66 protein-coding genes and 2 tRNA genes (2 of these 68 cut by a window edge) are annotated in these 54,936 nt (G+C 43.3%); 46 read left to right on the top strand and 22 right to left on the bottom strand.

Going from position 1 to position 54,936, the window contains the following annotated elements; all coding sequences use genetic code 11:
- Positions 1-1,411, top strand: the 3' portion of a protein-coding gene (gene dnaG, locus VFA52_02100) for a DNA primase (GenBank protein ID HZS42990.1). 377 nt of this gene lie to the left of the window's left edge; only the last 1,411 of its 1,788 coding nucleotides appear in the window; the start codon falls outside the window, past its left edge; the stop codon is at positions 1,409-1,411.
- Positions 1,412-1,428: 17 nt separating this feature from the next.
- The gene (locus VFA52_02095) at positions 1,429-2,667 is read left to right on the top strand and encodes a sigma-70 family RNA polymerase sigma factor (protein ID HZS42989.1); all 1,239 of its coding nucleotides are present in this window, start codon (positions 1,429-1,431) and stop codon (positions 2,665-2,667) included.
- Between the two features lie 74 nt (positions 2,668-2,741).
- Here VFA52_02095 and VFA52_02090 read toward each other — a convergent pair whose 3' ends face one another.
- On the bottom strand, positions 2,742-2,993 hold the full coding sequence (locus VFA52_02090; protein HZS42988.1) for a hypothetical protein: 252 nt from the start codon (positions 2,991-2,993) through the stop codon (positions 2,742-2,744).
- Positions 2,994-3,108: 115 nt separating this feature from the next.
- Here VFA52_02090 and VFA52_02085 point away from each other — a divergent pair, with 115 nt between their 5' ends.
- Positions 3,109-6,051, top strand: coding sequence for an ATP-dependent DNA helicase (locus tag VFA52_02085; GenBank protein ID HZS42987.1), 2,943 nt, complete (start codon positions 3,109-3,111; stop codon positions 6,049-6,051).
- A 96-nt stretch (positions 6,052-6,147) separates the two neighbouring features.
- On the top strand, positions 6,148-6,504 hold the full coding sequence (locus VFA52_02080) for a hypothetical protein (GenBank protein HZS42986.1): 357 nt from the start codon (positions 6,148-6,150) through the stop codon (positions 6,502-6,504).
- Positions 6,505-6,556: 52 nt separating this feature from the next.
- Here the strand turns inward: VFA52_02080 and VFA52_02075 are convergent, their stop codons facing one another.
- Genes VFA52_02075 through hisS form a run of 3 tightly spaced genes read right to left on the bottom strand, consistent with a single transcriptional unit; the run spans position 6,557 to position 9,216 of the window.
- A complete protein-coding gene (locus tag VFA52_02075) occupies positions 6,557-7,282 on the bottom strand; it encodes a thioredoxin domain-containing protein (GenBank protein ID HZS42985.1) in 726 nt (241 codons plus the stop codon).
- Positions 7,283-7,323: 41 nt separating this feature from the next.
- A complete protein-coding gene (locus VFA52_02070) occupies positions 7,324-7,899 on the bottom strand; it encodes a ribonuclease H-like domain-containing protein (GenBank protein HZS42984.1) in 576 nt (191 codons plus the stop codon).
- A gap of 12 nt (positions 7,900-7,911) precedes the next feature.
- Positions 7,912-9,216: a histidine--tRNA ligase gene (gene hisS / locus VFA52_02065; GenBank protein ID HZS42983.1), complete on the bottom strand. Its 1,305-nt coding sequence runs from the start codon at positions 9,214-9,216 to the stop codon at positions 7,912-7,914.
- Positions 9,217-9,373: 157 nt separating this feature from the next.
- Here hisS and VFA52_02060 point away from each other — a divergent pair, with 157 nt between their 5' ends.
- Positions 9,374-9,667, top strand: coding sequence for an RNA-binding protein (locus VFA52_02060; GenBank protein HZS42982.1), 294 nt, complete (start codon positions 9,374-9,376; stop codon positions 9,665-9,667).
- Between the two features lie 92 nt (positions 9,668-9,759).
- On the opposite strand, the gene typA is transcribed toward VFA52_02060, so the two are convergent.
- Complete coding sequence (typA, locus tag VFA52_02055) at positions 9,760-11,547, bottom strand: translational GTPase TypA (GenBank protein HZS42981.1); 1,788 nt, start codon at positions 11,545-11,547, stop codon at positions 9,760-9,762.
- A gap of 199 nt (positions 11,548-11,746) precedes the next feature.
- Here typA and VFA52_02050 point away from each other — a divergent pair, with 199 nt between their 5' ends.
- Together VFA52_02050 and VFA52_02045 are read left to right on the top strand one after the other, a co-directional pair.
- Positions 11,747-11,893, top strand: coding sequence for a hypothetical protein (locus VFA52_02050; GenBank protein HZS42980.1), 147 nt, complete (start codon positions 11,747-11,749; stop codon positions 11,891-11,893).
- Positions 11,890-12,435: a hypothetical protein gene (locus VFA52_02045; protein HZS42979.1), complete on the top strand. Its 546-nt coding sequence runs from the start codon at positions 11,890-11,892 to the stop codon at positions 12,433-12,435. The genes VFA52_02050 and VFA52_02045 overlap by 4 nt, the downstream gene beginning before the upstream one ends.
- 55 nt (positions 12,436-12,490) lie before the next feature.
- On the opposite strand, the gene VFA52_02040 is transcribed toward VFA52_02045, so the two are convergent.
- From VFA52_02040 to VFA52_02030, 3 genes are all read right to left on the bottom strand, one after another.
- Entirely contained in the window at positions 12,491-12,844 is a 354-nt protein-coding gene (locus VFA52_02040; GenBank protein HZS42978.1) for a hypothetical protein, read from the bottom strand.
- 67 nt (positions 12,845-12,911) lie between these two features.
- Positions 12,912-13,364: a large conductance mechanosensitive channel protein MscL gene (gene mscL, locus VFA52_02035; GenBank protein ID HZS42977.1), complete on the bottom strand. Its 453-nt coding sequence runs from the start codon at positions 13,362-13,364 to the stop codon at positions 12,912-12,914.
- A gap of 32 nt (positions 13,365-13,396) precedes the next feature.
- The gene (locus VFA52_02030; protein HZS42976.1) at positions 13,397-13,999 is read right to left on the bottom strand and encodes a VTT domain-containing protein; all 603 of its coding nucleotides are present in this window, start codon (positions 13,997-13,999) and stop codon (positions 13,397-13,399) included.
- Positions 14,000-14,130: 131 nt separating this feature from the next.
- On the opposite strand from VFA52_02030, the gene VFA52_02025 reads away from it, so the two are divergent.
- From VFA52_02025 to VFA52_01970, 12 genes are all read left to right on the top strand, one after another.
- Positions 14,131-14,892, top strand: coding sequence for a hypothetical protein (locus tag VFA52_02025; protein HZS42975.1), 762 nt, complete (start codon positions 14,131-14,133; stop codon positions 14,890-14,892).
- A gap of 88 nt (positions 14,893-14,980) precedes the next feature.
- Entirely contained in the window at positions 14,981-16,114 is a 1,134-nt protein-coding gene (locus VFA52_02020) for a GspE/PulE family protein (GenBank protein HZS42974.1), read from the top strand.
- The gene (locus VFA52_02015) at positions 16,101-17,153 is read left to right on the top strand and encodes a type II secretion system F family protein (protein HZS42973.1); all 1,053 of its coding nucleotides are present in this window, start codon (positions 16,101-16,103) and stop codon (positions 17,151-17,153) included. The genes VFA52_02020 and VFA52_02015 overlap by 14 nt, the downstream gene beginning before the upstream one ends.
- Positions 17,150-18,508 (top strand): hypothetical protein, encoded by a 1,359-nt coding sequence (locus VFA52_02010; GenBank protein HZS42972.1) that lies wholly within the window; start codon positions 17,150-17,152, stop codon positions 18,506-18,508. The genes VFA52_02015 and VFA52_02010 overlap by 4 nt, the downstream gene beginning before the upstream one ends.
- The gene (locus VFA52_02005) at positions 18,505-18,684 is read left to right on the top strand and encodes a type II secretion system protein (protein ID HZS42971.1); all 180 of its coding nucleotides are present in this window, start codon (positions 18,505-18,507) and stop codon (positions 18,682-18,684) included. Before VFA52_02010 ends, VFA52_02005 begins: the two co-directional genes overlap by 4 nt.
- Positions 18,681-19,055: a hypothetical protein gene (locus VFA52_02000; GenBank protein ID HZS42970.1), complete on the top strand. Its 375-nt coding sequence runs from the start codon at positions 18,681-18,683 to the stop codon at positions 19,053-19,055. Before VFA52_02005 ends, VFA52_02000 begins: the two co-directional genes overlap by 4 nt.
- Before the next feature lie 60 nt (positions 19,056-19,115).
- Entirely contained in the window at positions 19,116-19,337 is a 222-nt protein-coding gene (locus tag VFA52_01995) for a hypothetical protein (protein ID HZS42969.1), read from the top strand.
- Positions 19,338-19,389: 52 nt separating this feature from the next.
- Positions 19,390-19,929 carry a hypothetical protein gene (locus VFA52_01990; protein ID HZS42968.1) on the top strand — a complete coding sequence of 180 codons (540 nt, stop codon included), beginning with the start codon at positions 19,390-19,392 and terminating at the stop codon, positions 19,927-19,929.
- The gene (locus VFA52_01985; protein ID HZS42967.1) at positions 19,929-20,609 is read left to right on the top strand and encodes a glycosyltransferase family 2 protein; all 681 of its coding nucleotides are present in this window, start codon (positions 19,929-19,931) and stop codon (positions 20,607-20,609) included. The genes VFA52_01990 and VFA52_01985 overlap by 1 nt, the downstream gene beginning before the upstream one ends.
- 6 nt (positions 20,610-20,615) lie before the next feature.
- Positions 20,616-21,194: a DedA family protein gene (locus tag VFA52_01980; GenBank protein HZS42966.1), complete on the top strand. Its 579-nt coding sequence runs from the start codon at positions 20,616-20,618 to the stop codon at positions 21,192-21,194.
- Entirely contained in the window at positions 21,191-21,913 is a 723-nt protein-coding gene (locus VFA52_01975; protein ID HZS42965.1) for a glycosyltransferase, read from the top strand. The genes VFA52_01980 and VFA52_01975 overlap by 4 nt, the downstream gene beginning before the upstream one ends.
- Before the next feature lie 9 nt (positions 21,914-21,922).
- Positions 21,923-22,774, top strand: coding sequence for an undecaprenyl-diphosphate phosphatase (locus VFA52_01970; GenBank protein HZS42964.1), 852 nt, complete (start codon positions 21,923-21,925; stop codon positions 22,772-22,774).
- 46 nt (positions 22,775-22,820) lie between these two features.
- On the opposite strand, the gene VFA52_01965 is transcribed toward VFA52_01970, so the two are convergent.
- The 3 genes from VFA52_01965 to VFA52_01955 all read right to left on the bottom strand — a co-directional run bounded on the left by VFA52_01965 (position 22,821) and on the right by VFA52_01955 (position 24,285).
- Positions 22,821-23,336: a VOC family protein gene (locus VFA52_01965; protein ID HZS42963.1), complete on the bottom strand. Its 516-nt coding sequence runs from the start codon at positions 23,334-23,336 to the stop codon at positions 22,821-22,823.
- A gap of 4 nt (positions 23,337-23,340) precedes the next feature.
- On the bottom strand, positions 23,341-23,748 hold the full coding sequence (locus tag VFA52_01960) for a VOC family protein (GenBank protein HZS42962.1): 408 nt from the start codon (positions 23,746-23,748) through the stop codon (positions 23,341-23,343).
- Between the two features lie 207 nt (positions 23,749-23,955).
- Positions 23,956-24,285, bottom strand: a complete 330-nt coding sequence (locus tag VFA52_01955) for a hypothetical protein (GenBank protein ID HZS42961.1) — start codon at positions 24,283-24,285, stop codon at positions 23,956-23,958.
- A 344-nt stretch (positions 24,286-24,629) separates the two neighbouring features.
- On the opposite strand from VFA52_01955, the gene VFA52_01950 reads away from it, so the two are divergent.
- Positions 24,630-25,163, top strand: coding sequence for a type II secretion system protein (locus VFA52_01950; GenBank protein ID HZS42960.1), 534 nt, complete (start codon positions 24,630-24,632; stop codon positions 25,161-25,163).
- 575 nt (positions 25,164-25,738) lie between these two features.
- Here VFA52_01950 and VFA52_01945 read toward each other — a convergent pair.
- Both VFA52_01945 and VFA52_01940 read right to left on the bottom strand, forming a co-directional pair.
- The gene (locus VFA52_01945) at positions 25,739-26,056 is read right to left on the bottom strand and encodes a hypothetical protein (protein ID HZS42959.1); all 318 of its coding nucleotides are present in this window, start codon (positions 26,054-26,056) and stop codon (positions 25,739-25,741) included.
- 37 nt (positions 26,057-26,093) lie between these two features.
- Positions 26,094-26,168, bottom strand: a tRNA-Asn gene (locus VFA52_01940).
- 56 nt (positions 26,169-26,224) lie between these two features.
- On the opposite strand from VFA52_01940, the gene VFA52_01935 reads away from it, so the two are divergent.
- The 5 genes from VFA52_01935 to VFA52_01915 all read left to right on the top strand — a co-directional run bounded on the left by VFA52_01935 (position 26,225) and on the right by VFA52_01915 (position 28,731).
- On the top strand, positions 26,225-26,905 hold the full coding sequence (locus tag VFA52_01935) for a hypothetical protein (GenBank protein HZS42958.1): 681 nt from the start codon (positions 26,225-26,227) through the stop codon (positions 26,903-26,905).
- Between the two features lie 66 nt (positions 26,906-26,971).
- A complete protein-coding gene (locus VFA52_01930) occupies positions 26,972-27,460 on the top strand; it encodes a hypothetical protein (protein HZS42957.1) in 489 nt (162 codons plus the stop codon).
- A gap of 41 nt (positions 27,461-27,501) precedes the next feature.
- The gene (locus VFA52_01925) at positions 27,502-28,113 is read left to right on the top strand and encodes a YbhB/YbcL family Raf kinase inhibitor-like protein (GenBank protein ID HZS42956.1); all 612 of its coding nucleotides are present in this window, start codon (positions 27,502-27,504) and stop codon (positions 28,111-28,113) included.
- A 59-nt stretch (positions 28,114-28,172) separates the two neighbouring features.
- Positions 28,173-28,577, top strand: a complete 405-nt coding sequence (gene raiA, locus VFA52_01920) for a ribosome-associated translation inhibitor RaiA (protein ID HZS42955.1) — start codon at positions 28,173-28,175, stop codon at positions 28,575-28,577.
- On the top strand, positions 28,564-28,731 hold the full coding sequence (locus VFA52_01915; protein ID HZS42954.1) for a hypothetical protein: 168 nt from the start codon (positions 28,564-28,566) through the stop codon (positions 28,729-28,731). Before raiA ends, VFA52_01915 begins: the two co-directional genes overlap by 14 nt.
- Here VFA52_01915 and VFA52_01910 read toward each other — a convergent pair.
- Genes VFA52_01910 through priA form a run of 3 tightly spaced genes read right to left on the bottom strand, consistent with a single transcriptional unit; the run spans position 28,717 to position 32,147 of the window.
- The gene (locus tag VFA52_01910) at positions 28,717-29,580 is read right to left on the bottom strand and encodes a methionyl-tRNA formyltransferase (protein ID HZS42953.1); all 864 of its coding nucleotides are present in this window, start codon (positions 29,578-29,580) and stop codon (positions 28,717-28,719) included. The genes VFA52_01915 and VFA52_01910 overlap by 15 nt on opposite strands.
- Positions 29,577-30,125 carry a peptide deformylase gene (gene def / locus VFA52_01905; GenBank protein ID HZS42952.1) on the bottom strand — a complete coding sequence of 183 codons (549 nt, stop codon included), beginning with the start codon at positions 30,123-30,125 and terminating at the stop codon, positions 29,577-29,579. Before def ends, VFA52_01910 begins: the two co-directional genes overlap by 4 nt.
- A 15-nt stretch (positions 30,126-30,140) precedes the next feature.
- Positions 30,141-32,147, bottom strand: coding sequence for a primosomal protein N' (priA, locus tag VFA52_01900; protein ID HZS42951.1), 2,007 nt, complete (start codon positions 32,145-32,147; stop codon positions 30,141-30,143).
- On the opposite strand from priA, the gene VFA52_01895 reads away from it, so the two are divergent.
- From VFA52_01895 to murF, 19 genes are all read left to right on the top strand, one after another.
- Positions 32,119-33,132 carry a rod shape-determining protein gene (locus VFA52_01895; protein HZS42950.1) on the top strand — a complete coding sequence of 338 codons (1,014 nt, stop codon included), beginning with the start codon at positions 32,119-32,121 and terminating at the stop codon, positions 33,130-33,132. The genes priA and VFA52_01895 overlap by 29 nt on opposite strands.
- Positions 33,133-33,807, top strand: a complete 675-nt coding sequence (locus VFA52_01890; protein ID HZS42949.1) for a hypothetical protein — start codon at positions 33,133-33,135, stop codon at positions 33,805-33,807.
- Positions 33,808-34,103: 296 nt separating this feature from the next.
- Entirely contained in the window at positions 34,104-34,655 is a 552-nt protein-coding gene (frr, locus tag VFA52_01885; GenBank protein HZS42948.1) for a ribosome recycling factor, read from the top strand.
- Between the two features lie 13 nt (positions 34,656-34,668).
- Positions 34,669-35,775 carry an RIP metalloprotease RseP gene (gene rseP / locus VFA52_01880; protein ID HZS42947.1) on the top strand — a complete coding sequence of 369 codons (1,107 nt, stop codon included), beginning with the start codon at positions 34,669-34,671 and terminating at the stop codon, positions 35,773-35,775.
- Positions 35,776-36,060: a hypothetical protein gene (locus VFA52_01875; protein HZS42946.1), complete on the top strand. Its 285-nt coding sequence runs from the start codon at positions 35,776-35,778 to the stop codon at positions 36,058-36,060.
- Positions 36,061-36,106: 46 nt separating this feature from the next.
- Positions 36,107-37,348: an aminoacyl--tRNA ligase-related protein gene (locus VFA52_01870; GenBank protein ID HZS42945.1), complete on the top strand. Its 1,242-nt coding sequence runs from the start codon at positions 36,107-36,109 to the stop codon at positions 37,346-37,348.
- 23 nt (positions 37,349-37,371) lie between these two features.
- Complete coding sequence (locus VFA52_01865) at positions 37,372-38,436, top strand: rod shape-determining protein (GenBank protein HZS42944.1); 1,065 nt, start codon at positions 37,372-37,374, stop codon at positions 38,434-38,436.
- Positions 38,414-39,199, top strand: a complete 786-nt coding sequence (gene mreC / locus VFA52_01860) for a rod shape-determining protein MreC (protein ID HZS42943.1) — start codon at positions 38,414-38,416, stop codon at positions 39,197-39,199. The genes VFA52_01865 and mreC overlap by 23 nt, the downstream gene beginning before the upstream one ends.
- Before the next feature lies 1 nt (position 39,200).
- The gene (locus VFA52_01855; GenBank protein HZS42942.1) at positions 39,201-39,467 is read left to right on the top strand and encodes a hypothetical protein; all 267 of its coding nucleotides are present in this window, start codon (positions 39,201-39,203) and stop codon (positions 39,465-39,467) included.
- Positions 39,468-39,482: 15 nt separating this feature from the next.
- The gene (locus VFA52_01850; GenBank protein ID HZS42941.1) at positions 39,483-41,189 is read left to right on the top strand and encodes a penicillin-binding transpeptidase domain-containing protein; all 1,707 of its coding nucleotides are present in this window, start codon (positions 39,483-39,485) and stop codon (positions 41,187-41,189) included.
- A gap of 65 nt (positions 41,190-41,254) precedes the next feature.
- On the top strand, positions 41,255-41,722 hold the full coding sequence (locus tag VFA52_01845) for a hypothetical protein (GenBank protein ID HZS42940.1): 468 nt from the start codon (positions 41,255-41,257) through the stop codon (positions 41,720-41,722).
- Positions 41,723-41,813: 91 nt separating this feature from the next.
- Positions 41,814-42,278, top strand: a complete 465-nt coding sequence (gene greA / locus VFA52_01840) for a transcription elongation factor GreA (protein HZS42939.1) — start codon at positions 41,814-41,816, stop codon at positions 42,276-42,278.
- Positions 42,279-42,292: 14 nt separating this feature from the next.
- A complete protein-coding gene (gene lysS / locus VFA52_01835) occupies positions 42,293-43,750 on the top strand; it encodes a lysine--tRNA ligase (protein ID HZS42938.1) in 1,458 nt (485 codons plus the stop codon).
- Between the two features lie 113 nt (positions 43,751-43,863).
- Entirely contained in the window at positions 43,864-44,553 is a 690-nt protein-coding gene (locus VFA52_01830; GenBank protein HZS42937.1) for a hypothetical protein, read from the top strand.
- Between the two features lie 383 nt (positions 44,554-44,936).
- A complete protein-coding gene (gene mraZ / locus VFA52_01825) occupies positions 44,937-45,371 on the top strand; it encodes a division/cell wall cluster transcriptional repressor MraZ (GenBank protein ID HZS42936.1) in 435 nt (144 codons plus the stop codon).
- Between the two features lie 70 nt (positions 45,372-45,441).
- Positions 45,442-46,341, top strand: a complete 900-nt coding sequence (gene rsmH / locus VFA52_01820) for a 16S rRNA (cytosine(1402)-N(4))-methyltransferase RsmH (protein HZS42935.1) — start codon at positions 45,442-45,444, stop codon at positions 46,339-46,341.
- Positions 46,338-46,676, top strand: coding sequence for a hypothetical protein (locus VFA52_01815; GenBank protein HZS42934.1), 339 nt, complete (start codon positions 46,338-46,340; stop codon positions 46,674-46,676). The genes rsmH and VFA52_01815 overlap by 4 nt, the downstream gene beginning before the upstream one ends.
- 17 nt (positions 46,677-46,693) lie before the next feature.
- A complete protein-coding gene (locus VFA52_01810; protein ID HZS42933.1) occupies positions 46,694-48,421 on the top strand; it encodes a penicillin-binding protein 2 in 1,728 nt (575 codons plus the stop codon).
- A 39-nt stretch (positions 48,422-48,460) separates the two neighbouring features.
- Positions 48,461-49,756 carry a UDP-N-acetylmuramoyl-tripeptide--D-alanyl-D-alanine ligase gene (gene murF / locus VFA52_01805; GenBank protein HZS42932.1) on the top strand — a complete coding sequence of 432 codons (1,296 nt, stop codon included), beginning with the start codon at positions 48,461-48,463 and terminating at the stop codon, positions 49,754-49,756.
- 33 nt (positions 49,757-49,789) lie between these two features.
- Here the strand turns inward: murF and VFA52_01800 are convergent, their stop codons facing one another.
- The 4 genes from VFA52_01800 to VFA52_01785 all read right to left on the bottom strand — a co-directional run bounded on the left by VFA52_01800 (position 49,790) and on the right by VFA52_01785 (position 52,408).
- Positions 49,790-50,419, bottom strand: coding sequence for a hypothetical protein (locus tag VFA52_01800; GenBank protein HZS42931.1), 630 nt, complete (start codon positions 50,417-50,419; stop codon positions 49,790-49,792).
- Positions 50,420-50,770: 351 nt separating this feature from the next.
- Positions 50,771-51,424 carry a hypothetical protein gene (locus VFA52_01795; GenBank protein HZS42930.1) on the bottom strand — a complete coding sequence of 218 codons (654 nt, stop codon included), beginning with the start codon at positions 51,422-51,424 and terminating at the stop codon, positions 50,771-50,773.
- 80 nt (positions 51,425-51,504) lie between these two features.
- Positions 51,505-51,576 (bottom strand) — tRNA-Glu (locus VFA52_01790).
- 82 nt (positions 51,577-51,658) lie between these two features.
- Positions 51,659-52,408: a hypothetical protein gene (locus VFA52_01785; GenBank protein HZS42929.1), complete on the bottom strand. Its 750-nt coding sequence runs from the start codon at positions 52,406-52,408 to the stop codon at positions 51,659-51,661.
- Positions 52,409-52,465: 57 nt separating this feature from the next.
- Between VFA52_01785 and VFA52_01780 the strand changes: the two genes are divergently transcribed.
- Positions 52,466-53,017, top strand: coding sequence for a DNA-3-methyladenine glycosylase (locus VFA52_01780; protein ID HZS42928.1), 552 nt, complete (start codon positions 52,466-52,468; stop codon positions 53,015-53,017).
- Positions 53,018-53,633: 616 nt separating this feature from the next.
- Here VFA52_01780 and VFA52_01775 read toward each other — a convergent pair.
- On the bottom strand, positions 53,634-53,930 hold the full coding sequence (locus VFA52_01775; protein HZS42927.1) for a hypothetical protein: 297 nt from the start codon (positions 53,928-53,930) through the stop codon (positions 53,634-53,636).
- Entirely contained in the window at positions 53,930-54,382 is a 453-nt protein-coding gene (locus VFA52_01770) for a GatB/YqeY domain-containing protein (protein ID HZS42926.1), read from the bottom strand. Before VFA52_01770 ends, VFA52_01775 begins: the two co-directional genes overlap by 1 nt.
- A 35-nt stretch (positions 54,383-54,417) precedes the next feature.
- Here VFA52_01770 and VFA52_01765 point away from each other — a divergent pair, with 35 nt between their 5' ends.
- Positions 54,418-54,936 carry the start of a DNA recombination protein RmuC gene (locus VFA52_01765; GenBank protein HZS42925.1) on the top strand. Its footprint extends 537 nt past the window's final position, so the window shows 519 of its 1,056 coding nt (coding positions 1-519); its start codon is at positions 54,418-54,420; its stop codon lies beyond the right edge, outside the window.

Below are 54,936 nucleotides of genomic sequence, written 5' to 3'. Positions count from 1 at the left end.
GGAAGGGAAGGCCGCGGCCGACTACCTTCTCGGCCGCGGCCTGCGTGATCGCACTATTAAGGATTGGCGCTTAGGTTTTGCCCCCGACGCTTGGGACACTCTACTGACACACCTCACCAAAAAGGGTTTTAAAGAATCTGAAATTGAAAAAGCCGGCCTGATCAAAAGAAGCGAGAAGGGTAGTGGTTTCTACGATCGCTTCCGCAGTCGCATCATGTTTCCGATCTTCGATTCATCCGGCCGAGTAATTGCCTTTTCCAGCCGAATACTTGAAAAAACTAATCCGCTTTCGCAAGGCTCCAGCGAGACGAAGGAAGCCAAATATGTTAATAGTCCGGAAACGCCCCTCTTTAATAAGTCGGAGGTTCTCTATGGTTACAATCGAGCCAAGTCGGCTATTCGAGAATTAAATTATGCAGTGCTAGTGGAGGGCCAGATGGATCTTTTGATGATGCATCAGTCCGGTCTTCGAAACACCGTTGCTTCAAGTGGCACCGCCCTCTCAGACAGACATTTGAAAATCCTGAAGCGAAGTTCCGATAATGTCCTTTTTGCCTACGATGGCGATCCGGCCGGCATCAAGGCCACTCTTCGCTCATGGGCGATCGCTCTGCTTCTTGGAATGGATGTGAAAATTGCAGCCTTTCCGGAAGGGGAGGATCCAGCTTCACTTCTCCAGAAAAGTCCGGAGCAAGTGAAAGAAGTTTTAAAAAATTCCAAGCATATCATTAATTTCTATCTGGACATCTTAATCGCCGAAGAATCCGATTCCAGAAAATTAGGCAAAAAGATAGAAGTGGAACTCTTGCCACTTATCCGGTCTCTGCCTTCTGATATTGACCAGCATCATTTTCTGAAAATGACTTCCGAAAAAACTAATATTCCGATGGATACTTTGACGGACGATTTGAATAAGATTACGGTGGAAGAGATAGGGGAATCTCAGAGCGGCGACTATAATTGGCCGGAAAACCCTACAGGTTTTCCGGCATCGCCTTCGCTCGACTTCCGAGAGCGAAGGCTGTGGGGAATTATCTTCTGGCAGGAAAGTTTAAAAGAGCCACAGTTTGAAACGGCCGAATTGCGCAGCAAAATAGCGGAAATTTTCGGACCGACTGAATTGGAAGAGAAGCTTAATTTGTCGCCGGAAGTGAAAGCCGATCTCATATTTGAAGCTGAAATACATTACGGCTCCCATCCGTCAGTTAAAAGTGAGGCTGAAGAACTATTATCCTATTTAGAGGAGGATTATTTAAAGGATCAACTCGGCAAAGCTTTGACTGATCTGCAAATTGCTGAACGAGAAAAGAACCCCGAGGAAGTGGAAAGACTCCTAACACTTTGCCAGGAGCTTTCGCAGAAAATCTCGGCTAAAAAGATTTCCCTTCAAAATGTTACAAATAAAGTATAAAATTATCATTTACATTAATGGCCAAGAAAAAAATAAAAAAGAATAAAGCTCGAAAAACCGCTTCCAAAAAAGCGGCTAAAAAGACTGCCAAGAAAGTTAAAAATCAAAAGGCTAAAACGAAGACAAGAGCCATCGCTTCGCCGATTAAACCGGCTGACCTTTCCAAGATGAGCAAGCGGCAGAGAGAATTTGAGATAAAGGCGGAAAAACTTTTGACTCGAGGCCGCGAGCGTGGATTTGTTACTTACGATGATATCTTGAGAGAATTTCCGACCGTGGAAGACGATGTGATGTTTCTTGATCACCTTTACGATAAACTTAGCACCGCCGGTGTGGATGTATTGGAAGGAGGCGGACTTCTGAACGTTAATCAGGATGATGAGGCCCTTCTAAAGAAGTATGTCTACAATCGTAACGATTCAAATTACGACTCCATTCAGATGTATTTAAAAGAGATTGGTCAGTATCCGCTTATTCTGGCTAATCAGGAAAAGGAGTTGGCTAAGCGAATTGAGGCGGGGGACGAAGAAGCTAAGAATCTTTTAGCCAAGGCCAATCTTCGTCTGGTGGTTTCCATTGCCAAGAAATACGTGGGCCGCAGCCCCGATTTAACCCTTCTAGACCTCATTCAAGAGGGAAACCTGGGCTTATTTAAGGCCGTAGATAAGTTTGACTGGACGAAGGGCTATAAATTCTCAACTTACGCCACCTGGTGGATTCGCCAGTCTATTACTCGTGCTCTAGCTGATCAATCACGTACCATTCGCGTACCGGTGCATATGGTGGAAACCATCGCCAAATACAAGCAGGTAGTTCGACGACTGACTCAAGATTTGGGTCGCGACCCACTACCGGAAGAAATTGCGGTAGAGATGGGAGTGGACGTGGATAAAATTTATAATATTGAAAAGATTGATCAGAATACCATTTCTCTTGATACACCTGTGGGAGATGAAGGAGATGATGGCAAGTCTACTTATGGTGACTTTATAGCTGATGAAAAAATCCTTTCTCCGGACCAGGATGCTTCGCGCCGAATTTTGCGAGATCAAGTAAAAGATATTTTGAATGATTTGTCAGAAAAGGAACGAAAAATTCTGGAGATGCGACACGGACTAAATGATGGAATTCAACATACTCTGGAGGAAGTAGGGAAGACCTTTCAGGTAACTCGCGAGCGTATCAGACAAATTGAGGCGAAGGCTCATGAGAAGATAAGGCAGCACGAGAAAGCTTTGAGATTGAGAAATTACTAAGAATTTCATGTGGAAGAGAGGAGAAAAGGAAACAGCGGAACGCAAAGCGTTCCGCTGTTTATGAGAAGAGGATGTTAGTGAGAAAACATCTCGAGATCGTGTAAGTGCTTCTGACGCTCACGCGTAGGTTTATTGATGGTGTTTTCTATTCTGTACACTGCAGTACTCAATGCCAGAAGACCTACGGCCACCATTATAACCACGGCGGTTAAACGCTTAACGAGAGGAATTTGTTTTCGGTCACCAACGACAATAGCCCCTGCGATCATTCCGATCGCAAACGCTAACGCACACAGGGTGAAGTAAATTTCGAAAATAGGATGCATTTGACTCCTTGTTTTAAAGAACCCGTGTTAGGTTCAACTGTTTTAATATTACCATAAATTGTCCCAAAAGTCAATAACAGAAAGTAGACCAAAAATGCAATAATAGAGCCATAAAATGGTAACTTCTCCTAAATTTCAAGAAACTTATAAGAACCTCAATAAACGTCAGAAAGAGGCGGTGGATACTATCGATGGACCGGTAATGGTGATTGCCGGCCCTGGGACGGGCAAGACGACCATTCTGACTCTTCGCATTGCCAATATCTTAAATCTCACCGATACGCCCGCCCACGGCATTCTGGCCATCACTTACACGGATGCAGGTGTCAGAGCTATGAGAGAGAAACTGCAAGAATTAATTGGCGATCGGGCCTACGAAGTCCGGTTGCATACTTTTCATAGTTTTGCTTCTTCTATTATTTCCGAATATCCCGATCACTTTCTGCATTTAATGGGAGTGAAGCAGCTAACTGAAGTGGAGCAGGAGGCGCTGATTCGGCAAATTTTGGCGGAGCCAAAATTTGCCTCCCTTCGACCGACCGGAAAACCCGACGTTTATCTCTCGAGCATTATTCGCACCATCGATGATGCTAAAAGGGAAGCCGTGACGCCAAACATGATTCGTGAACATGCCAAAACGGAAATTGAAAGACTTCAGAATGACGAAAGTTCTCTCTCAACTCGTGGCGCCACGAAAGGTCAGTTAAAAGCCGAAATAAAAGATAGTATTGAAAAAGCCGAGCGCACCATAATTTTTGCCGACATTTATGAGCTTTATGAAAAAGCCAAGATGGAAAGTAAGAAAATGGATTTTAATGATCTTATTATTGAACTCCTGTCAGCTTTCCAGAAGGACGAATTGCTCCTACGACTGATTCAAGAGAAATATTTATATATTCACGTTGATGAACATCAGGACACTAATGACGCTCAAAACCTGATCATAGGACTCTTGGCCGAATTTTTTGAAACGCCGAATATCTTTATCGTCGGCGACGAGAAGCAGGCTATTTATCGCTTTCAAGGAGCCTCGGTAGAGAATTTCTTTTTGCTCCAGCGGCGCTGGCCAGCCATGAGTGTTATCTCTCTCGACACGAATTACCGCTCGCATCAGAGCATTCTGGATGCGAGCTGGAGCATGATTGAAAAGAATTATGAAGGGGAGGAACATGTTGACTTGCGCATCGCTCTGAAATCTGGGAACAAGGAAATTCCCGAACCCCTTGAAATCGTTACTGGCGAAAACACGGCGGCCATGGAGTTGGAATTGGTGGAGAGGCTCCGCCGCCTGTCTCAAGAGGAGGTGACCCAAACGGCGGCCATCATCGTTCGGCGAAATCGCGATCTTGACCGCATTATCCGCCTTTTGGAATTTCATCGGATTCCGGTTTCATCGGAACGAAGTGTAGATATTTTCAATCATCCGGCTGGCCGTATTTTCTTCGATCTCTTGGAATATTTAGCCGATAACAGCAAGATTGAAAACTTGGCCAGCACTCTGGTTACTGGGCTCTGGAATCTTTCTTTTGAAGAAACCCACACCCTGCTCAGAAATATGCGAGCCGGCATCTCTACCGACTTACTGGCAAAAATTCCAGCTCTGAAAACCATTGCGGAAAGGCTGGTTTCGGTTGGACCTCTGGAATTTCTGATTTATACGGCCGAAATATCCGGTTTTGCCAATTTAGTAGCCAAAGATCCGGTCAGTGTCAGCGTCTGGCGGGGGATTGTGGCACTGGCCGAATCGTTAGTTCGCGAGGGAAGAATTGCCGATCCGCGGTCTCTTATTAAAGAATTGCTCTCATACAGAACTTCTGCTGAATCCAGAATGGTCAAGATTTCAGTCGGCATGCCGGAAATGCCGATTAAGGCTATGACGGCGCATGGCAGCAAGGGGCTAGAGTTTGATTACGTTTTTCTTCCCTACGCCACAGATCAGAGCTGGATCGGCCGGCCAAAAGGAGCTTCATTTCTGCTACCTCGAAAACGGACGACTGACAGCGATGTCGGAGATATCCGACGGCTTTTTTATGTTGCTCTGACCCGAGCCAGAAAACACGTGGTGTTAATGACTGCTCTCGCGGAAGCTGACGATACTCCGCTCTCACCTTTGCGTTTTATAGAGGAGCTCAATTCCAAGCATGTTGTGAAGAAGGTTCTACCGCAGATAGGAATTGAAAAAGTTTTTTCTCCAAATCGGAATTCTCTTGAATCAAGGACGGCCGATAAAATTGTGGATTTAGCCAAGCGCACTCTGATTGAACGAGGTCTCTCAGTCACCGCCTTGAACCATTTCATGGAATGCCCAAATAAATTTTTATATTTAAGTATTCTGAAAATGCCGGAGCCGCCGACGGCGGCCAGCGAAAAAGGAAACGCTATTCACGAGGCTTTAGCTCGAGCCTGGCAGGCGAACCAAAGAAATGAAGAAGAAATTATTAAGATCCTCACCAATTCAATTAATGAATACTTTGAGCGCTCATTTTTAGGCCTTCAGGAAAAAATACCGGCTAAAAATGAGCTTTTGGAAAATGTTCCGGTCGTGGCTAAGGCCTTGGGCCCACATTTTGAAGTACCGGTGGGCAGTCGAATCTTAACAGAGTGGCGGATTGAGAATAAATTTGACTCCTCCTACGAAAACCAATCAATTAACATTCCGCTTCACGGAAAGTTGGATGTGATTGTCGATACTGGAAGCGAAGCGTTAATCTATGATTATAAAAGTCGTCGATCCATGTCGGTCTCCGAAATTCGGGGCGAGACTAAAAATTCCGACGGTAATTATTTTCGCCAGCTCATTTATTATAAATTATTAACCACTAACCATGCCGATTGGAAATCCAAAACTATTACTCCGGCTTTAGTTTTTGTCACTCCTGACGATAAAGGCAGGTGTCCGATTATCAGCTTGGAGATTAAAGATAGTGATCTTGAGCGCGTGCGCGGCGAAGTGGAAAGTCTTCTCAAAAATGTCTGGAGCGGTGAAATTGCCGAAGCTACTTGTCCGGATGAGAAGTGCCAATGGTGTGGTTTGCGGCGATTCAATTTAAAGCAGTAAGTTAGCCATTTAATAGAAATTTCTCCAGATTTTGGTTTGACAGGGAATTCCTATTTGTTATAACAGGGGCAGAAAAACCACTAAAGGAGGTGATATATGGACAAAGTTCCAAGCCGGATTCCATATCAGTCCGGCCAAGAGCCAAAGCCGTGTGGACACTTTCTTCCGGACTGCCAGCTTGTAGAAATCACTGATCGCTATGGCGGTCGCAACAGGATCTATCATTGCATTGATCCGCTTTGCGGCGCCAGCGAAGAGGTGGCAGAAAAAACTGGGCTGGAAATCGGTACTTATAAATGTCCAGCCAGCCTGGAACCTCACACAGGAAAAGCACACCGCTTGAGTAAGGATGAACGTGAGCGGTTTCGGGCAGCTTTGCTTCAGGGGGTACCTGAGGAGAAGCTGAGGGCAGAGTACAAACTGGAAATTCAACCGGAGAAAAGTGATGACTGAAACGGCCAGATAAAAGGCGCGAATCTGAAAGATTCGCGCCTTCTCTTTTAATTTATTTAGCTGACTTTAGAATCTGATCCACCACAGATTTCAAATCATTATAGGAAACAGCGCCCAAGGGATTACCGGAAGCATCAGTCAGTGGATATTTTTTCCCGTCAGCGGTAATGAAGACAGTATATGGAGTACCCTGACCTCCCGCGGCCAAAGCGTCATTGCGTGCGTCCAAAACTTTTTGTTCGAATTTTTTACTGTCCAGACAATTTTGGAAAGTGGTCGTGTTCAGCCCCAACTGACCCGCCGTTTGAGTCAAAACTTTAGGATCAAGATTGTCATCAGCTTTGGTAACAGTGAAAATCTGATCTATAAATTTAAAGAAAGTATCATTGCCACCCTGATCAGCCGCACACTCAGCCGCTTCAGCTTCGTAAGGACCGCGACTATGAATTGGAAAATGACGATAAACCCAGGCCACCTCGCCACTACTGGTACCGTAGGTACTCATAATCTGGTTTAAGACCGGCTCATAAGCTTTACAGTACGGACACTCCAAGTCAGCGTATTCCACGATAGTGACCTTAGCGCCGAGTTTCCCCACAATATGATCGTCAGCCGTAACGGGTTGGATTACTTGTTCAGGGGTCGGTAGGGCGCCTAGATTAGAAGCCGGTTTTAGGGATGAATTAGAGCTTCGACTATTAAAAATTAGAGCACCTGCGACTATGATCCCTGCCAAGATAATGGCGGCCGGAATCATCAAATTATTTTTATTTTCCATATGTAGAAGCAGTATAACACCTGGAAGCTTGGCTTCCAAAATTAAAATCCCAGCGAAGAAGTAAGAGCTTTTTCTTGAGGTTCTTCCCAGCGACTTGAGTCTATAGGAATCTCGAAGATATCGTTTCCATCCTTATATTTGAGGTTCTTGTGAGAAAGAGCGTATTCATAGATTTCTTTGGTAATTTTCACGTCATCCAGGCAATATCTTTTTACTTTTTCAAATTCACCCGCGCGCCACCATTTAATGGCATCAAGTCCGTGACCTGATTTGGAAACGCCCAAAGTTCCTTCAGCGATTCGGCCGAGGCCAATTCTCCGTCCTAAAGATTTTTTCACCTCTTGCATGAGGTCGAGATGGCGAAGCTGGCGAAGATCCCCGGGATAATATTTGTTTAAAAGCGGCAGATCAAAATGCTCGGAATTAAAACCGATCAGCATGTCGGCCTTTTCCAAAATAGGCCAGAGGTTGGTCAATTCATTTTGTTCGAAACAAGTGTATTCATCTTTCTCTGAATCATAAATACCGACGACGGCAATATCCAAAAGAGCAGGATCGGCTCGGCCAACCTCGTCGAAGATGTTTGAAGTCTCAATATCAAAAACAATCTTGCGCATCCCGATTAAAAGTTAAAAGTTTAGAGTTAAAGATTTTCCTTCTTTTTCAAAATCTTTTTCTTTGGTGGTTTCTAAATTCTTGATCTTATAAGTACCCGTCTTTACTTCATCCGAACCGACAAAAGCAACATATAAAATTCCTTGTTTCTCCGCCTTTTTGATTTGATCGGCAATTTTTCTCTGGGAACTGTCCATGACGGTGTTGATTCCGCCTCGGCGCCACTTTTCAGCGATTTCCCAAGCTTCACTCACAGAAGATTCATCTAGCGGAAAGATTATCAATTTAGTTGAAGATTGATATTTTGGCAAAAGATTACGGCTTTCCAGAAAATTCAAAATAGTCACGTCACCCATACCAAATCCGACGGCCGGCACTTTTTCTTCTCCAAAAATTTCCAAAAGATCATCGTAACGGCCACCACCAAAAAGCGAGCGATTGTTTTCCGCATTGGTATCAAAGACTTCGAATATCAGACCGGTATAATAATCAAAGCCGCGTACTAAATGTGAATCAATTTTGACATTCGAAATCCCTTTTTGCTCGAGAATGTCAATAATGCTGTCAAGCTCCTCTTTAGCCTGTCGGATCTCCGGAAAGGCCATAGCCTCCTGATAATCAACGCTATCCTTGGCAAAATCCAAGAAATTAAAGGCTTTTCCGGCAACCTCCTCGGCTTTTTGATTAAATTCCGCCTCCGACATCTTGGCTTTCTTGTCAATCAAACGCCGCAAGGCATTTGATTGCTCCGGCTCCAGTTCATACCAGTTGTTGAAGACTGCGTTTAAGAGTTTTCGGCTGGAGAGGCGAATTTCAAAATCTTTTTCAGTTGCCCCAAAATTTTTCATAATCTGATTGGCTAAAATCAGAGTTTCAATTTCCGCTTCGAGGGAAGAGATGCCAAAGATATCAACGTTTAGCTGGTAATGTTCGCGCAATCTTCCGCGTTGAGGTCTTTCATATCGAAAAAGATTGGGAATGGAATACCAGCGCAGTGGAAAGGAGAGCTCGCGTTTTTTGGCGGCAATCATTCTGGTCACTGTCGGCGTCATTTCCGGCCGCAGCGTCACGCTTCGCTCGCCACGGTCGATGAATTTATAAGTTTGCTCGTTTACAATTTCTTCACCGGTTTTGGCTTCATATAATTCGGACGGCTCGAGCGGGGAAGCGTTATATTCCACGTACCCGAAACTCTCAACCGTTTTTCGCCAGACCTCAAAAATATATTTTTCCGCCGCCCAGTCTTCAGGGTAAAAATCCCGAACTCCCTTATATGATTCGGTGGAAATCTTAGATGATTTTTTATCAGAATTCTTCATTAGTTTTTAATTTTATCACAGAGGAGAGAAGTTTGCCTTATGTGGGAGATCGTGCTATAGTGTATCTGATCGTAGATTTTCTCGAAGGTTATCTAAGGTTACTTAGATCTGTTAGAGAAGGGTCGTCTCGATCCAAGTTAAGTAAACTTAGATAAAAATGGCAAAGAAATTATACGTTGGTAATTTGTCTTGGACTACTACCGCTGACAGCCTGAAAGACGCTTTTTCAAAAGCTGGCTCAGTGGTATCCGCCAATATTATTACCGACAAAATGACTGGTCGCTCACGAGGTTTTGGATTCGTCGAAATGGAAGACGCCGATGCCGAAGGAGCTATCAGCATGTACAACGGAAAGGACCTTGACGGTCGAACACTGACTGTCAATGAGGCCCGACCGATGACTGATCGACCTCGCCGAGAATTCGGAGGAGGCGACAGACGAAGCTACTAAATCTGTCATTCTCGCGAAGGCGGGAATTCAGAAGTCAACAGCCGCGCCGCAAGGCGCGGCTGTTGACTTTTTAAGCGAAGAAATAACGGATTTTATTTTTCTTGTCTCGCCATCTTAGCGCGCTCAGTCTTACTCAAAAACTTTTTGCGGATGCGAACATCTTTTGGAGTAACTTCGAGATACTCATCGTCATTCATTATTTCCAAACCTCGCTCAATAGTGATTTCAAGCGGGGGCGTTAAATATATAGTTTCGTCGGAGCCGGAAGCTCGCATATTGGTAAGCTGCTTGCCTTTAGTTGGATTAACATCAAGCTCATCACCTTTAGTGACGTTTCCAATAACCATTCCTTCATAAACTTCCGTACCCGGGCCAATGTATAGAAGCCCTCGGTCCTGAAGATTGCCAAGGGCAAAAGCCAAAGACTTGCCATTTTCCATGGAAGTCATGGAGCCAACCTCGCGTTTTTCAATTGGGCCAACATACGGTCGAAATTCCAGAAAACGGCTGGAGAGTAAACCTTCGCCCTTGGTATCGATGACGAACTGATTTCGCAGGCCAAGGAGTCCGCGAGTCGGTATTTCAAAAATCATTCTGATGACATTTCCATCTTGTTTCATGTTAGTCATAATGCCTTTTCGCTTGCCTAATTTTTCAATTACCGCTCCTGAAGCCTCGGTCGGCACTTCAATAACCGCTTCTTCAAAGGGCTCCAATTTCTGGCCATTTTCTTCCTTAATGATTACGTGAGGTTGGGAAACTTGAAGCTCGTATCCTTCACGCCGCATATTCTCAAGCAAAATGGCGATATGGAGCTCACCGCGGCCGTAAACTTTAAAGATGTCGTTTTGATCAAATTCCACTCGCAGACCGACATTGACTTCAAGCTCTCGTTCCAGTCGCTCGCGAATCTGACGGGAAGTGACAAACTTTCCACTGCGGCCGGCAAAGGGAGAATCATTTACTAAGAAATTAAGCGAAATAGTAGGCTCGTCTATTTTGATGGAAGGGAGGGGCGCATGATCTTCCGAGTCGGTGATAGTCTCACCAATGAAGATATCGGAGAGGCCGGCGACCAGAACGATGTCGCCGGCCGGAGCCGCTCCCACTTCTTTACGGGCGATTCCTTCAAAGGTAAAGAGTTTGGTAATTCTGCCGCTTCGACTTTCGCCACTTGGTTTTTTTATAAAAACAGTCTGGCCGGTTTTCAGGGTGCCGCTATAGATTCTCGCTACAGCCAGACGCCCGAGAAAATTGTCATATCCAAGATTGAAAGGCTGGGCTGTCAGGACAGCAGTTGTGTCGGAGGCCGCAGCCGGTATTTTTTCTAAAATCACATCAAGCAAGGGATCTAAGTTCTCTGATTGGTCGGCTAGATTTCTCTTGGCGATGCCATCACGACCGATGGCGTAGACGGTAGTGAAATCGAGCTGCTCTTCGTTCGCACCAAGATCAAGAAATAGTTCCAGAACCTGGTCATGTGCCCAGTTCGGGTTGGCGGCCGGTTTGTCAATCTTGTTCAGAATAACAATTGGTTTAAGGCCCAATTCCAAGGATTTTTTTAACACAAATCTAGTCTGCGGCATTGGCCCTTCCTGAGCGTCCACTACCAATAGAACCGAATCAATTGATCGAAGCACGCGTTCCACTTCCGAGCCAAAATCGGCATGTCCCGGAGTATCGACAATGTTTATTTTTGTGCCCTTGTACATGACTGAAGTGTTTTTGGCATAAATAGTAATGCCGCGCTCTTGCTCCAGAGCGTTCGAATCCATACTAATTCCTTCGCCCACTATGCCGGTCTGGCGCATCAGAGCGTCGGTCAAAGTGGTTTTGCCGTGATCAACGTGGGCTATAATGGCGATATTGCGGATTTCCATAAAAATAAATCCATAAAGTCTTAGATCACAGAAAGTTCTTAAAGCAATTTACTTTATAAACTTTATGGACCTTCGGGACTTTACGGACTATAATAATTTATCACAGATGTCTCTTATTCAAAATATTTCAATTTTTTCTCTTAACGCCCGGCAATCTCTGTGGCTCTTATGGCTTTTACTTTTCTTTCTCTTTGTAATTATGAGTTTTATCTTTTCCCGACAATGGAAAAATTACGGTATTCAAAATAGCAACTTAAGATTTGCCGAATTTATATACTACATTCTTTCCATTTTCTTGTTAGGTTTTGCCGCTATCTCTATTATTTTATTTAACGCCAATTTATGATTCAGTACGATCAGGGAGAAAAAATTAAACTGGTTTTAAAGAGATACAGTTTAGCTTTCACACTGGAGACATTATTTTTAATCATTGCCGCCATTTTGCCTTACATTGCTTATCGAAGCGGTCTGAGCCTGAAGGTCTACGATTTGTTTGGAGTTACTAAGAGTCCGCTTTTCTTAAATATAGGCTTATATATGTTGTGGCTACTCTTTGTCTGGATCCTTTTCTTTATTGCTTGGAGCGATTATTATCTGGATGTTTGGATTATTACCGATGGGCGAGTAATTGATGTAGAACAATACGGAATGTTTCGCCGACGGATTAATTATTACCGTTTGGATAGAGTGAGGGAGGTGGAACTTATAAAAACTAAAGGATTAGCTAAAGTTTTTAACTACGGAACGCTATTGGTAAAAATGGAAGGAGAGCAATTCATTATCGAAGAAGTGAAAGAGCCGGAAAAAATTAAAGATCTTATTTTAAATGAGCGACGGGAGATACTTTCGAGGCTGAATAGAAATATGGAGTTTGAGGCAGGGAAGTAAGAAAAAGGCCGGCCGCGAAGCGCCCGGCATTTTTCTTTATCTATTGGCTTATTTTTTATAGCAAAAAAATCAAAGCTCCCAGAGCCAAAGTAATACAGAGATCTCGCATGCCTAAAGCCCAATCTACTCGCCAGGCAAAAGGCACGATAGTTAGCCACCAAATGAAGGCAATCCAAGCAGCGACCAGCATGGCGCCGAACGGAAACATTAGGAAGAGCCCAAAAATGATATTGCCGAGAGAATGAATTCTCATTTCTGTGGCAGGGTTTTTAATAGGAGAAATTTTACTAACCCAAGCTGGTAAAAACTTAAACCATTCAGCGGGTTTGCTCATCTGATGAATACCAAAGACTAACATAGTAATCCCAATGGGCCATTGAATAATGGCAATTGCAGCATCAATGTTCATGGTATGTTTCTTAGCTAATAAAGTCTAATTGTACAAAATTATAGACGTTTAGACAGCTAGTTTCTGGCTAAGTGACCGACTCACCGAGCTGACTCGTGCAATTGGGGCAACGGCTTGCCTTGTTGGAGATCATAGTCTGACAGAACGGACAAAGTTTGGTGTTTGATTCCGGTGGCGGCGCTTTCCGTTTCATTTTATTTATCTCTCGTACAAAAAGAAAAATGACAAAAGCCACAATGACAAAATTAATGGCGTTATTGATGAAAAGGCCGTAATTGACGGTGGCTACTCCGGCTGATTTGGCCTCAGCGATCGTATTGTAATGATGAGAAGAGACGGCGATAAAACGGTTGGAGAAATCCAGCTTGCCTGTAACCAGACTAATTAAAGGAGAGATGATGTCATTTACCAGAGAAGTAACGATAGTGTTGAATGCGGCCCCAATAATAACACCAACGGCCAAATCAATAACATTTCCTTTGACGGCAAACTCTCTAAATTCCTTCAGAAGATTTTTCATCCCTTAAAATTAACAGATAATTTTTCACTAGTCTAGTTTTTCTTATTCCGCCAATATTGAAAAATGGGAGGAAGAAAAGAAAGAATGATAATTCCCAAAATAATGGGTAATAAATATTTATCAATATTTGGGGCAGTCTTACCCAAGAAATATCCGAGGCTACAAAGCAAGACCGTCCAGATTAAACCTCCAACAACGTTGTAACCTAGAAAGATTCGGTACTTCATTTGACCAACTCCGGCTATAATTGGAGCGAAAGTTCTGATAATAGGAATGAAACGCGCTAGAATAATTGTTGACTTGCCATGTCGCTCATAAAACTTTTCCGCCCGCTCCGCATATTCTTTTTTGAAAAAAAACGAGTCGGGCCGCTTAAAGAGCCGCGGCCCGACTCGCTTTCCAAAGGCATAGCCAACGCTATCACCCAAAACCGCTGCCAGAAAAGTGCCGATTATAAGAACAACGATATTTAATTGACCTTCCGAGGCCAAAAGACCGGCCGTAAAGAGAAGGGAATCACCCGGCAGGAAAAACCCGAAAAAAAGTCCCGATTCCGCAAAAATGGCTAAAAATATGCCAAAAAGACCAAAAGCGGGAATTATCTCTGTGGCCTTTAAAAATAGAAGAAGAGACATTCAAATATTCTATCAGAGTAATAGGTAAGTTTAAGCCGGGTTTTAGGACCTTTCTCTTGACTTTTAGAAAGCATGTGATAATGTCCAGAGTAGCACTCATCGCTAAAACTCAACCTGAAAGGAAACAGCAGATGAAAAAAAAGTTCGTTGTTAGCATGATTTTTGGCTCGATTTTGGCGGCCCAAGCCTCAGTTCAACCTGATGCTCAAGCCTCAAATATCTCCAAACCCACTCCTCTTCGCCCATATATTCCTCACAAGATCTCTCCAGCAATCCCTACCCCGAAGACTCCCACTCAAGTCAGTCGGAGCGTCGCTCAACAAGTCACCAAGCCCGGTTTTCCGAAAGTTCTCTTCATCGAAGGAACGCGCCGGCAAATCGCCACTGCTTTTCAGAAAGTGGATGTGATCTGCTTTCGGGCTCGACTTACGTGGTATAACTGGTTTGAAACTCGCTGGAGCAAGGTCAAGAAATGTCTCGTTGCCGCCGGTGATGGTTTGACGCGTAAGCGTAAAACCGCAGCTGGCGATCGACTCACTGTGATTTCCAAAGAAAATCCTGTTGGTCATTGTGCCGCTCCATACTGGGTACCGCTGGGAAGTGCGGTATTCAAGGTTATGGATGACGGTACCTTATTGCCATTTATCGTAACTGATCGACAGAAAAGTGATGTTTCTCGAAACGGTCTCTGGAAGTTTGACTTTTGCGAAAGGCCGCATTCTGGCGCCGACACGGGTCGGGTGATAGTCAGTAAATACAAAGGACCACTCCCTTACTCGCACCTCTTCGTAAGTGAGAAAAAGGCGGTGGCGTATGAAGCCCTACGACTGGCCCAAGGAAAATCTTCATGGTTTTTCAGCAAGTCCGGAGCTCCGCTTCTGGCCAAAAATTAGGCAATTTTTCCCGCATTCGTATCAGCGAATGCGGGATTTTTTATTTTATCTTTAACGGTTCTTTAGGAAGCACTTTTATAATTCCAAAATGCTTCAGGATGCATCAATCCAAATTAGACATCTTCCCGTCTCTGATTTAGTTGAGTTTTTATTAAAAGAGGCTCTTCGGCAACACTCCTCTGATATTCACCTCGATCCAGCTGAAGAGTCTTTCAGAATAAGGTTTCGAATAGACGGTTTACTTGAGGAGAAATACATTCTTCCTAAAGAACTTGGGCCGCCTATAATCTTTCGCCTGAAAGTCTTGGCCGAAGTTCGAACTGACGAACATCAAGCTGCCCAAGACGGTCGTTTCTTCTTCCAGTCTGATAAAGAGCGCATTAATATCCGCCTCTCGTTAATTCCGACTTACTACGGTACTAACGCCGTTTTGCGCTTACTCAGAAAATCTCATCAAGGTTCAACCCTAGAAGACTTAGGTTTTAATCAGAATCACTGTACTCTTCTAAGAAATATTGTGAAGAAAAATAGTGGCATGATTTTAATCACGGGCCCGACTGGTTCCGGTAAAACCACTACCCTTTACACTCTCTTGGAGTTATTAAAAGAAAAACCGACCTCCATGGTTAGTATTGAGGACCCGATTGAATATGCCGTAGAAAACGTGGTTCAGATTCCGGTAAACTCTTACTCACTTTTCAATTTTTCGAATGCCTTGCGTTCCGTTTTAAGACAGGATCCGGACATTATTATGATTGGAGAAATTCGTGATCGAGAAACCGCTCGTTTAGCTTTCGGCAGCTCTATGACCGGCCATTTAATTCTCTCCAGTTTGCACACTAATTCCGCCCTCCTCACCCTCAATCGACTTTTGGATTTGGGGATTGAGCCTTATGCCATTGCTTCCAGTCTTTCAATGGTGATCAGCCAGCGTCTGGTGAGAAGGTCCTGCTCTGAATGTGGGGCAAAAAATCATTTGCCTAAAAAGAAAAATTGTCTCGTCTGTCGAGGTAGCGGTTTTAGTGGCCGGTTAGTGATCGCTGAAGTCTTGGAAATAGATAATTATCTTCGTGATTTAATTCGAAACAGCCAGTGGACGAACCTTTCAAAATTAACCGAGGAAGGCAAATTTTTAACTCTAAGAGAAGACGGTTACCAAAAAGTCGACAAGTTGCAAACCTCCATGACTGAAGTTTTAAGAGTGACTTATGAAGAAGCTTAAAATTAGCGATCAAATCGATTTTCTACGTCGACTCGGATTTTTACTTGGGGCTAATATCCCCTTGGCACGGGCCATAGATATGATGCGGGGAAACAATCAAAAATCTAGAAAGACCTACTTAAAAATTTTGGAAGATTTGGCGGTGGATGTGGAAGAAAGTAAAACCCTGGCGCAGAGTTTAGAAGAGAGCGGAAAATTAGACGACGTTGCCATACATATGCTGAGGGTAGGAGAGAAGAGCGGCAATTTGGTTTTAAGGCTGGAAGGTGCCGCTCTCTATTTGGAAAAAAGAAAGGAAAATCAGCAAAAAATAATTAGCGCTTTAATTTATCCGATTCTTATTCTGGCTCTATCCATCAGTATGTCACTTTTTTTGATCGGTTTTGTCTTTCCGAAAATCTTACCGTTACTCGGGAGTTTTGGAGGGACCTTGCCTTTACCGACACGCCTTTTGCTTTTTCTAAATTATTTCCTAAAAAAGTTCGGTCTGATATTACTCGGTATTTTCGGTATTTTAATTTTCGTCTTTCAAACATCTGTCAGAAAATCTATCATCCTAAGGTTTAACTGGCAGAAAATAAAATTTCGCTTACCGATAGTCCGAACCTTTCTTCTAAACAATCTTTTAATCAATCTATGCCAGTCAATGGAACTTTTCCTGAAAAATCATTTTTCCCTAACCGCCGCTCTTCAATTCGTAAATAAAAGTTCGAAGAATGATTTTCTTCAACAATGTTATGGACTAATTCTAGATGACTTGGAAGAGGGAAAGGAATTGTACGTGTCCCTGGAAAAGGCTTCCCTGAAATTTCCGGCTTTCTTTTGCGAGATGATTCAAATTGCCGAAAAAACCGGACAATTGCCGGAAATTTTCGAGCGCCTAAACCGGCATTACGAGCGGGAACTAGACCAGATATTAAAACGGCTAACATCTTTGATTGAACCGGCCTTAATGATCTTTATTGGTCTTATTGTCACTTTAGTAGCCCTTTCAATTGTTTTACCAATTTACCAGCTAACTTCCGGGCTGAACCGATGAATATTCTCATTGAGCTTCTCTTGGCTATTTTTATCTTTGGAATTATTGCCAGCGCCTTGATCACGGTCTTCTTTAATAATCAAACCGCTTTGCCGAGAGCCAGTCTTTATTTAGAAGCACTGACTTTGGGAGCAAGGGAGATGGATAAGTACAAGCATCTTCTAAGCGAAGATTTTTATAACAATATTGCCACCACCACTCACGCCTCTACTTTCGAAGAAGACATTACTACTGAAGAAATTGATAATTTTACTAAAAGACTCATCGTAGGCTTCAACTGGTTCTATCGAAAAAGACCCCAACACCTCGAAGAGTCCACTTTGGTTAGTAACTTTAACGATGCCATTGGTTCACATGATTGTTGGCTGAACGGAACTGAAAACTGGCAAAATGCGGCGGTCTCACAAGGACCGGATCTTGGTTACGGCAATCAGGCAACCGCCCTCTGGTCTGTCGGAAATTTAGTCTATCTGACAACCAACAATGCCGACCCTAGAAATAAGCTGGCCGACCCAAATGATTTGTTTGTGATTGAGGTGAAAGACCCAGCCAATCCGAAAATTCTGTCAGCATTAGACACGGGACCGGGCCTCACCAGCATTCAAGTGGCTGGAAGTATCGCTTATCTTGGAAATAGCAGTATAAACAGTCAGCTTCAGATTGCCGATATTAGCGATCCAACTAAACCCACAATTCTCAAAAGCTATAAATTGCCCGGAGATTATAGCGATGAGACGACTATCACGAGCTCTCTTTTTTTTCATCAGAACTTTCTTTTTCTTGGAACGGCTAAAAGTCAGATTGAAGAACTGCATATTATTAATGTTTCAAATCCGACCGCGCCCGCGGAAGTAGGAAAATGGGAAACGAACGCCGCTATAAATAGTATTTATGGATTTTCTCATTATCTTTTTTTAGCTACCCCTAACAATGCAGAATTAACGCTACTCGATGTAGCTACCAGCTCAAAGCTGATTTTACTGAATAATTTTGATGCCACCGGTGGTTCAGGCAACGGCAAAAGTTTGGCCCGAGATCGCTCGATCCTGTTTCTGGGCCGAACGGTCGGCAAGAGCGAATTGTATATTTTATCGCTCGCTCATTTACCGGTTCTCGAGCTAATTGGCACCAAAACTATCGGAGACAGTATCAACGCTCTTTTGGCTTTGCCTCAAAGATTATTACTTCTTACAAATCATAACTTTTTTATATATGACAGCAGTGATTTAAAAAATCTTAAGCAGATTTACTCGCTAAATCTGCCGGCTAAAGGCACTGGTCTTAGCTGTAGTGGTCAGACGATTTACATTTCGATCTTAAATCAAACGGGATTAATTATTATTCAGCCGAAATGAAACAAGCCAAAGGTTTTACTTTATTGGAGATTTTAATTTACATCGCTATCATCAATTTAGTGATGACAGCTTTATTTACTCTGGTTTTTCAGATTAATAAGGAAAATATTCGCCTAGCTGCTATAGCCGAAAGACTTGAAGAAACCAATTTCCAGTTTTTGAAAAGTTTGCCATGAAAAGAGACAGGGGATTCGTCGCCTTAATATCAGTTATTCTAATTTCTAGTTTGTTAATCCCGAGCGTCCTAAACAGCTCAGAACCAATCTACGAAGCTTTGATAAACATTTATCGAAGTGCAGCCAAAGCCGAAAGCGAAATTCTGGCCGAAAGTTGCGTGGAAGTAACTTTTGTAAGACTTGCTCAAAATCCAAACTATAGTGGATCGTCCACCATAGAAGTCGGCAGCAGCTCTTGTGAAATTGTTTCAGTAAAGAAGACTGGAAACCAATATGACATTTTTACGGGAGCCACTAGCTCAAAAGTAAGCACCATTTTAAACTCACAAGTTTTCTGGGGAGATAATGGCTTGAAAATCACCTCACCTTAAAATTAAACATCGACTTATTGACTTCCCAATGGAAAGTTGTAGCATTTTCAATAGAAGAAAATGAATACCATAGCTTTTTCCATAGTTCAAATGGTCAAGGAACATTACGTGGCTGCCCCACTAATGATTCTGGCTTGTTGTGTCTGTTTCATTATCTATACGAGGCGCCGTAATAAGGAAGATCTCAATCTCAAGATCCTCAACCGCTCTGGAGATGAATCGATGCGTACCCACCAGGCGCCTAATCAGGCTGGCAAGAACAGCCAAACACCAGGAACGTAGTTTTGGAGCTTTTTGGCTCCTTTTATTTAAAAATTATTAATTAACATTTAATATGAATAGCGATTCTCAAAAATGGATTTGGACAGTCTTAATAATCATTTTACTAGTGTTAGTCTTGTGGGGAATTGTGGCTACAGTTAATCGTTCCAGCATTCCGGGTAATGCCAATCAAAGTTCTTCCACCGAGAATGCTTTAAGTGGAAATCCAGCTAATACCGGAAATTCTGCAACAACGGGATCAGGAAATTCCAACCAAAATCCTCCAACTACGGCTAAGAAAGTTCCTATCATCTCTTCTTTAACCCCTTCTTCCGGCAAGACAGGTATTATCGTAACTATTAATGGTTATAATTTTGATCTTCTCAACAATTCCGTGGAGTTTAATGGCTACAATCTCGGGAATTCCGGCTCAAACGATAACCAACACATTCGCTTTACCGTGCCATCTACCATCAAGTCCTGCGTCAACGGCGTTTGCGGTACCAATAGTGTGGTAGTAGGACCGGGACCATATCCGGTAGCAGTAAGAAATGCCAACGGTACCAGCAACATCATTTACTTTAACGTTACCGCCGCTAACCCTAATCAGTAATGAAGGTCTCGGTTGTCATTCCCGCTCACAACGAAGAAAAATATATTTCAGAAACTCTTAAGGCAATTTTGAACCAGCATTCTTCGGATTTTGAAGTAATTGTGGTCTGTAATGCCTGCACGGATCGAACGGAAGAGGTTAGTCGGGGTTTCCCTGTGAAGGTTCTGGTTGAGCCAAAGCTCGGAGTGCAAGGCGCCCGCGAACGCGGGCGCCTTGCCGCATCCGGCGAAATCATTGCCTCGCTCGACGCCGATTGTCGACCTCATCCTGACTGGCTAAGGTTAGGAACCGAATGTTTTAATAATCCAAAAATCGTAGCTGTTACGGGTCCTTATATTTTCTTTGACGTCAGTCCCGTTTTTAAATTTTTCAGTCTCTTAATCCAAAAAATCTTTTATAAATTTATTCATCAATTTCTCGCATTCTTCCACGCTGGAGCAATCTTAATAGGAGGAAATTGCCTGCTGCGAAACTCTGCTTTAGAGAAAATTGGTGGCTACGACACATCCATTCTTTTTTATGGTGACGATACAAACACCGCGAGGCGTCTTTCCAAAGTGGGTAGAATTATTTATTCTAATGATTTAACCATGGCTACCTCGGCGCGTCGTTTTCGTAAGGAAGGATTGATCAAAATTTTTTTCACTTATATTTATTATTTTGCCAAAGAAACTTTCTAAAGAGTCATGCTTAATCTCATCCTGACTTATCGCTACATCATAATCGTTCCCATTGCTCTGTTTGAGGGTCCTCTAATTATGATGCTCGGAGGATTTCTGTGGAGATTGGGTCTCTTTGATTTTTTACCGCTCTACCTTGCTTTAATGTTAGGAGATTTGTTGGGGGACATTTTCTGGTATTGGTTAGGGCATAATTTTGGTCATCGTTTCGTTCGCCGGTTCGGTCATTTTTTCAGCATTACGGAAAATGCTATTGCCACGGCTGAAAGAATTTTCCATCAATATAAGAATAAGATCTTAACCATTTCCAAGCTAACCATGGGGTTAGGGTTTGCGCCGGTAATTCTTTTCACGGCCGGTCTAGTCAAGATTCCCTTTAGGCGTTATCTGGCGTTGAACGTCTTTGGTCAGTTTTTCTGGACTGCCTTTTTAATGGTAATTGGCTATTATCTGGGAGAAGGATATGCGCGCGTAAACAATTGGTTGGGTAAAATTAGCTTCATTGCTATAATGATCTTAATATTTCTAATCCTTCTTGGGTTCAGCAAATATCTTAAGGGTAGAATTGTTAAAAAATATTCATGATCTCCATCATTATTCCGACCCTAAATGAAGAGAAGGTCTTAGAAGAAACACTTCAGAGCCTTAAAAGAAATTTAACTCTACCTCACGAGATAATTATTTCCGATGGCGGCAGTTCCGATAAGACCGTAAGTATAGCTAAAAAGTACACTCGAAAAGTAGCTGTATATTCCGGAGTCAGTCGCCAAACTATTGCAGCCGGCCGGAATGCGGGTGCTGCCATGGCCTCCGGCGATTATCTAATCTTTTTAGATGCGGATTGTCAGCTAGAAAACGCCGATATCTTTTTAAGAAAGGCTCAAGGGCACTTTGAGGATGATCCAGATTTGACTGCTCTCACTACCAACCTTCGGGTTTTTGCTCAGCTAGAGACTTTAGCCGACCGGTTTATCTTTGAACTAGTGAATCTAAAAATCCGTCTGATGAACAATTACTTTGGTGTTGGTGAATCCGTCGGAGAATTTCAAATGATTAGGAGAAGCGCTTTTCAGGTGGTCGGCGGTTTTAGGAACGATCTGGTAGCCAATGAGGATTTTAATATGTTTAACAGACTTTCAAAAATTGGACACACTTTTTTTGAGCCTAATTTGATTGTTTACCACACGGGCAGACGAGCTCACCAAATCGGCTGGCCCAAATTGCTTTCCTTATGGATGTTGAACTATTTCTATTTTTTAATTTTTGACCGAGCCTATTCCAAGGAATGGGTCCCCTTAAGATAGATGCCATAAATGCTTACTTTTTATCAAGCACTGATTTTAGGGATAGGGCAGGGTATTAGTGAGCTCTTTCCCATTTCTAGCTTAGGTCACAGCGTTTTGCTGCCGCAGATTTTAAAGTGGCAGATTGATCAGAGCAATGACAATTTTCTGATTTTTTTAGTAGCTACCCATTTTGCCACCGCTATAATCCTTTTCCTCTTTTATTTGAAAGATTGGATTTTAATAATCGGAGGGGTGATAAGATCGCTATTTAAGAGAAATCTAAAAGATAATTATTATGGGCGCCTCGGCTGGTTAATCATTCTTGGCACCGCTCCGGCCGGTCTTCTCGGTCTCTTATTTCAGAAAAAAATCCAAAATATTTTAGCCGTGCCCTTGCTGGTAGCAGTAGTCTTAATTTTAAATGGAATGATGCTCTGGTGGGCGGAAATAATTAGAAATAGGAATAATGTAAGAACGACTGAAGGTGGGGATGAAAGACTTTCAAAGATGAGATGGTCGTCTTCTCTGTGGATTGGCCTAAGCCAGTCGCTAGCCTTAATTCCAGGCTTTTCCCGCACTGGGACGACGATGGCCGGAGGCTTATTGGCGGGCTATCACCATGAGGATGCCGCTCGGTTTTCATTTTTGCTGGCCACCCCTCTTATTTTAGCGGCTGCCATTTTGAAATTACCGGCGCTATTTAAAATAGCGGATCCCGCCCTTCTAAAGACTGTAACTATAGGAGCGGTTTCGGCCGCTATTGCTGCTTATTTTTCTGTCAGGTTCTTGATCAGATTTTTCAAGTCAAAGACTCTCAAGCCTTTTGCCATTTATTGCGTGGCGGCGGGAATAATTTGTTTGATTATTTTTTTGATATAGAAAATTCGGCGACCGAAGGTCGCCGAATTTTCTATCAGCCAAACGATTATTTATTATCGTAGGCTTTTTGCAGACCCGCAATGTCAATTTTAGTCATTCCAAGCATGGCTTTCATGACGCGTTCAGATTTCTCTTCATCCGGATCACTCATTAGCTTGCCGAGTGCCGATGGCACAATCTGCCAAGTCATTCCGAATTTATCCCGATTGATCCAGCCGCATTGACCGGTCTCGCCGCCTTCCCCCAACTTCTCCCAGAAATAATCAACTTCTTCCTGTGTCTCGCAATCTACCATCAATGAAACGGCGCCGCTTAATTTTAAATATGAGCCGCCATTAAGGGCCATGAACTCCTGACCTTCGAGATTAAACTCTATTACCATCGGAGTACCGGCTTTTTGTCCCGAAACCTCTTCGCTAGCCTCTTTATAATCACTAGTTGTGATGACTTTTGAAGTTTGTTTCTTAGCCGGATTATTGTTAAAGACATCAACATAATATTGAGCCGCTTTTTCTGCGTCCTTCTCGTACCAGATAAATGTAGTGATTTTTTGTTCACTCATATTTTTATTCCGGTAGTTGATAATTAATCATCCATTCAATACCGTATTTATCCGTTACCATTCCAAAAAGTGCGCCCCAAAACTGTTTCTCTAGTGGCTGAAATACCTCACCACCTTCCGAAAGTTTGGCAAAAATTGCCTTGGCGTCATCTTCATTGTTTGGTTCGTAAGTGAGAGCAATTTGATCACCAATAACGGCCTTATCTCTCATCATATCGGATCCATAAATGGCCAGCTCGCCACTTTTCAGGGTCGCATGCATTATTTTATCCGGCGCCGTCTTATATTCTTCCGGCATCTGGGACTCACCAACAGTCTGAAAGGTTATCTCTCCACCAAAACAATTTTTGTAAAAATCAAACGCTTCTCGACATTTATCGTCATTAAATCTCAAATAAGGAATTATTTTCATAATTTAAATATTAATTAATAAAACTTTCTCATATTAATTTAACAGAATAATCAGCTTTTCACAAAGCAACTCTTAAATCTATTTGGCATTCAAATCTACCTGAAACAGGCGAAGGTGTTGTTCTTCGTATCCAGAAAATAACCCCGCCAGCCGGTATATAGAAAAGGCCCTCTTTGACGACCTTTTCCCCCTCTTTTTATTCAAAAGTCAAAAGTTGCTTATTAAAAGAAGGACGATAATCAAGACGATTAAAAAGAAAAAGATGAGCCAGCCTAAGCTCCAGACGACAATTCTATATGCCTCTTTTTTCTTATTATCAAAGAAAAGAGTAAGAGGATAGGCCAGAAAAATAGATCCACAAATGACAGCTGAAACAATAAAAGCCAGTAGAAAAATAATTATTGCCAAAAAGGGGCCCAGTTCTACATTCTTAAGAGGGGATTGGGAAAACATCTGAATAACAGAAGCAAAGAAGGATACATATAAAATGATGCCAGCGGCCTGAAAAAGACCTATTGTTTTGTGCGAGTATTTCATGCATTTATAATATCGCGAAAAGGTGTTTGGACAAATTTAAAAGATAGATAAATATCTTAAAGAAAATCATTTATTTTTTCGATTGCTATATTTGATACAATAAATAAATATGTCAGATGTTGAGTTTTTTGAAGAGAAAAATAGTCCATCAGCTCTATATAACAGAGCTCAGTCGGAGAAAGAAACAGCTAGTATGATTTCTTGGCTGGTAAGGCAAAAAATAGCAAGAAATTCTAAACAGGCGAATTTTTTACTACTCGGGTTGATCCTATTGTCGGTGATTATCTCCATAATTCTGATATTTAAGAATGTCAGTCGAAACGACAGAGTACCACCCAAACCTTATGAAGCATCGCAGAAATTCTAATAATAATTCAAAAAAGGGATTTACTCTGATCGAACTTTTAGTAGTGATCGCAATCATTGGATTATTATCATCAGTAGTTCTTTCTTCTTTAGCTACTGCTCGTAGTAGAGCCAGGCTTACTCAAACCGCTTCTATCCTTAAAGAGACATCTAAAGCTTTAGCACTATATCAATCCGACCATGCTGGTGATTATCCATGTTTTGATCACGCTTGGGATGATGGGGCAGAAACCGGGTGGGCTGCACCTTACTTTAAGTGGCAGAAAGATCCATTAGGAGTTGCACCCAATGATCATATTCACTGGGAGCACACCCCCTACACCCCTTTCACATACTCACTTGATTTAGAAAATCCAGGCCCTTCAAATGCTCTGGCTCTCGATAAATATATGGACGACGGTAATATTAATACTGGCAATATTCGATCTGCTGCAGACGGAAGCCGATTATATTATGGAGGAATGGACCAGACGGGAGTCATCTCTTCATGTATTCCGCCCCTAACTCCCTAACATCATCGTCCCAGATTAGACAAGGAAAAATACTCTGCAAAAGAGTATTTTCCGTTACTCCGACTTGTAGAGGAATTTAGAATCTTTTAGAAATAGAGAAAGCCTCATGATATGGAAATCGATGAGGCTTTTTTGAAAATTATACAACGAATACAAATAGACGGGAGATCACTCACTCAAAGTTAGGGACGTTACTTGCCTTGTGCACAGGGTTCACGTTTGTAAATCGAGGGGTCGTAAAGGGACGCTACTTACGATTTTCATCGATCGGTTCACGTTTGTTACAACCAGTATCTATTTGATAATTTATATGCCGTTTGGAATTATGTCAAATATTCTCCATGGGTAGGGAAAATATTTCACATTGTTGGAATATTCGGGTCACCCGGCTTTGTGCCATAGATTTATCGAGCCTACGCATTACATTTTCAATCCTCACGGTCCAGCGTAGATATGAGAAAAGGCACCCAAGAAGAGTGCCTTTTCTCATGTTGCTCCGCGCTCGGGACAATATGGGAGTGGAGATTTTGGAGGAAGGTAAATAAAAAGCCACACATTAAATGTGTGGCTATCGATTAACCCCACCACCCAGACAGACTTTGGAAAAAGTCTTCAGCCGTTTGATGAGCATAACCTACTTGAAGATTTTTAGCACAGGTCCAAGCTGACCTTCCAGAAAAAAATAGCTGAGGATATATGCAAAGAATCGAACACCCAATTCTGCCTGATGGTCCAAAGACTGGCTTCTGATAAGTAACTACCCAGACACCTAAGGTAGTGTTGCGATAGACTTTGATATTTCCATATCTAGTCCTTCGAGCGACCATTACTTTATCGGCCAAATCTATGTGCAAGGAAACTGGCCAGACAAAAAAGAAAGTCAATTGTGTCATTCTTAGACTAGCTTAGAAAGACTGAACTAAAAGTCAATGGCTCCGCGGGTAGGGATCGAACCTACGACCAATCGCTTAACAGGCGATCGCTCTACCTCTGAGCTACCGCGGAATAGTGTCCTAGTAAAAGACGCCAAAATCATAGCAAAATTGGGCTATTTTGCAAAAATGTTTGATAATATAACTTCTATGAAAAAGCAGAGCTTTGATAAAAAAGCCGAAAAAATTGGTTTGAGCCCGAAGGAAATTCAAGTGTTAAGAAAACTAAATACCCCAATTAAAATTCAAGATTTTCTGGACACCTTAGCGATTAACTGGGAGAAAAATGGGGACACTCAAATGTCACCGCGGCGAGTGTTACGAGAAAAGAAAGCACATTGTCTGGAGGGGGCGGTGTTAGCGGCTCTGACCCTCTGGCTTCATGGACAAGAAGCACTCATTTTAGATTTGAAAGCCAAAGGAGATGATAGTCACGTGGTAGCCCTTTATAAGCAAAACGGATATTGGGGAGCCATCAGCAAATCAAATCATGCCACTATCCGATTTCGAGATCCGATTTTTCAGAACTTGCGCGAACTGGCCCTTTCTTACTTTCATGAATACTTCAACGACAAAAATGGTAGGAAAGCTTTAATCAGTTATTCTTCAAAGCCTTTTAATCTTAAAAAATTAACCGCGGGTTGGGTGACGGCAGAAAAAAACCTTGGCTTTTTAAACGATTTACTCGAAAACTCTAGTCACACACCCATCATTCCGAAAGGAAATAAAAAATTCATTCGGTCCGCGGATAAAATGGAGCGGAAAGCTGGCCGATTAATAGAGTGGAGAAAGACCCATTCCAAGACCTAGAGAAATCTTAGGTTGTTGACTTTTATCTTTCCTATAATAAATTTTAAGGTAGAAAGGAATCTCAAAATGCATCGATCAGGGGTAAGACCTGGTACTCAACGCTTACATCTAATCTGGGTAGCTCGTAATCTTAGACAATTTGCTCCACTTCAGGATTGCAAAGAATGCAAAGGAAGCGGATGTAAACATTGCGATCAGGGGAAATTAATCTACGTTAGAGAAGATTATGCGTATCGGTACCAAGAAATTATTCGCTGTTTGTTCCCAGACGAGTTCAATGCGCACTTCGTTCGTGTAGAAGTACCTAATGAACCATATGGCAAGCTCATTCATCGAATTGAGTATTGCCAGCAAGAGGTTTTGGAAACCCGGAACTTAACCTTTTGCACTGGTCACGGCCAAAATCATGGTCAAATGTTGACGCCTCAAAAGAATATTGAGAAGGCTAGAAGGGAAGACGATCGACCACTTAAGGATCATGAATTGGGCTGGAATGACTGGGTAACCCGTCTTTTAGAGAGGTTGGAAAGAACTCTAACCACGGACTCTAGCTAGGCTCCAGCGATGGAGCATTTTATTTTTGATATAATCAATTCATGAGTTTTAAGGACTTTTTATTTATCGTTTTTGCTGTTGTGGTGTTGGTGATTGTCATATATTTAGGCAGCCAATCGTCCAATCTAAATAGTCCAAACGGTCTTTCAAGCACCTCTCGCGAGGCCGTTATTAGCAATAACAAAAATAATAATATGGCACTTAATCTCTCTAGTTTGGCTTTTTCCAATAATAGTAATATACCGGCTAAATACACTTGTGATAGCGAAAACATTGTTCCTCCTTTAAAAATTGAGGGAACTGATCCAAACGCCAAGTCTCTGGTCTTAATTGTAGATGACCCGGATGCTGCTTCGGTAGTGGGTCATACCTTTGATCACTGGGTTAAATTCAATATTGATCCGCGAACGCTGACAATTGAAGAGGGGAAAGAGCCGCTCGGTACTGCTGGCAAAGGCGGAGCCAATAATTTGACTTATACCGGACCATGTCCGCCAAACGGCACGCACCATTATCATTTCAAACTCTATTCTCTTGATACTAAGTTAACTTTGCCGGAAGGATCTACTAAAGCTGAAGTGGAAGCGGCTATGCAAGGTCACATTCTTCAACAGACGGAATTAATTGGTCTTTATACTCGCTATCAAAAATAATTTATTAGCCTCGACCTATTTATAATCTTAAGAACTTTATAAATTTTCAAATTTAGCTTATGCGCATCACTATTAAAGCCACTAACATGGAAATGTCGGAGGCTATTTCCGATTATTTGGACAAACGTCTAGAGAAGACAGAGAGATTTGTTCAAGACACTGATCCAGACACGGTTTTAGTAAATGTTGAGTTAGGGAAAAGTACTAATCATCATAGGCAAGGCGACGTTTTTCGGGCAGAAATTAATTTCTGTATCGGCAGCAATTGTCTCCGAGCTGTCTCAGAAACCGAGGATTTATATGCTGCCATTGATGACGCTCGAGATGAGCTTTTGCGGGAACTACGAAAACGAAAGAGAAAGCAGCGCTGGAGTATACGCAGCGGAGGGCAACGCATGAAAGCCATGATTAGGGGTTTGTGGGGAAGAGAAGAGGTGGGAGATACTGAAGATGAAATCATTTAATTTTAATCAACGGGCCGACAGATGGGTTTCCACTTTTGTATTAGTGGGATGCGTTTTAATTACCGCCGTTTTAGTTTTTGCCGCTTACAAAGCTAATGCTCTGGGCGGCCATCTGGCTAATCCTTCAGCGGAAATTGATTCAGAAACCTTTTAGAAAATCTTCGTAAGACATCTCTGATTTTCCCTCCGGGGTGACGCGATCAATAATGAATTGATTGTTTTGGAGGTGCGCCTCTTTGATTTTGAGGCGCACCGATTTGTTTTCGCCTTCCTGGAAAAAATAAGTTTCAGGCCATTCTTCAAAAGCCAGATATTTTAAATAATTCTGGTAACTATCGTCTTCTGTCTTAAGCAACCCGTCCTCTTTAGTGATCATTTTGGTGAAAGTGGCTACGGAATGATCTTGATCTTTTAGTGACGGAAGAGACGAGCGCCAGAAAGCTGGCCAAATCTCGGCCAGTTTTCTGGCGCTCGTCTCCGCCATTATTTTCTCCAGTTTTTTGAAAGAGACTGGCCAATCCGGAATATCTACTTTCTCCTGTACTAAAATCGGTCCATGGTCGACTTCCTCATCCATTTTAATAATAGTTGTTCCAATTTCCTTTTCATCATTTAAAATCTGATATTGAAGTGGGGAAGGACCGCGATATTTTGGGAGAAGTGATGGATGAATATTAAAGGAACCAATAGCTGGTAAATCCAAAATAATTTTTGGGATGATTTTACCGTAGGCTGCCACTATAAATAGTTTGGAGTTTTTGGCTTTTAGTTTAGAAATGAATTCCTCATCTTTCAGGCGCTCTGGCTGAAGAATTTCAATGTCATTAGCCGTCGCCCACTCCTTAACGGGCGACGGCGTCATCTCCCGATGCCGTCCCTTCGGTCGGTCCGGAGTCGTAATGATTAAATTCGGTAAAATTCCAGCCCTTTTTAATTCCTCAAGCAAAATAACGGCAAAGTCTGAGGTACCAAAAAAGACCCAGTTTTGATCTTCATTACTCATGAGCTTTTCTGACCCTTTTCCGGAGGAACTTCCTCCAGATCGGTGGCGCTGTCAATAAATAAAATACCATTTAAATGGTCGACCTCATGCTGAAAGATCTGGGCCAAGAGACCACTAGCTCCGCGTTCAAACAGACGACCGTCTTCATCATAAGCCCGAATGGAGGCGCGCGAAGCGCGACTGACCTTCCCATAAAGATAGCGCACCGACAGGCATCCCTCTTCCATCATTTGCCTGTCCTTTGAAAGCTTAGTAATAACTGGATTAATAAATACTTCGTTTTGTATCTGAACTATTTTAGATTTTTGATCCTTTTCCTTCTCCTTGCCCAAAATGTTATTAATTAATTCTTTGGAAATGACAAAAATTCGCAGTGGCTGTCCAATCTGCGGGGCGGCAATAGCCACGCCGTCGTCCTGCGATTTCAGAGCCGCTTTCATATCGGCGATTACTTTTTTTATTTTTGAACCTTTGATTTCTTCAATTGCTACTTCTTCAGCAATTTTTCTCAAAACCGGTTCATCTCTTTGAAGAATTTTGACCATCTTTAGATTATAAGGCTAAATTAAACTTTCTGGATTTATCTTTAATGTCCAATTTGGGGGTAAGGCCAATAATTTTTCCAAGAGATTCTCGTTGGGCCAATTTCGACTGTCTATTTTAAGTAAGGCGTTCAGAGCCACCTTTCCTTTGCCGAGGCCAACTAAGGTGGGGAAGACAATGGGTTGATATTCCTTAATATCTTTCTCTACTCGTGGCCATTCTTTATCAATCACTACTCTTGTTCCTTCGAGGGTTAATTTAATGATGGTTTTGTATGGCGGATAACCCAGAGCTTTTCTTTCCTTCAATTCATCCCGATAGAATTCGGTTAAATGATTTTCTAAAAATTTTTGCAAAACTTTTTGATCCGGCTCACGGGTTTGAATCAACATATTTTTCTCCGTTAAGTTTTGGATTGAAAGTAAAAGGTGCAGAATTCTTTCATTGATGTGAAAATCCGGCAGAGAAAACAACGAATCCATGGAAGCAATGGCGGTATAAGGAATCGGTTGATGCATGTAGTTAAAAATCATTTCAGTTCCAAGTAGAATTGATTTCTGACTGTTATGAAATTTCTTTAGAAGATCCAAGGCTTTTTTATCGGTCGGAGCACTCTCTTTATCTATCCGAAAAATTGAGAGGTTGGAAAACTCTTCTTTTAAAGCCTCTTCTACTTTCTCAATGCCAATACCCAAAGATGTCAGTCGCCAGCCGCCGCAATTGGCGCAGCGCTCCAGGGCGCTTCTTTTCTCGCCACAATGATGGCAGAGAAAAAAGTTCTCCTTTTCATCTTTTTTTGATTTATGCAAGACTACCGGTGCTCCGCAGGTATGGCAGGTGACGATGGTGCCGCAGTCGGAACAGACTGTAGTAGGAGAGAGGCCTCGTCTGGCTGTGAAGATAAACATTCTTTCTTCCCGTTTAATCATTTCTTTAATTTGGGAAATTAATTCCTCACTTAAGACCTGGAAAGAAGCGCCTGAGGATTTGCGGTATTTGCGCATGTCTATTATTTCCAAGGGAGCAGCATCTTCTATCCGGAATCTTAAAGGTGATTTCTCCACCACTTCTTTCTCATCATAACGATTGAGAGTTTCTATTCGCAGAAATTGATCGGCTAGGATCAATTCAAAGCCACTTTCGTGAGCCAGATTTTCGGCAAAATATCGAAAATCAATAAACGGCCGGCTTAAGGACCGATAAGCTCCCGAGCTTTCTTCCTCCACAATCAGAGTTCCAATTTTCGGTGTGGTTAAAAATAAATACTGGGCAGTTCCAATTAGGAGTTTTGAATGATTATCCGTCTCTATCTTTTGGAGAAATTCTCCCAACTTTTTCTTTGAAAGACTGCCCGAAAGTAAAAAAGTGTGGTTTTCAATACCTTTTTCAAGCTGAGATTTTAAATTGAGAGCGCTCTGGTGTGTTGGTACTAAAATAAAAATTGATTTTCCTCGAGCAAAAGCTTCGCGCACCAGTTTTCGATAGGAGGCAAAACGATCTGGATCGGAATCCTGAATAATGTGAGTCTCAGATTTAGTGGAGGAGGGGATGGTGGCGCCTTTGGTTTCCGGCGCCGCCCTCTTCATCAGCTCTTCATCATTCAAGATTGTCTTCGGAATAAGTGAGTTTAGAACCGCTCCGGTAGTACCGGCGAAATAATTGGCAGTTTTTTGAGCGGTCCGGATGAAAGCGGGAGAGAGAAAAAAATTGAATTCCACTTTCTCAATTTTTTTCAGGGTGAAATCCGCAGCGCGAATTTCACCCTTCGCTTCCGTCGCATCGCGCGAACTAACCACCAGTCCCTTAATCTTTCTTTTACGCAGTTCCACTTCCACCATTGATCCAAGCGGAATATCTTCAGCACTGAAATACGAGAGCACTTCATAAGAAATGCCTTTTGAAATAGGAATGACTTCAATCAGTCTCATGCCGTCATTTTCCCAGAAAAGTCTACGTTTGTAAAAATTAGCTAAAAAGCTACAATACGAAGAACTTATGGCCATTTTCTCCAAAAAATTAGGCATTGATTTGGGCACTGCTAACACTCTGGTTTTTGTGCCGGGAAAAGGAGTAGTTTTGAATGAACCATCCGTGGTGGCCGTCTCGGAAGAAGACAATAAGATTTTGGCCGTTGGCCTCGAGGCCAAAGAAATGATCGGAAAGACTCCCGAAAGCATTGTGGCCTATCGGCCGATGAAAGATGGAGTGATTGCCGATTACCGAGTGACCGAAGCCATGCTCCGTTACTACATCAATAAAGCTCTTGGCAAGTGGAATATTTTTAAACCGGAAGTAATGGTCTCCGTACCGGCTGGCGTCACCTCCACCGAGCGACGAGCAGTGATTGAAGCGGCTATTAAGGCCGGAGCTAAGAATGCTTACGTAGTTAAGGAACCAATTCTGGCTGCCATCGGCGCCGGTATTTCAATACAAGAGCCGATGGGGCACATGATTGTAGATATCGGCGGAGGCACTACTGACGTAGCCGTGATTTCTCTTGGAGGTATTGTTTCTTCCACTTCGGTAAAAGTAGCCGGTAATCGCATTGATTACGCCATCATTGATTACATCAAAAAAACTTACAACTTAGCCATCGGTGATCGAACTGCCGAAGAAATTAAAATTAAAATTGGCTCCGCCGTCCCCATGGACGAGGAATTAGCTGTAATAGTGAAAGGCCGTGATTTTTTAACGGGTTTGCCACGCTCCATTGAACTTCGTACAAATGAGGTAGTAAAAGCTATTTCCAAAGAATTGCGTGACATGGTTAAGGCCATTAAAGATGTTTTGCAAGAAACTCCACCAGAGCTGGCCTCCGATATTATCGATCAGGGAATTATCATGACGGGCGGGTCATCGCAACTTCGCAATCTTCCAGAACTAGTATTTCGCCGTACCGGAGTGAAAGCTACCCTAGCCGACGATGCTCTATATTGCGTAGCAAAAGGAACCGGTATTGCTTTGGAGCATTTGGATGTTTATAAGAAGAGTATTATTGCTAAAAGATAAATGTTTGATTCTAAGAATCTTCACCACGCTTATTTAATCGAAGGGGATAGACAGGTAGTTTTAGAAGAGGTAAAAGATTTTTTAGAAAAGGAATTAGATTTTTCTCTGCAAGGCAATCCCGATTTTTATTTAGCCGAGCACGATAAATTCGGGGTTGATGAGGCAAGAGAATTGGTAGGACGGCAATCACAAAAATCTTTCGGAAACGATCGAAAGATTTTTGTGATTGCCGTCAATTCTATTACCCGCGAGGCCCAGAACTCTCTTTTGAAAATCTTTGAAGAGCCGACGACTGGCACGCATTTTTTCTTAATTGTGCCCAGTGTGGAAAGATTGCTGCCTACTCTGCAATCGCGAGCGGTAATTATAAAGATGGGGCAGGGAGCGGCTGGCGAAGCCGGCCGCGCCGCCGCCTTCCTCAAAGCTAGCCCGTCAAAGCGCTTGGATATAGTTAAAGGAATGATTGAGGACCTCAAGGATGAGAAAATTTCTAAAACCGATCTATTATTTTTCTTAAATGAGATAGAAAAAATAAAATCCGCCGCCATCTCTCCCAAAATCTCCGAAGTGGATCGCCAAAGTCTGGAAGAGCTGATAAAAATGCGCAGTTTTCTCCAAGACCAGTCTTCTTCCGCCAAACTTATTTTAGAATATCTAGCTTTAACTCTGGTTTAACGATTGATATAATATAAGTTGAAAGGATTTTAGTTCATTAAATATGTGTAATATTCGAAAACTCCGAAGAGAGGATAGCTCTCTAACGCGGCTCTGTTCCAACCTACAGGGGGGTGATTCACTGCTTCTGGATTCCAGCGCAAAACAAATCGCCTTTCCCAAACCTTTCAAAAACCACCAAAACAAGAATAACTCTCGCGGAGCCTCTTTCCGACAACCCTATCAAAAGCCTACCATCCTCTGATGGCGGGTTTTTTAATTTAAATATGCTAAGATTTTGTTAAATACTATATAAAATGGCTTACGATTTTAACCCTCTCAAAAACAAAGTAAAAGAAACGGAAGGCTGGCTTTCCAAGGAGTTTTCGGGTATTCGGACAGGCCGCGCCACCCCCGTCTTATTGGATTCTCTTCAGGTGGAGGCTTACGGCTCTCGGACCAACATCACTTCTTTGGCTAGCGTCACTATCGAAGATCCGCGCACTTTGCGCATCACTCCTTGGGACATGTCCGTCGCTAAGGATATTGAAAAAGCTATTGTTACCAGCAATTTGGGCGTTTCGGCTGCCTCGGATGATAAAGGTCTGCGCGTCTCTTTTCCGGAGTTAACAACCGAAAGACGAACCACTTTGAATAAAGTTGTAAATGAAAAAGCTGAGGAAGCACGTATTCGACTGCGTCAGGAACGCGACAAAACCTGGAAAGATCTTCAGCAAAAAGAAAAAGATGGGACTATCAGTGAAGACGAGCGAACGCGACTGAAGGGAGAAATGGAAAAAATTATTCAGGAAGCTAGCAAGAAAATTGATGAACAGGCGTCCAAGAAAGAGAAAGAAATCATGTCGTAGTATCTAAATTCTTATGCTGGCCATCATCATTTTTATTATTGTTCTCGCCGTTCTTATTTTCGTTCATGAGCTTGGTCATTTTGTGGTGGCTAAGCTTTTCGGTATTCGAGTTGATGAGTTTGCTTTAGGTTTTCCGCCCCGCCTACTATCGTTCCGGCGCGGCGAAACCCACTACTCTCTCAATCTCATTCCTTTTGGGGGTTACGTCAAGATCTTTGGCGAAGATCCGGACGAGACTTCCATTAGTGGTCCCGACAGTCGTCGGAGTTTCGTCAACAAACCCAAATATATTCAGGCTCTAGTCTTAATTGCCGGTGTCACCTTTAATATCCTTTTTGCTTGGATACTTTTTACCGGCAGTTTTATGTCGGGACTTTCGGCTCCGGTTGGCTATCTCGGTTTAACCAACGTTCAAAATGCTCATGTTCTTATTTCGGACGTTCTGCCAAACTCGCCGGCGGCCCAAGCCGGACTGGCCGCCGGCGACCAATTAAATTCCGTCTCAACGCGTTCCGAAACTCTGGAAGGCTCATCCCTTACATCCGAAAATGTTCAGAATTTAATTGCCAAGAGTAATGGAAGTCCTATCGCCATCGATTACGAACGAAAGTCAGTGCCGCATTCTACGACAGCTACCGCCAAGAATGGCCTAGTCGCAGATAAAATTGCTCTGGGAATTTCGATGGAAGAAGTTGGGGTGCTGAAAGATAATCCTCTACAGGCCATCGCAGATGGCACGAAGGTTACTGGCACCGTTATTAGCCAGACGGCTGTTGGACTAGCCACCTTCATCAAAAATATCTTCGTCGGTCATCCCGACCTTTCACAAGTGACGGGGCCGGTCGGCATTGTCAATTATGTTGGAGAAGCGTACTCTCTCGGGTTTCTCTATTTAATTGCTTTCACCTCGCTTATCTCTATTAATCTGGCTCTAATCAACATCCTACCGTTTCCGGCGCTTGATGGGGGACGATTACTCTTTGTTATAATTGAATCTATAAAAGGGTCGCCAATTAAACCGAAAGTGGCAAACGCTCTCAACAACATCGGCTTCGCCCTTCTAATTCTTTTAATGATCGCTGTTACTTATCACGACATCGCCAAATTTTTTGTGAAATAAATGGAATCAATCAATTTTGAAAATAAAAAGTCGAAAACAGAAATGGCCATTAAGATGGAAATCGAAATTGGTCTAATGAAGCGATATTTGCAAAAGCACAAGCTTCCAAAGAATATCGAAACCGAAGGAGGGTGGACCGATAAATACTCCAACGATTTTAGAGAAATATTTCAAAGATTAATGACAGAGAATCCCGATTTTTGGCCTGCTGACCCTTCCGAACAAGAAGCCGCTTTTGATTCTATTGAAGAGGAATTATATTCGCCACTTGAAGCAGCCGCGTAGAAGTTTAAGCCATGTAAAAAAGGCTTATTTCTGCTATATTTATTGAATGCGACAATCTGAACTCTTTACTAAAACCCGCCGCGAAGGGCCGAAAGATGAAGTAGCCAAAAACGCCGAATTGCTAATCCGAGCCGGCTACATTCACAAGGAAATGGCGGGTGTTTATTCTTTTTTGCCGCTAGGCTTAAGAGTGCGGGAAAAAATTGAACAAATCATTCGAGAAGAAATGAACGCTATTGGAGGGCAGGAGCTTTCTTTGACCGCTCTCCAAGACAAAACTCTCTGGGAAAAATCCGGCCGTTGGAGTGACGAGGTGATTGATAACTGGTTTAAGACAAAGTTGAAAAATGAAAGTGAAGTCGGACTGGCCGTTACTCACGAAGAGCCGCTCACTAATATCGTCAAGGGTTTCGTTAAGTCTTATCGTGATCTACCAGTCTACGCTTACCAATTTCAAACTAAGTTTCGAAATGAACTTCGAGCCAAGAGCGGTATTCTGCGCGGAAGGGAATTTTTAATGAAGGACCTTTATTCTTTCTCGCGGACGGAAGAAGAGCATCAGGATTTTTATAAAAAAACCGAAGAAGCCTATCGAAAAATCTTTGAGCGAGCCGGCATCGGAGACAAAACCTACTTTACTTTTGCCAGCGGTGGAATTTTTTCCAAATATTCTCACGAATTTCAAACTCTCTGCGATTCAGGTGAGGACACAATTTACGTGGATGAAAAGAAGGGATTAGCAATTAATAAAGAAGTCTATGATGATGAAGGCTTAAAAATGGCCGGTCTCAAAAAGGCCGATTTAAAAGAGAAGAAAGCCATCGAAGTGGGCAATATTTTTAGTTTGGGAACCCGCTATTCTGAGGCTCTAGATTTGAAATTTGTTGACGAAAAGGGGAAGGAAAAACCGGTAATTATGGGCAGTTACGGTATCGGCGTGGGACGTCTCCTTGGCACCATCGTAGAGGTTCTGGGCGACGAAAAGGGCATTGTCTGGCCCGAAAGCGTCGCCCCATTTAAAGTTCATTTGATCCATCTGGCCGGCTCTGATAAGACTAAAGAAAAGGCCGATGAGATTTATCAGGGCCTTATGAGTGCTAAGATGGAAGTACTTTATGACGATCGTGATTTGCGGGCGGGCGAGAAGTTTCAAGATTCAGATTTAATCGGTCTTCCTTATAGAGTGATTGTCAGCGACAAGACTCTGGAGAGCGGCCGATTGGAGATGAAAGTGAGAGCTAGCGGCGAAACGAAAATGATTGGCGAGGATGAATTAAAAAGTCTGTAAGTTGTAAATATCAAAAAAATTAAGTGGTCAAAACAAAAAGAGGGAAATTTCAAAAATGGTTTTCAAACGAGATCGGCATTGATCTCGGCACGGCTAATACGCTGGTCTATGTTTCTGGACAGGGAATTATTCTGAACGAACCGTCAGTGGTAGCGGTCAATCAGAAAACCGGCCGAGTAGTGGCGGTAGGGGCGGAGGCCAAAGAAATGCTCGGCCGCACCCCAGCGCATATTTTAGCGGTCCGACCGCTGGTTGATGGCGTCATTTCAGACTTTGAAGTAACGGAAGAAATGATGTCATATCTCATCAAGAAAGCTGAACAGGGCTCAGGTAAGTTATTAGGGCCGCGGGTGGTAGTTGGCGTACCATCGGGAATTACCAATGTGGAGCGGCGTGCGGTGCGTGACGCTACCAAGAATGCCGGCGCCCGCGAAGTTTATTTAGTGGAAGAGCCTATGTCGGCCGCTATTGGCATTCGTCTGCCAATTCACGAGCCGATCGGTTCAATGGTAATTGATATTGGTGGCGGTACCACTGACATTGCAGTTATTTCTCTTGGCGGTATTGTCCGTTCTAGAAATCTAAAAATTGCCGGTGATAGACTAAACGACGATATTGTTTCTTATATTCGCAGCGAATTTAAAATATTAATCGGTGAAAAAACGGCCGAGACTATTAAGATGATGATTGGCTCGGTACTGCCGGTTAATCCGCCGCTTGAGGCAGCTGTTCGCGGACGAGATTTAGTAACGGGCTTGCCTCGGGAAGTTATTATTACTGATTCAGACATTCGGGAAGCCATTGGACCATCAATTGATAATCTGGTTGAAGCCGTCAAAGGAGTGCTGGAGACCACTCCGCCGGAGATTCTCTCTGACATCATGAGGCAGGGTATTTATTTAGTGGGCGGCGGAGCCTTGATTAAAGGTTTGCGCGAAATGTTGGAAGAATATCTCGGGCTGCCCGTTCATATCGCTGATGATCCTCTGACTTCCGTTGCTCGCGGCACCGGTATTATTCTGGAAAATCTGCCGCACTTTGAAGAAATCCTTATTGAGAACGAAGATGACCTACCTCTCCAGAGATAATCGACGGCGAAGCAGACAATTCTCCTGGATCACTGTAGCGGTGATTATTTTTATTATTTTAATTTTGTTAATCTGGCTATTCTCTGGATTCTTTGGCACTCTTCTTAATAAAATCGGAGTGCCAGTTTGGAAAGCGACGAGTGCTGTCGGCCAAAGTACTTTTTGGAGCGGTTTTAGAAGTAAGGAAAAATTAGCCGCCGAAAATCAAAAATTGCTGGATGAAGTTAATCGGCTACAAGCTGAAGCAAATCTCAAACAGACAGTGATTGATGAAAATAATTCTTTGAAAGAAATTTTGGGAAGAAAGGGGAACCAGAAGTTGATTGCGGCGACCATTTTAGTCTGGCCGCCGCAATCTCCCTACGACACTATGGTAGTGGATGCCGGTGTCAATGAGGGCGTCAAGAGCGGTCAAATGGTCCTAGCTTATGGCAATTTGGCCGTCGGCCAAATCGCCTCCGTCTCCGCCGACACCTCGGTCGTTCGCCTCTTTTCTGCTCCAGGCTCAAGCAATCAGGTGATAGTGGGCACTAGCACCAAGGCTACCGCCACTGGCGCCGGCGGAGAGAATTTGCAGCTCACTTTGCCTGTCGGCACCCCAATTAATAAAGGAGATCCCGTCCTTCTCGGCGGATTAAATCCTATCTTGTTGGGCAATATTGAAGCTATTGAGGCACCCCCAAACGGCTCATTTGAAACTCTGTATTTTAAATTACCGGTCAATATCAACACTTTAAGAATGCTGGAGATAGTTTCCAAATAAAATGATCAGACGTTTAATCATAGATTTATTATTGCTCCTCACTATTTTTCTCGGTCCATGGTGGCTTTCTTTACTTCTTCTTTTAATGCCGCTTTTTTATTTCTCCCGGCCGCCGTTTTATGAGGCTCTATTTGTCGGATTTCTACTGGACATTCTCTACGGTCTCGGTGAGGATAGAGTTTTTCTATTTTCCCTTATTTTCACCACTACCACTTTTATTTTATTAATCGCTATTAATCTATTTAAAACCCGGCTAAAGTATTATTAAGAGCATCTATTAATAATGAGTTGGAATAAATTTAAAAAATTTTTCAGTCGGACATTCCGTCGAACAAACAGTCATGAGATCGCCCCTGACGAGATTTTTTTGGATTCAAGCAATTTACCGGATTTTGACACTGACCAATTTGAAGGACGGCTGGAAAAACCAATCGGGCGGCGTAATCTTCTATATATTGGCGGATTTTTTATTCTGGTAGCTCTGGTCTTTGTCGGCCGGGTCTGGAATCTGCAAATTCTTCAAGGAGCAGTTTACGAAAAAAGAAGCGAGAACAATCATTTGCGAAACGATGTCATCATTGCTTCCCGCGGGCTGATTACCGATCGAAATGGCGTAAAACTGGCTTGGAATGAAGTAGCTTCGGACCAAACTGATTATTCCCTTCGACAGTACACGGATCTTGGAGGATTGAGCAATCTGCTCGGTTACGTTAAATATCCGGCCAAAGACACTTCCGGGTTTTATTATCGGGATACTTATTTGGGGGCCGATGGAGTGGAAAAATATTACGACAAGGAATTAGCCGGCTCGAACGGTTTGAAAATCACCGAGACTGATGCTTTGGGTAATGTCCAGTCTCAAAGCGTGGTAGAACCGCCACAAAATGGCAAAACCCTAACTCTTTCCATTGACTCCAGAGTGCAAAATAAGCTCTATAATCTAATTGCTTCCACCGCCGAAAATTCCGGCTTTACCGGTGGAGCTGGCGTTTTAATGAATGTTCATACCGGTGAAATTTTAGCTTTAGTCACTTATCCCAATTACGATTCCAACATCATGACGACAGGCGCAGCCACTTCCGTAAAAAATTATTTAAGCAATCCAAGCAATCCCTTTCTCGATCGAGCCGTTGCCGGCCTTTATACACCGGGCTCTATCGTCAAACCGTTTTTAGCTATCGGTGCCCTCAATGAAGGAGTAATTTCTCCGGACAAAAAGATTTTAAGTACCGGCTCTATTTCTATTCCCAATCCGTACCATCCCGGACAAAAAACCATTTTCAACGACTGGCGAGTCAATGGCTGGACTGACATGCGTCAAGCTCTGGCCGTTTCGTCCGACGTTTATTTCTATGAAGTCGGAGGCGGGTTTCAGGATCAGCGTGGCCTTGGTATTTCCAATATTGAAAAGTATGCCAATCTATTCGGGCTCGGTCATGATTTAGCTAATACATTTTTTGACGGGCCGGCCGGCACTATTCCCAGCCCTGAATGGAAGGCCAAGAATTTTAACGGCGAAGAGTGGTTTTTGGGAGACACATATCATACGGCGATCGGTCAATATGGTTTTCAGGTCACACCAATTCAGGCAGCTAGAGCGGTAGCGGCAATTGCCAACAACGGAATTCTTTTAATGCCAACTATTCTTAATCAACCCTCAAGCGGCCAGACTTCCACTATTTCAATTAAAGATCCAAATGATTTCACTATTGTGAAAGAGGGGATGCGCGAAGCGGTGACGACTGGCACCGTGACCGCTCTCAATACTTCTTCAGTGGCAGTAGCAGCTAAAACAGGAACGGCCGAACTCGGTAGTGCCAAGCAGTATGTTAACTCCTGGGTAGAGGGTTTCTTTCCATATGAGAATCCGGAATATGCTTTTGCTCTAGTTATGGAGAAGGGTCCGGCGCACTATGCCTCCGGGGCGCCAGCCATTATGCGTGAGTTAGTGGATTGGATGTCTGCCAGCACACCGGAATATCTGCATTAAACGGTCGCCGCTTCGCGGCGACCGCCATTGAAAAAATCAAAGCTCTGTTATAGCATCAGGGACAGATGAATTTCGACACCCAAATTTGCTATGCCATTGGATATGCGGAACTTGGAATGAGGGAAGAATCTCTTCAAGTCCTGGCCAAGATTGAAAAAGAATACCCCACTCACATCAAGACTCTTCAATTGAAGTATCACTTTCTTGTGAAAGAGGAAAAGTGGGAAGAGGCTGCTCGTATTAGCCAGGAAGTTTGCCGGATTGCCCCCGACGAGGCCGAAGGCTACCTGAACGCCTCTTATTGTCAGTTTAGACTTGGCAAAGTAAGCGAAGCCAAACAAACGCTCCTCGAAGGACCCGTTATGTTGTTGAGCAATCCAATCTACTTCTATAATCTGGCGTGTTGCCACGTGATTTTATTAGAAGAAGTCGAGGCGGTAAAAAAAATGAGACAGTGTTTTGAAATCTGTCCTTCCTACCGAGAAGTAGCCAAAAATGATACCTTGCTGTCTGCGATTTGGCACCTGCTTTAGAACCCGACCTTTTGCCTTTGCTAAAGGTCTTTTTTATTGACACCCCAGTTAATTCTCTGTACAATCTACCTTTAATTTTCAGCTTACAGCCATGGACCAGAAAGAATATCTAACCAAAGAAAAATACGATGAATTAAGCCAAGAGCTCGATCATCTAAAAAAAGTCCGCCGCAAGGAAGTGGCTGACAATCTTGAGTTTGCCAAATCTTTAGGCGATCTTTCCGAGAATGCCGAATATCACGAAGCTCGAATCATGCAGGCGGAAATTGAGGAGCGCATCAGCAAACTGGAAAATATTTTAAAGTCGGCTGAAATTGTCTCGCCTCATCACAGTACCATCGTGGATGTCGGTTCCACCGTCATTGTTCAGAAGGAAGGGGAGAAAGCAAAACATACATATAAATTAGTCGGCTCCGAAGAGGCCGACACGGCCACTGGCAAAATCTCTTTTCGTTCACCGCTTGGGCAGGCTATGTCCGGCAAGAAAAAAGGCGACTCCTTCTCTTTCAATACTCCAAAAGGACAAGTGAGCTACAAAGTTATAGACATTGAGTAGTATAATATCTACTAATGGCTTCACTGGAAGAAATCCGCAAAACTCGACTGGAAAAACTCAATCGGCTTAAAGAGACCGGTATGGATCCATACCCGATTTCCACCTCCATCCAAATGACTCTGGCAGAGGCAGAAAAAAACTTCAACTCTCTTGAATCGTCCAAGAAGGAAGTGACGGTTGGAGGAAGGATGATGTCGTCGCGCTCTCAAGGAGCTCTTTCATTTGTCGATCTCTATGACGGTACGGTCAAATTTCAGGCCCTGCTTTCAAAAGATAAAACCGATCAATTTGATTTATTCTTAGAAACTTCCGACATCGGTGATTTCATTGAAGTAAACGGCTTCCTCTTTACTACCAGTCGCGGCCAGCACACTGTTGAAGTGAAAAGCTGGCGGATGCTTTCCAAAAGCTTGCGACCATTGCCGGAGAAATGGCACGGCCTGCAGGACGTAGAAGAGAGACTTCGCCGCCGATATCTTGATATTTTATTTAACTCCGAAGTAAAGGATCTTCTGCTGAAGAAAACTATTTTCTGGAAAGCGGTTCGTGATTTTCTGATCAAGGAAGGTTTTGTGGAAATTGAGACGCCGGTTCTCGAGATCACGACGGGGGGAGCTGACGCGAAACCCTTCAAAACTCATCACAATGCTCTAGATTTGGAAGTGTATCTGCGCATTTCGGCCGGCGAGCTCTGGCAGAAGGAATTAATGGTGGCGGGACTTCCCAAAACTTTTGAGATCGGTCGCATCTTTAGAAATGAAGGTATTTCGGCCGAGCATCTCCAGGATTACACCCAGATGGAATTTTACTGGGCTTATGCCGACTATGAGAAAGGTATGGAATTGGTAGAACGACTTTACAAACATGTGGCTGAAGAAACTTTCGGTACTCTACAATTTCAAATCGGTGAACATCAAGTGGATCTTTCAAAAAAATGGGAGCGATATGATTATTCGGAGACTATAAAAAAATACACGGACCTCGATATTAGTTCTGCGACACTCGATGAGATAGAAGATAAATTGGATGAGCTTAAAATTAAATACGACAGAAAAGGCTGGAACAAAGCTCGAGCTCTGGATTCAATTTGGAAATATTGTCGCAAGCAATTAACGGGACCGGGGTTTCTAGTCGGCGTGCCAAAAGAAGTCTCACCGCTCGCTAAAAGCGATCCGAAAAATCCGAATGTCACCGCTCGCTTTCAGCCCATCATCGCCGGCAGTGAACTTGGTAATGGCTACAGTGAGCTTAACGACCCCATTGAGCAGGATGAGCGCTTTAAATCCCAGGCTGATTTGCGCAAGGCAGGGGATGAAGAAGCTCAAATGCACGCTCATGAATTCGTAGAAGCTCTGGAGTACGGTATGCCGCCAACCTGCGGCTTTGGCATGAGCGAGCGCCTCTTCGCTTTCTTAGCCAACAAACCTGTTCGCGAGACCCAAATTTTCCCTCTTTTGAAACCTCGAGAGTAAGTTTGACATTTGCTCCAAATTGTATTATAATTCTAAATAGAGCGGTAAAATCCGCAAATCAGGTGTCCGCTCACGCGGACTTAATTTTTTGCCTGTCTGCAGTTTTTAAAAACATGAGGCCAACTCTTTTTGGTACAGTAACTATCTACAACGACAATCATGTGTCTGGAATGATTCATCCAGACGAGGAGAAAGCACCACTCATTCGTTTCGACAAGAGCGGCGCTTACATTTTGGCACCCGGCGAAACGGAACCCTATTTCAGTGGCCCATCCCGGCCGGCCTTCCAACTCAAAAAGGGCGACCGAGTGGCTTACAAAAGAACAATTCGCGGCCGAGAATTCGTAGCGGACAAATATGCCACCGAGGAAAGCTACAGAGCGATTGAGGCGAAAATCACAATCTATCGTGTCTACCACAAGGGCGGTACGATGGAAGGATCTCTTTCGCAGATCGAGAAAGCCAATCTTCTCGATGTCACAGGCTTTTCCGTGCGCAAGAACGGCCGATTCGTTCGCTGCAAGGATCCGCGGAGGCCAAAAGTATGTGACACGCGAGTGGAGGAGAAGCCGGTCGAAACGCCTAAACAGGCAGCCCAGTTTTATCTGGTCATTCGCAAGGAGCTCGACAATAATGGGGAGATCAAAGAAGAGAAGTTTGCCGGCTCCCTAGAAGAGATGGTGGAACGCTTTCCAGATGGACGACTCGATCCGAGCGAAATAGTGGAAGTGGAATTTTCCGTTCTACAGTCAACAGAATGGATTCCATGCGAAGATCCACGTTCGAAGCTCATTGCGGCTTAAGAGCTGCTTAATTCAAAACGCCTTGGCGACTTACCCTCGCCAAGGCGTTTTCTTTTTATGAAGAGAATATCTATTCTTCCAACTACTTTTATTTTTCTTAGTTATCTATTTCAGTAGTTGTCTAGAAGAACTTTTTGGCGGTCTAGCGAAAATAATCTGGGGTTTGTCGAGAATTCGGCCGCCGACCTATCGAAAACCCCAGATTATTGAAGCCTAGAGCCAAAATGGGGAATTGTGGATAACTCTGTTGAAAGGTGGATAAGTGTGGGATATGATAGTTATCAAGTGGGAAGAAGTGGTATTCCGAAATCTTTTCTAAGCCTTTAGATTTCGGAATACTCTCTCTCGCCACAAGCGTCTACCGCGTAATTAATATAGATGAAATGCTGATCGGCGAATATATTCACACAGTTGATGACAAGAAAAGAATTTCTCTGCCGGTACGCTTCAGAAAAGAAGTGGGGAAGAGAGTAGTTGTGACGCACGGGTTAGATAATTGTCTCTTTCTCTATCCACTGGCGGAGTGGAAAAAGATCTCTGAAAAATTAGGAGCGTTGGGAATTGGCCAGAAGGACACGCGAGGCTTTAATCGCTTTATGTTAGCTGGCGCAGCCGAGATTGAAGTTGATTCTATCGGTCGCATCCTGATTCCTGAATTTTTAAAAGAGTTTGCGGCGCTCACAGATAAAGTAGTTTTTGCCGGCGTTCACAACCGCATTGAGATCTGGAACGAAAGACGTTGGAACAATTACAAAAAGACAGTTCTCCGACAAGCTGATCAGTTGGCGGAAAAATTGGGAGAAATCGGAGTCATTTAGTCAGCTATCAGATGCTAGTCTTGAAGAAATTCGAGACTAGCATCTGGAAGCGGAAGAAAAACTGCGAGAAATGAAAAATGTCCACCAGAGTGTTCTTTTAAATCAGAGTTTAGACAATTTAGATCTTAAGGATGGAGACATCTTTCTTGATGCTACTTTGGGAGGCGGAGGCCACAGTGCCGAGATAGCACGGCGCTTTGGTGAGCGGGTGGAGATAATAGGCTTTGATCTTGACCCACAAGCCCTTCAATTGGCCAAAGAGGCTATTGAGCCCTTTAGCCGAAAATTTGCCTTAAAAGTGGCAAATTTTCGGAACCTCGACCAAGCTCTGGACGAGCTCGGTAAACCTAAAGTGACAAAAATCCTTTTTGACCTTGGCTTGAGTTCAAATGAACTGGAGCGATCAGGCAAGGGATTTAGCTTTCAAAAAGACGAACCGCTCTTAATGACCTTCGGAAATCCAGAGAATTCGCCTTTAACGGCCCGAAACATCGTCAACACTTGGCAGGAAGAAAATCTGGCCGATATCATCTACGGTTTCGGCGGAGAACGATTCTCTCGACGAATTGCTAAAGCGATTGTGGCCGAACGGCAAAAGAAGGTCATTGAGACTACTTTCGATTTAGTTCGAATCATCGAAAGGGCCGTTCCAGTCTTTTACCGCCGTGGCAAAATCCACTTTGCCACTCGTACTTTTCAGGCCCTGCGCATTGCTACTAACGACGAATTAAGCGCTCTGAAAGAAGGATTGATAAAGGCACTGGAGAGATTGGAAATCGGCGGCCGACTGGCAGTGATTTCCTTTCACAGCTTGGAAGATCGGATTGTCAAACAATTTTTCAATAATAAAAAGAAAGAATTATTTATTAGTTTAATTAACAAGAAGGCTATTGTACCAAGTAGGGAAGAGATTAAGGCAAATCCTCGCTCTCGCAGTGCAAAGTTGAGGCTTGTAGAAAAAATAAAATGAGAGCTCGCGCATTACAATTAAATAGAACGGGATCGTTAAACAGACTGGAATCACCAGTAGTTTTTTGGGGAGTTATTTTGGCCCTAATTTTATTTGTCGGAATTTATGGATATTTGGTGAACAAAACTGTCTGGAATGTAGTGGCAAGACAGCGGGCCGAGAAGAATATCACTCTTCTCAACACTCAATTAGGATCTCTGGAATCAAATTACATGTCTCTGAAAAATAACATCAATCTCAACTTGGCCCATTCCCTGGGCTTTAGTCAGACCACTGACACTAAATATATTAACCGGCCGGCTCTTGGCCGCCTCTCTTCCAATACGGTAGAATAGGCTTAATGTCCGAGCTGATGGCGAAGCCTAATTTTCAGACCAGAATAAGGTTTATTTCCATCGGTGTCCTCCTTTTCGGCCTCTGTCTGATTGGCAAACTCTATCTTCTTCAAATTGTGCATGGCAGCGATTTTGCCCAGAAAGCTGATCGCCAATACGTTCAATCGCCCGATTCAATGTTCAATCGAGGCGACATTTATTTTACCGACAAGAATGGTACTCTGATTTCGGGGGCCACGCTGAAAGCCGGCTTTACAGTTGCTATCAACCCTAAGACTTTAACTAACAACCCGGACGCCACTTATGAAAAAATAAAAACTTATCTGCCGACTCTGGACAAGACAGATTTTTTAAGCAAGGCTGCCAACAAAAATCAAACCTATATTGAGATAGCTACTAAAGTTGATCCAACACCGGCTAATGCCATCAACAATCTGAAAATTCCCGGTCTCGGCATTTATAAATCCCAGTGGCGCTTTTACCCCGGCAACACTTTAGCGGCACACGCCCTCGGTTTTGTCGCTTATAGTGGCAATAGTGGCAATGATTTATCGGGGCGCTACGGACTGGAGAGAAAATATGACAGTACTCTTTCACGTGGGAATGACGATATGTACGTTAATTTTTTTGCCGAAATTTTTTCCAATTTGGACAAAACCATTACCGAGCAGGATTCTTTGGAAGGGGACATCGTTACTACTATAGAACCGACCGTTCAAGCCACGCTTCAGAGCACTTTAGACGGCGTAATGCACGATTATTCTTCCGAGAGCGCCGGCGGTATTATCATCAATCCGAAAAATGGAGAAATCTACGCCATGGCCGTTGATCCGACTTTTAATCCAAACAGTTTTCAGAAAGAAAAGTCTTCCAACATCTTCAGTAATCCATTAGTGGAAAATGTTCACGAAATGGGCTCCATTGTTAAGCCCTTTACAATGGCTATCGGTCTTGATACCGGCGTCATTAATGCCAACACCATGTATAATGACACCGGTTCGATGAGCGCCAATGGTTACACCATTCACAACTTCGACTTGAAGGGTCGAGGGTACATTAGTTTGCAGCAGGCTCTCGGGCAGTCTTTGAACACCGGTTTCGCTTTCGCCGAAAGTAAAATCGGTAACAAAACCTTTTCCGATTATATGAAAAAATTCGGCTTGGGCCAGAAAACGGGTATTGATTTACCGAACGAAACGAATGGCTTAATCAAAAACTTGGACAGTCCGCGCGACATTGAGCATTGGACGGCTGCTTTCGGTCAGGGTATTGCCATGACGCCGATGGAAATGGTCAGGGCGGAAAGCGCTTTAGCTAATGGTGGAAATCTGGTGACTCCGCATGTGGTTAAACAAATTAATTACACTCTCGGTTATTCCAAAACTTTGGACTGGCCGGTTGGACCACAGGTGATCAAGGCTTCCACCTCTGAAGCCATTACTAAAATGTTGGTGACTGACTTTGATCAATATCTACAAAACGGCCAAGCGAAAAATCCTCATTACAGCATTGCCGAGAAAACTGGAACGGCCCAAATTGCTTTACCGAGCGGCGGCGGTTATTACGAAGATCGATATCTGCACTCTTTCTTCGGATATTTGCCGGCCTATGATCCGCAGTTTTTAGTTTTTATGTACACCGTCTATCCCAAGGGAGTAAGATTTTCTTCCGAAACTTTGGCCCCGGCCTTTCTCGATTTAACTAAATTTTTGATAAACTATTACAATATTCCGCCGGACAGATAGATTGTGATTCCCGCTAAGGCTGGAATGACGGAATCAATTATGAAATCATTTTTCCGACAAATCGTACTCTCTATTATTTGGTGGCAATCGCGGGTAGTTTTAAAAAAATATAAGCCCAAGATTGTGGCCGTTACCGGAAGTGTTGGCAAGACTTCCACCAAAGACGCCATCTACGTCGTCCTTTCCAGTCAATTTCATGTCCGAAAAAGCGATAAAAGTTTCAATAGCCAGCTCGGCGTACCGCTGACCATTCTAGGCCGCCCTAACGGCTGGAACAGCTTTTGGATCTGGTTTGGCAATATTCTGGCCGGTTTTAAATTGATTTTAACTAAAGCCAAATACCCAAAATGGTTAGTGCTGGAAATCGGAGTGGATCGGCCTGGAGGATTGGAGAAACTAACACGCTGGTTAAAACCAGATGTAACAGTTATTACTCGTTTCGGGACAGTGCCGGCGCATATTGAGTTTTTCGAATCTCGAGAAGAAGTGGTAAATGAGAAAGGAAATTTGGTCAGAGCCTTGAAAAAAGGCGGCACTTTGATTTTGAATGCTGATGATGAAGACGCCATGTCCATGAAAACCCTCTCTCAAGAGAGAACTCTAACTTACGGCACCGATCGCTCGGCTACTCTTTCCGGAGATGCTTACGCCATTCTCTACGAGGAGACTAACCGATTTCCTCAAGGGTTTGCTTTCAAAGCCGATTATGAAGGGAATAGTTTGCCTGTAGTGATCAGCGGAGTGCTGGGAGAACATCATATGTATCCGATTTTAGCGGCCCTCTTGGTGGGAATTGCCGAAGGTCTGCCACTCCTTTCTATTACCTCCGTTTTTGAAAAGCATCTGCCCGCTCCGGGACGCATGCATCTAGTGGCTGGGGAGAAGGAGACTATGATTATTGATGATACTTATAATTCTTCGCCGGTTGCTCTGGAAGAGGCCTTGAAGACTTTGAAAGAAGCAAAAGTAAACGGGCGGAAGATGGCCGTCTTGGGAGATATGTTGGAGATCGGGCGGCACTCGGCTGAGGAGCACAAGAGATTGGGCGAGATTGCGGCCGCCGTTTCAGATATTTTAATTACAGTTGGATTGCGAGCTAAGTATATTGCTGAAGGAGCCCTGAATGGCGGCTTGAGCGAAAAAGTAATTTATCAGTGTGAAGATTCGCGCGAGGCGGGGAAGCTTCTCGAATCACTGATTAAAGCTGGCGATTTAATTTTAGTAAAAGGTTCGCAAGGAGTTCGAATGGAAAGGGTAGTAGAAGAGGTGATGGCCGAACCAGCTCTCAAAAAACAACTTTTAGTTCGTCAGGATGAGGAGTGGATGAGGAGGTAAATAAAAAGTCGCGCGTATTCTCGCGCGACCGATCTATCTCTTTAAAGAAGCTTCAATCTGCCTTAAGGCAATTTGGTCACACGGTCCCCATCTATCAAGGCAGCAGGGACCTTTGCAGACGTTGTGACTTCGCCAGAAGGAAGGGCAGCCAGCATATGGAGCTTTTCTTTCGCCGAGAAAGTCTGGCTCAGGCGGCAGCCTGAAATCGGCTGGCAACTTTTCTGGTAGTGTACTGTAAAGCCGACGGTAATCATCGACCGTCTTGGGTCGACTTTTAATTTCCCGTAGGATTAAGAATCCTTGCTGCATACTATGAAGATGCATAAAGAAATCATGTTCGTTTACAATCTCTAGATCCCGATCCCACTCCAATGGATCAAGAATTGCATCGGCCGGAACCGGGTCTGCTTCATCTGCCCGACAATGAAAGTAGAAAGATCCACACTCTTTCATCATCAGGTGGAATGGCGGCAAACGAGTAGGCGTGGGGGGCGAATCGTCAAGAAAGGCGAATAAGAGATAATCATCGAGCCAACAACGATCATCTAGTCTCTGGTCCCGATGATTACGGAGGACTTTTCGACGCTCTAAAATGAACAACTTTAAGTCGGAAATTTTCAGCCTTAGCTTTCTCAATTTTTCAAGGTCGTGAGGTAATTTCATCTATCTTCAGCCTAACAGGAGAAAAGCCCAAAATCAATTTCAAAATAAAGAGTGCTTTTATGACCCGACCGGTAAGCTCGGTCACGGATATTTTTGATGCAGCAAAAATTCCAAAAAACAATTTATCTTATGTCACGAATCACTACGTCTTCTCGGGTTGAAAAAAACAACACTGCGAGGACTAAATGTTCGCGACCCCGCCTCGCATCGGCTAGAGATGGCGATATACTCCGGCTTTATAAAAACATGAAAGAGTGAAGCAGTTCACTCTTTTCTAACCCATTTTCATGACCCCATAGGGTAGCTTTCAGAACTTGGGAAGCAGCGGAATTATATCCAATCAGGAATCAATCAATTAAAATTAATAGTTGAAACAATTTGATCCGACGAAGAGTCGTTTATCGAATTAGGAGCATAATCGACAAATTCAATAATGTAAGAAGCTTGGTTATAGTAGGTAATATATTGCCGAATATTCCTGGTAATTGGTTGACCATTATCAGATCTTGTCTCCGGCGCGGTTCCCACTCTAACCCCATAATAATTAGACCCTAACCGGACTTCGGTTACAGACCCGAAGCTTTCACCTGTAAAATTATTTATATTGAGGGATTCTCCAAATTTAGAAAGTGTATCGACTGCCTCCTTTTGAGTAAAATCTTTGCTATAACTACTTCGTAAATTTCTAATATCGATTAAAGTATCGGAACTGGTAGCAATAAAGATTTGTGCTCCTGCTTCAGGGGGCATAATCTGCTTACCGGGAATCCCATATTGGGTGGATACTTGATATTCACGTGGCAAGATAATTGAGAATTCTCCATTGAGAGTAAAGTATCTCGTTCCATTATTAATGACAACGGGAGCGTGTGCGGCGTCAGGTTTGGGTGGATTAGTAAGTGAAGAAATTGGTGATGGTGAGAAATCTTTTATAAATCCCCATATGAAAAAAGTCAGTATGAGTGCAATGACGATAACTAAGATAAATATAAAGAATTTTTTCACCACTAAATTATATCAGCAGTTCGAAAAAGTTTTCTGTTGAAAAAATTAAAACTTATATTTTAAGCCGCCAAATTGACCGGTGACCCTACCGGGAATCGAACCCGGATTCCGAGCTTGAGAAGCTCGTGTCCTAACCGTTAGACGATAGGGCCTCTTTGAACGAACTAAGAATAACGAATAAAGAATAGGGAGGCAAATAAAAAGGCGGCGCGTTTAAAAGTCGCGCCGCCTGCACTAATAAGTAGCCGTGAGAAGATCCCAGTTACTGGCTGGAGTCTTTGGACGAAGGGCTTTTGAACCTTTCTTACACAAAGGGCATTCAGCCGGAGACCAATTGTTCATTCGCTTAGTGACCAAAGCTACAATTTGACCATTACCTTGCCCGACTGTCATTAGGTCCGATCTGTTAAGAACAGCTAGGACATACGGAAGGACTTCCATTCCTGCTTGTTCACAAGCTGAGATGGTCTTACCGACACTCTTGCTTGTTGTTATGGTATCCTCGATCGGTAAGGCTACAGAACCGCGAGGAGGTACGATCCGCTTAAATACCATTTCGGACGGCTCCTCCTTTTCTGTAAATACGCTCCGCCAGACGAATGGGTTATCTACCAAACTCGGTATCCACGTCCGTTGAAGCTCCAGCGCCACAGCGTATGCAAGGACAATGGCTCCCATCGCCGGACCAACAACATAATGCGGCTTTTCACTGTAAACGTTGTTTTTGTAACCTTTTAAACAAAGTTTACCAACTAGATCTCTCGAAATCTCTTCGACCACAAGAGCATCTTCGAGAACTAATCCGCAATTGAAGAAACCGTCGCTGTGATCACCGTTAGTAAGCAGGGCATGTGGCCGTTTCGGATTTCCATCATGTTGCCACCATGCACCTTTTTGCCGGAAAATGTCTATCCAGTGAGCTTCGCTGTAAAGAACAGGCTTCTCCTCTATTTGAGATAAATCATGAAGTATGGGTTTTATCATATCCATTTTTAACCTATCACTAATGTCTCTGAAGTCAATCTGTTATACTCCTAAATCATGCGAAAAGTCTTAGACAAAAGATTCTTCCATCGGCCGGTTTTGAAAGTGGCGGAGGATTTGGTAGGGAAGTATTTGGTGCGAAAAATTGGCCGAAAAGAGATTGCTTTAATGATTACTGAAACCGAAGCTTATGATGGCGAGAAGGATTTAGCTTGCCACGCTTCGAAAGGGAGAACGGCTCGAACAGAAGTGATGTTTGGCGAAGCGGGTCACTGGTATGTTTATTTAGTGTATGGCATGTATGAAATGCTCAACATTGTCACTGGGCCAAAAGATTATCCGGCCGCCGTTTTGATCAGGGCCGCCGGCAAGGCCGGCGGCCCTGGCAAACTGACTAGATTGTTGGAGATTGACCGAAGATTAAATACGAAACCCGCTATGCGGACAAGCGGCTTATGGATTGAAGACCGGGGAATCAAAATTAAAAAATCTGAAATTCTCAAGACTCCCCGCATCGGCATCAATTACGCTGGCGATTATTGGGCCAAGAAACCCTGGAGATTTGTATTAAATAAAAAGACTACTCTCAAGAAGAGGGCAGTCTCCTGATTTTGGGGCGTGGTCTATTCATCGCAGCCTCTCGAACCTCTTCATAGGCGCGGTGATGAGCAAAGTACTGACGTTTTCGTCGACGTTGCTCTATACCTCGATTTACCGCGGTCAAAAATTTTCGAAAAGACTCGCGATTTGTCTCGTCCATCGGATGACGCTCCAGGACGATGCTAATGGCTTGTTGCTCATTAATACTTGGGTGAGCTTTTCGAAAATTTTCCAATTCTGTCCTGGTCGTTTTACAGTGGTCAGGATTGTTGAAGTCCCACATTATCAGGACTCCTTTCGCGGCTGAAGATAACCTTGTTGAAAACCAGCTGCAGTATGAGGAGCGATTTTTCGAAAATATTCGAGAATCTGAACAGTTTCAGGCGCGCTGGCTCGACGCTGGATATAATGGGCTAAGCTTAAAGCCGCACCATGCCAGCAATTTCTTAAAAGCTCTTCACGCTTTTGCCTCTGTTCTTGGCTAAGAATTTTGTTTTCGCTAATCTCCACTATCGCGGAAGATATTATCAGGATAACGGAAATCTGTTCATATGGTTGAGAGCGAAGAGAAAAAAGGGCGTTATTCATTCCGCTCCAAGATTATCACTCTGTTTCGAGAAGTCAATTATAGATCTTCTGGGAACTCGTTTTGAAAAGCATTTCTTTTTGCCCCTCTTTCAAAATTTTCTTTCCCGCCAACAGATTCATAGAATCTTTCTTTGCGTTGTCTTAATTCATCGGCAACCTTTTTATGAACAAAAGGAGCTATTTCTGCCGGGACTTCCTTATCAACAATAATTTTGGAAATTTCCTTCTGTCTTTCTACATCGGATATAGGTAAACGACTCTCGACTTCATCAGCCAGATTATGAATTTGTTCCTTACTCTCCCATTCTATTTGTTTAAATTGTTCTTGTGACATTAAAATAAACTTTCAACTACTTCTTTGACGGCCGCGCCGTCGGCGCGGCCTTTTAATTCTTTCATCACGGCGCCCATGAAGGCACCCATCTTGGATTTGTCGGTGATACCGAGTTCGGCTTTCTTCGCTTCTGCTACTTTGAGAATCTCTTCCCGGCTCATCATTTGAGGAAGATAAACTTCCAGAATTTTCATCTCCGCTTCTTCGGCGGCCGCCAAATCCTCGCGGCCGCCTTTCCGAAACTGTTCAATTGAATCTTTTCTCTGCTTTACCTGCCGTCGAATAACGCTAATCGCTTCTTCATCGGGAAGCTCGACATCAGGCTTTCGCTTAGTAGCCACTAATTCATTGGTAAAAGCCGAAGAAAGGCCGCGCAAAACACTCAATCTGACTGCCTCTTTGGCGAGCATTGCTTCTTTGATTTGGTCCTTAATTTGCTGCTGTAGAGCCATAATTAGCGATATTATAGCATGTTATAATAGCCTCGATGACAACTATTTTATTGGTTATTTTAATTGTAGTAGCCATGGCCATTTTCTGGGTGGTTTTTCGTCGTCAGGCTATGCCCGTCAATCCTGCCACTTCCGACAAAAGTTTTGATTTGCTGTTTCAGCAAATGAATGACTTGCGACGCACGGTGGATGAGAAAATGGGGGAGACCGGGAAATTGATGAATGAAGCGGTTAAGACTCAATTTTCCGAATCCGCTAAACTGATTAAAGATGTCACGGCCGGCCTGACCAAATTGGATGAAACCAACCGTCAGGTAGTTTCTTTCACCGATCAGCTGCAATCTCTGCAGGATATGCTGAAAAATCCGAAACAGCGTGGTGTACTCGGCGAGTATTATCTGGAAACTCTGCTTAAAAACGTTCTGCCACCGGATAGCTTCCAAATGCAATATGAATTTAATGACGGCTCGATTGTGGACGCAATAGTAAGAGTAAAGGACAAGATCATTCCGATTGATTCAAAATTTTCTTTGGAAAATTACAATCGCATTGTG

The sequence above is a fragment of the Candidatus Paceibacterota bacterium genome (genome assembly GCA_035652395.1).
In the GTDB taxonomy this organism is placed as follows: Bacteria; Patescibacteriota; Minisyncoccia; order Phycocordibacterales; family CAJBRS01; genus JADGRH01.
The sequence above is the reverse complement of the archived record's forward strand: the minus strand, read 5'-3'. Positions and strand labels throughout refer to the sequence as shown.

Excerpts from the sequence above, each read along its gene's own strand:
- VFA52_02095 (HZS42989.1), top strand. The coding sequence starts at position 1,429 with ATGGCCAAGAAAAAAATAAAAAAGAATAAAGCTCGAAAAACCGCTTCC.
- VFA52_02090 (HZS42988.1), bottom strand. The coding sequence starts at position 2,993 with ATGCATCCTATTTTCGAAATTTACTTCACCCTGTGTGCGTTAGCGTTT.
- VFA52_02085 (HZS42987.1), top strand. The coding sequence starts at position 3,109 with ATGGTAACTTCTCCTAAATTTCAAGAAACTTATAAGAACCTCAATAAA.
- VFA52_02080 (HZS42986.1), top strand. The coding sequence starts at position 6,148 with ATGGACAAAGTTCCAAGCCGGATTCCATATCAGTCCGGCCAAGAGCCA.
- VFA52_02075 (HZS42985.1), bottom strand. The coding sequence starts at position 7,282 with ATGGAAAATAAAAATAATTTGATGATTCCGGCCGCCATTATCTTGGCA.
- VFA52_02070 (HZS42984.1), bottom strand. The coding sequence starts at position 7,899 with ATGCGCAAGATTGTTTTTGATATTGAGACTTCAAACATCTTCGACGAG.
- hisS (HZS42983.1), bottom strand. The coding sequence starts at position 9,216 with ATGAAGAATTCTGATAAAAAATCATCTAAGATTTCCACCGAATCATAT.
- VFA52_02060 (HZS42982.1), top strand. The coding sequence starts at position 9,374 with ATGGCAAAGAAATTATACGTTGGTAATTTGTCTTGGACTACTACCGCT.
- typA (HZS42981.1), bottom strand. The coding sequence starts at position 11,547 with ATGGAAATCCGCAATATCGCCATTATAGCCCACGTTGATCACGGCAAA.
- VFA52_02050 (HZS42980.1), top strand. The coding sequence starts at position 11,747 with ATGAGTTTTATCTTTTCCCGACAATGGAAAAATTACGGTATTCAAAAT.
- VFA52_02045 (HZS42979.1), top strand. The coding sequence starts at position 11,890 with ATGATTCAGTACGATCAGGGAGAAAAAATTAAACTGGTTTTAAAGAGA.
- VFA52_02040 (HZS42978.1), bottom strand. The coding sequence starts at position 12,844 with ATGAACATTGATGCTGCAATTGCCATTATTCAATGGCCCATTGGGATT.
- mscL (HZS42977.1), bottom strand. The coding sequence starts at position 13,364 with ATGAAAAATCTTCTGAAGGAATTTAGAGAGTTTGCCGTCAAAGGAAAT.
- VFA52_02030 (HZS42976.1), bottom strand. The coding sequence starts at position 13,999 with ATGTCTCTTCTTCTATTTTTAAAGGCCACAGAGATAATTCCCGCTTTT.
- VFA52_02025 (HZS42975.1), top strand. The coding sequence starts at position 14,131 with ATGAAAAAAAAGTTCGTTGTTAGCATGATTTTTGGCTCGATTTTGGCG.
- VFA52_02020 (HZS42974.1), top strand. The coding sequence starts at position 14,981 with ATGCTTCAGGATGCATCAATCCAAATTAGACATCTTCCCGTCTCTGAT.
- VFA52_02015 (HZS42973.1), top strand. The coding sequence starts at position 16,101 with ATGAAGAAGCTTAAAATTAGCGATCAAATCGATTTTCTACGTCGACTC.
- VFA52_02010 (HZS42972.1), top strand. The coding sequence starts at position 17,150 with ATGAATATTCTCATTGAGCTTCTCTTGGCTATTTTTATCTTTGGAATT.
- VFA52_02005 (HZS42971.1), top strand. The coding sequence starts at position 18,505 with ATGAAACAAGCCAAAGGTTTTACTTTATTGGAGATTTTAATTTACATC.
- VFA52_02000 (HZS42970.1), top strand. The coding sequence starts at position 18,681 with ATGAAAAGAGACAGGGGATTCGTCGCCTTAATATCAGTTATTCTAATT.
- VFA52_01995 (HZS42969.1), top strand. The coding sequence starts at position 19,116 with ATGAATACCATAGCTTTTTCCATAGTTCAAATGGTCAAGGAACATTAC.
- VFA52_01990 (HZS42968.1), top strand. The coding sequence starts at position 19,390 with ATGAATAGCGATTCTCAAAAATGGATTTGGACAGTCTTAATAATCATT.
- VFA52_01985 (HZS42967.1), top strand. The coding sequence starts at position 19,929 with ATGAAGGTCTCGGTTGTCATTCCCGCTCACAACGAAGAAAAATATATT.
- VFA52_01980 (HZS42966.1), top strand. The coding sequence starts at position 20,616 with ATGCTTAATCTCATCCTGACTTATCGCTACATCATAATCGTTCCCATT.
- VFA52_01975 (HZS42965.1), top strand. The coding sequence starts at position 21,191 with ATGATCTCCATCATTATTCCGACCCTAAATGAAGAGAAGGTCTTAGAA.
- VFA52_01970 (HZS42964.1), top strand. The coding sequence starts at position 21,923 with ATGCTTACTTTTTATCAAGCACTGATTTTAGGGATAGGGCAGGGTATT.
- VFA52_01965 (HZS42963.1), bottom strand. The coding sequence starts at position 23,336 with ATGAGTGAACAAAAAATCACTACATTTATCTGGTACGAGAAGGACGCA.
- VFA52_01960 (HZS42962.1), bottom strand. The coding sequence starts at position 23,748 with ATGAAAATAATTCCTTATTTGAGATTTAATGACGATAAATGTCGAGAA.
- VFA52_01955 (HZS42961.1), bottom strand. The coding sequence starts at position 24,285 with ATGAAATACTCGCACAAAACAATAGGTCTTTTTCAGGCCGCTGGCATC.
- VFA52_01950 (HZS42960.1), top strand. The coding sequence starts at position 24,630 with ATGAAGCATCGCAGAAATTCTAATAATAATTCAAAAAAGGGATTTACT.
- VFA52_01945 (HZS42959.1), bottom strand. The coding sequence starts at position 26,056 with ATGACACAATTGACTTTCTTTTTTGTCTGGCCAGTTTCCTTGCACATA.
- VFA52_01935 (HZS42958.1), top strand. The coding sequence starts at position 26,225 with ATGTTTGATAATATAACTTCTATGAAAAAGCAGAGCTTTGATAAAAAA.
- VFA52_01930 (HZS42957.1), top strand. The coding sequence starts at position 26,972 with ATGCATCGATCAGGGGTAAGACCTGGTACTCAACGCTTACATCTAATC.
- VFA52_01925 (HZS42956.1), top strand. The coding sequence starts at position 27,502 with ATGAGTTTTAAGGACTTTTTATTTATCGTTTTTGCTGTTGTGGTGTTG.
- raiA (HZS42955.1), top strand. The coding sequence starts at position 28,173 with ATGCGCATCACTATTAAAGCCACTAACATGGAAATGTCGGAGGCTATT.
- VFA52_01915 (HZS42954.1), top strand. The coding sequence starts at position 28,564 with ATGAAATCATTTAATTTTAATCAACGGGCCGACAGATGGGTTTCCACT.
- VFA52_01910 (HZS42953.1), bottom strand. The coding sequence starts at position 29,580 with ATGAGTAATGAAGATCAAAACTGGGTCTTTTTTGGTACCTCAGACTTT.
- def (HZS42952.1), bottom strand. The coding sequence starts at position 30,125 with ATGGTCAAAATTCTTCAAAGAGATGAACCGGTTTTGAGAAAAATTGCT.
- VFA52_01895 (HZS42950.1), top strand. The coding sequence starts at position 32,119 with ATGGCCATTTTCTCCAAAAAATTAGGCATTGATTTGGGCACTGCTAAC.
- priA (HZS42951.1), bottom strand. The coding sequence starts at position 32,147 with ATGCCTAATTTTTTGGAGAAAATGGCCATAAGTTCTTCGTATTGTAGC.
- VFA52_01890 (HZS42949.1), top strand. The coding sequence starts at position 33,133 with ATGTTTGATTCTAAGAATCTTCACCACGCTTATTTAATCGAAGGGGAT.
- frr (HZS42948.1), top strand. The coding sequence starts at position 34,104 with ATGGCTTACGATTTTAACCCTCTCAAAAACAAAGTAAAAGAAACGGAA.
- rseP (HZS42947.1), top strand. The coding sequence starts at position 34,669 with ATGCTGGCCATCATCATTTTTATTATTGTTCTCGCCGTTCTTATTTTC.
- VFA52_01875 (HZS42946.1), top strand. The coding sequence starts at position 35,776 with ATGGAATCAATCAATTTTGAAAATAAAAAGTCGAAAACAGAAATGGCC.
- VFA52_01870 (HZS42945.1), top strand. The coding sequence starts at position 36,107 with ATGCGACAATCTGAACTCTTTACTAAAACCCGCCGCGAAGGGCCGAAA.
- mreC (HZS42943.1), top strand. The coding sequence starts at position 38,414 with ATGACCTACCTCTCCAGAGATAATCGACGGCGAAGCAGACAATTCTCC.
- VFA52_01855 (HZS42942.1), top strand. The coding sequence starts at position 39,201 with ATGATCAGACGTTTAATCATAGATTTATTATTGCTCCTCACTATTTTT.
- VFA52_01850 (HZS42941.1), top strand. The coding sequence starts at position 39,483 with ATGAGTTGGAATAAATTTAAAAAATTTTTCAGTCGGACATTCCGTCGA.
- VFA52_01845 (HZS42940.1), top strand. The coding sequence starts at position 41,255 with ATGAATTTCGACACCCAAATTTGCTATGCCATTGGATATGCGGAACTT.
- greA (HZS42939.1), top strand. The coding sequence starts at position 41,814 with ATGGACCAGAAAGAATATCTAACCAAAGAAAAATACGATGAATTAAGC.
- lysS (HZS42938.1), top strand. The coding sequence starts at position 42,293 with ATGGCTTCACTGGAAGAAATCCGCAAAACTCGACTGGAAAAACTCAAT.
- VFA52_01830 (HZS42937.1), top strand. The coding sequence starts at position 43,864 with ATGAGGCCAACTCTTTTTGGTACAGTAACTATCTACAACGACAATCAT.
- mraZ (HZS42936.1), top strand. The coding sequence starts at position 44,937 with ATGCTGATCGGCGAATATATTCACACAGTTGATGACAAGAAAAGAATT.
- rsmH (HZS42935.1), top strand. The coding sequence starts at position 45,442 with ATGAAAAATGTCCACCAGAGTGTTCTTTTAAATCAGAGTTTAGACAAT.
- VFA52_01815 (HZS42934.1), top strand. The coding sequence starts at position 46,338 with ATGAGAGCTCGCGCATTACAATTAAATAGAACGGGATCGTTAAACAGA.
- VFA52_01810 (HZS42933.1), top strand. The coding sequence starts at position 46,694 with ATGGCGAAGCCTAATTTTCAGACCAGAATAAGGTTTATTTCCATCGGT.
- murF (HZS42932.1), top strand. The coding sequence starts at position 48,461 with ATGAAATCATTTTTCCGACAAATCGTACTCTCTATTATTTGGTGGCAA.
- VFA52_01800 (HZS42931.1), bottom strand. The coding sequence starts at position 50,419 with ATGAAATTACCTCACGACCTTGAAAAATTGAGAAAGCTAAGGCTGAAA.
- VFA52_01785 (HZS42929.1), bottom strand. The coding sequence starts at position 52,408 with ATGATAAAACCCATACTTCATGATTTATCTCAAATAGAGGAGAAGCCT.
- VFA52_01780 (HZS42928.1), top strand. The coding sequence starts at position 52,466 with ATGCGAAAAGTCTTAGACAAAAGATTCTTCCATCGGCCGGTTTTGAAA.
- VFA52_01775 (HZS42927.1), bottom strand. The coding sequence starts at position 53,930 with ATGTCACAAGAACAATTTAAACAAATAGAATGGGAGAGTAAGGAACAA.
- VFA52_01770 (HZS42926.1), bottom strand. The coding sequence starts at position 54,382 with ATGGCTCTACAGCAGCAAATTAAGGACCAAATCAAAGAAGCAATGCTC.